Annotated in this window: 49 protein-coding genes (1 of these 49 running past the window's edge); 34 read left to right on the top strand and 15 right to left on the bottom strand. The window is 71.7% G+C overall.

The genetic code is table 11. The features are described 5' to 3' along the window. On the bottom strand, positions 1–130 hold the 5' end (the start) of the coding sequence (locus OG627_RS01030; protein ID WP_329060443.1) for an alpha/beta fold hydrolase. The gene continues 881 nt to the left of window position 1, outside the view; the window shows 130 of its 1,011 coding nt (coding positions 1–130); it begins with the start codon at positions 128–130; its stop codon lies beyond the left edge, outside the window. Between the two features lie 302 nt (positions 131–432). On the opposite strand from OG627_RS01030, the gene OG627_RS01025 reads away from it, so the two are divergent. Further along, on the top strand, positions 433–1,401 hold the full coding sequence (locus OG627_RS01025) for an SDR family NAD(P)-dependent oxidoreductase (RefSeq protein WP_329060441.1): 969 nt from the start codon (positions 433–435) through the stop codon (positions 1,399–1,401). A gap of 170 nt (positions 1,402–1,571) precedes the next feature. Here the strand turns inward: OG627_RS01025 and OG627_RS01020 are convergent, their stop codons facing one another. Then, positions 1,572–2,603: a LacI family DNA-binding transcriptional regulator gene (locus OG627_RS01020; protein ID WP_329060438.1), complete on the bottom strand. Its 1,032-nt coding sequence runs from the start codon at positions 2,601–2,603 to the stop codon at positions 1,572–1,574. A gap of 276 nt (positions 2,604–2,879) precedes the next feature. On the opposite strand from OG627_RS01020, the gene OG627_RS01015 reads away from it, so the two are divergent. The 6 genes from OG627_RS01015 to OG627_RS00990 all read left to right on the top strand — a co-directional run bounded on the left by OG627_RS01015 (position 2,880) and on the right by OG627_RS00990 (position 11,064). Continuing rightward, positions 2,880–4,181 carry an ABC transporter substrate-binding protein gene (locus OG627_RS01015; protein ID WP_329060436.1) on the top strand — a complete coding sequence of 434 codons (1,302 nt, stop codon included), beginning with the start codon at positions 2,880–2,882 and terminating at the stop codon, positions 4,179–4,181. A 173-nt stretch (positions 4,182–4,354) separates the two neighbouring features. Next, entirely contained in the window at positions 4,355–5,368 is a 1,014-nt protein-coding gene (locus tag OG627_RS01010) for a carbohydrate ABC transporter permease (RefSeq protein ID WP_233518076.1), read from the top strand. Between the two features lie 18 nt (positions 5,369–5,386). Then, positions 5,387–6,310, top strand: a complete 924-nt coding sequence (locus OG627_RS01005; RefSeq protein WP_329060431.1) for a carbohydrate ABC transporter permease — start codon at positions 5,387–5,389, stop codon at positions 6,308–6,310. A gap of 127 nt (positions 6,311–6,437) precedes the next feature. Further along, on the top strand, positions 6,438–7,856 hold the full coding sequence (locus tag OG627_RS01000; protein ID WP_329072250.1) for a GH1 family beta-glucosidase: 1,419 nt from the start codon (positions 6,438–6,440) through the stop codon (positions 7,854–7,856). Between the two features lie 279 nt (positions 7,857–8,135). Next, positions 8,136–10,085, top strand: a complete 1,950-nt coding sequence (locus OG627_RS00995) for a S53 family peptidase (protein ID WP_329060429.1) — start codon at positions 8,136–8,138, stop codon at positions 10,083–10,085. A 148-nt stretch (positions 10,086–10,233) separates the two neighbouring features. Next, the gene (locus tag OG627_RS00990; RefSeq protein WP_329060427.1) at positions 10,234–11,064 is read left to right on the top strand and encodes an aldo/keto reductase; all 831 of its coding nucleotides are present in this window, start codon (positions 10,234–10,236) and stop codon (positions 11,062–11,064) included. A gap of 78 nt (positions 11,065–11,142) precedes the next feature. Here the strand turns inward: OG627_RS00990 and OG627_RS00985 are convergent, their stop codons facing one another. Further along, on the bottom strand, positions 11,143–12,588 hold the full coding sequence (locus tag OG627_RS00985; RefSeq protein WP_329060425.1) for a carboxylesterase/lipase family protein: 1,446 nt from the start codon (positions 12,586–12,588) through the stop codon (positions 11,143–11,145). Positions 12,589–12,719: 131 nt separating this feature from the next. Further along, positions 12,720–13,997 carry a PP2C family protein-serine/threonine phosphatase gene (locus OG627_RS00980; protein WP_329060423.1) on the bottom strand — a complete coding sequence of 426 codons (1,278 nt, stop codon included), beginning with the start codon at positions 13,995–13,997 and terminating at the stop codon, positions 12,720–12,722. Between the two features lie 170 nt (positions 13,998–14,167). On the opposite strand from OG627_RS00980, the gene OG627_RS00975 reads away from it, so the two are divergent. Beyond that, positions 14,168–14,962: a DUF4232 domain-containing protein gene (locus OG627_RS00975; RefSeq protein WP_329060421.1), complete on the top strand. Its 795-nt coding sequence runs from the start codon at positions 14,168–14,170 to the stop codon at positions 14,960–14,962. Between the two features lie 40 nt (positions 14,963–15,002). On the opposite strand, the gene OG627_RS00970 is transcribed toward OG627_RS00975, so the two are convergent. After that, complete coding sequence (locus tag OG627_RS00970) at positions 15,003–16,412, bottom strand: CAP domain-containing protein (protein WP_329060420.1); 1,410 nt, start codon at positions 16,410–16,412, stop codon at positions 15,003–15,005. 128 nt (positions 16,413–16,540) lie between these two features. Continuing rightward, a complete protein-coding gene (locus tag OG627_RS00965; RefSeq protein WP_329060418.1) occupies positions 16,541–17,350 on the bottom strand; it encodes an NPP1 family protein in 810 nt (269 codons plus the stop codon). Positions 17,351–17,677: 327 nt separating this feature from the next. Between OG627_RS00965 and OG627_RS00960 the strand changes: the two genes are divergently transcribed. After that, complete coding sequence (locus OG627_RS00960; protein ID WP_329060416.1) at positions 17,678–18,574, top strand: MHYT domain-containing protein; 897 nt, start codon at positions 17,678–17,680, stop codon at positions 18,572–18,574. A gap of 174 nt (positions 18,575–18,748) precedes the next feature. Here the strand turns inward: OG627_RS00960 and OG627_RS00955 are convergent, their stop codons facing one another. Continuing rightward, positions 18,749–19,519, bottom strand: a complete 771-nt coding sequence (locus tag OG627_RS00955; RefSeq protein ID WP_329060414.1) for a FadR/GntR family transcriptional regulator — start codon at positions 19,517–19,519, stop codon at positions 18,749–18,751. A 265-nt stretch (positions 19,520–19,784) separates the two neighbouring features. Between OG627_RS00955 and OG627_RS00950 the strand changes: the two genes are divergently transcribed. The 6 genes from OG627_RS00950 to OG627_RS00925 are packed head-to-tail and all read left to right on the top strand — an operon-like array spanning position 19,785 to position 25,838. Continuing rightward, entirely contained in the window at positions 19,785–21,152 is a 1,368-nt protein-coding gene (locus tag OG627_RS00950) for an MFS transporter (protein ID WP_329060412.1), read from the top strand. A 1-nt stretch (position 21,153) separates the two neighbouring features. Next, complete coding sequence (locus OG627_RS00945) at positions 21,154–22,890, top strand: dihydroxyacetone kinase family protein (protein ID WP_329060411.1); 1,737 nt, start codon at positions 21,154–21,156, stop codon at positions 22,888–22,890. A gap of 26 nt (positions 22,891–22,916) precedes the next feature. After that, positions 22,917–23,393, top strand: a complete 477-nt coding sequence (locus OG627_RS00940; RefSeq protein ID WP_329060410.1) for a ribose-5-phosphate isomerase — start codon at positions 22,917–22,919, stop codon at positions 23,391–23,393. Next, positions 23,393–24,181: a triose-phosphate isomerase family protein gene (locus OG627_RS00935; RefSeq protein WP_329060409.1), complete on the top strand. Its 789-nt coding sequence runs from the start codon at positions 23,393–23,395 to the stop codon at positions 24,179–24,181. The genes OG627_RS00940 and OG627_RS00935 overlap by 1 nt, the downstream gene beginning before the upstream one ends. Continuing rightward, positions 24,181–24,981: a sugar phosphate isomerase/epimerase family protein gene (locus tag OG627_RS00930; RefSeq protein WP_329060408.1), complete on the top strand. Its 801-nt coding sequence runs from the start codon at positions 24,181–24,183 to the stop codon at positions 24,979–24,981. The genes OG627_RS00935 and OG627_RS00930 overlap by 1 nt, the downstream gene beginning before the upstream one ends. Next, positions 24,981–25,838 (top strand): phosphogluconate dehydrogenase C-terminal domain-containing protein, encoded by an 858-nt coding sequence (locus tag OG627_RS00925; RefSeq protein ID WP_329060407.1) that lies wholly within the window; start codon positions 24,981–24,983, stop codon positions 25,836–25,838. The genes OG627_RS00930 and OG627_RS00925 overlap by 1 nt, the downstream gene beginning before the upstream one ends. Positions 25,839–25,913: 75 nt before the next feature. On the opposite strand, the gene OG627_RS00920 is transcribed toward OG627_RS00925, so the two are convergent. Further along, positions 25,914–28,865, bottom strand: a complete 2,952-nt coding sequence (locus tag OG627_RS00920; protein WP_329060405.1) for a glycoside hydrolase family 2 TIM barrel-domain containing protein — start codon at positions 28,863–28,865, stop codon at positions 25,914–25,916. A gap of 290 nt (positions 28,866–29,155) precedes the next feature. Here OG627_RS00920 and OG627_RS00915 point away from each other — a divergent pair, with 290 nt between their 5' ends. The 7 genes from OG627_RS00915 (at position 29,156) to OG627_RS00885 (ending at position 38,747) form a co-directional block, all read left to right on the top strand. Then, complete coding sequence (locus OG627_RS00915) at positions 29,156–30,745, top strand: glycoside hydrolase family 43 protein (RefSeq protein WP_329060403.1); 1,590 nt, start codon at positions 29,156–29,158, stop codon at positions 30,743–30,745. A gap of 245 nt (positions 30,746–30,990) precedes the next feature. Then, on the top strand, positions 30,991–31,998 hold the full coding sequence (locus OG627_RS00910) for a hydroxyacid dehydrogenase (RefSeq protein WP_329060401.1): 1,008 nt from the start codon (positions 30,991–30,993) through the stop codon (positions 31,996–31,998). Next, a complete protein-coding gene (locus tag OG627_RS00905; RefSeq protein ID WP_329060400.1) occupies positions 31,995–34,145 on the top strand; it encodes a glycoside hydrolase family 36 protein in 2,151 nt (716 codons plus the stop codon). Before OG627_RS00910 ends, OG627_RS00905 begins: the two co-directional genes overlap by 4 nt. Before the next feature lie 43 nt (positions 34,146–34,188). Next, a complete protein-coding gene (locus OG627_RS00900; RefSeq protein ID WP_329072248.1) occupies positions 34,189–35,247 on the top strand; it encodes a LacI family DNA-binding transcriptional regulator in 1,059 nt (352 codons plus the stop codon). Positions 35,248–35,550: 303 nt separating this feature from the next. Then, entirely contained in the window at positions 35,551–36,873 is a 1,323-nt protein-coding gene (locus OG627_RS00895) for an ABC transporter substrate-binding protein (protein ID WP_329060399.1), read from the top strand. 3 nt (positions 36,874–36,876) lie between these two features. Continuing rightward, positions 36,877–37,809, top strand: a complete 933-nt coding sequence (locus tag OG627_RS00890; RefSeq protein WP_329060398.1) for a carbohydrate ABC transporter permease — start codon at positions 36,877–36,879, stop codon at positions 37,807–37,809. Next, on the top strand, positions 37,806–38,747 hold the full coding sequence (locus tag OG627_RS00885) for a carbohydrate ABC transporter permease (protein ID WP_329060397.1): 942 nt from the start codon (positions 37,806–37,808) through the stop codon (positions 38,745–38,747). The genes OG627_RS00890 and OG627_RS00885 overlap by 4 nt, the downstream gene beginning before the upstream one ends. 52 nt (positions 38,748–38,799) lie before the next feature. Here the strand turns inward: OG627_RS00885 and OG627_RS00880 are convergent, their stop codons facing one another. Together OG627_RS00880 and OG627_RS00875 are read right to left on the bottom strand one after the other, a co-directional pair. Beyond that, on the bottom strand, positions 38,800–39,462 hold the full coding sequence (locus OG627_RS00880; RefSeq protein WP_329060396.1) for a ThuA domain-containing protein: 663 nt from the start codon (positions 39,460–39,462) through the stop codon (positions 38,800–38,802). Positions 39,463–39,520: 58 nt separating this feature from the next. Continuing rightward, on the bottom strand, positions 39,521–40,600 hold the full coding sequence (locus tag OG627_RS00875) for a LacI family DNA-binding transcriptional regulator (RefSeq protein ID WP_329060395.1): 1,080 nt from the start codon (positions 40,598–40,600) through the stop codon (positions 39,521–39,523). A 245-nt stretch (positions 40,601–40,845) separates the two neighbouring features. Between OG627_RS00875 and OG627_RS00870 the strand changes: the two genes are divergently transcribed. The 8 genes from OG627_RS00870 (at position 40,846) to OG627_RS00835 (ending at position 48,792) form a co-directional block, all read left to right on the top strand. Next, positions 40,846–41,088 carry a hypothetical protein gene (locus OG627_RS00870; RefSeq protein WP_329060393.1) on the top strand — a complete coding sequence of 81 codons (243 nt, stop codon included), beginning with the start codon at positions 40,846–40,848 and terminating at the stop codon, positions 41,086–41,088. Next, positions 41,088–41,465: a toxin Doc gene (locus tag OG627_RS00865; RefSeq protein ID WP_329060391.1), complete on the top strand. Its 378-nt coding sequence runs from the start codon at positions 41,088–41,090 to the stop codon at positions 41,463–41,465. Before OG627_RS00870 ends, OG627_RS00865 begins: the two co-directional genes overlap by 1 nt. A gap of 219 nt (positions 41,466–41,684) precedes the next feature. Further along, the gene (locus OG627_RS00860) at positions 41,685–41,900 is read left to right on the top strand and encodes a ferredoxin (protein WP_329060389.1); all 216 of its coding nucleotides are present in this window, start codon (positions 41,685–41,687) and stop codon (positions 41,898–41,900) included. A gap of 338 nt (positions 41,901–42,238) precedes the next feature. Next, positions 42,239–43,222, top strand: coding sequence for an Lrp/AsnC family transcriptional regulator (locus OG627_RS00855; protein ID WP_329072246.1), 984 nt, complete (start codon positions 42,239–42,241; stop codon positions 43,220–43,222). Positions 43,223–43,353: 131 nt separating this feature from the next. Continuing rightward, positions 43,354–44,286: a polysaccharide deacetylase family protein gene (locus OG627_RS00850; RefSeq protein WP_329060387.1), complete on the top strand. Its 933-nt coding sequence runs from the start codon at positions 43,354–43,356 to the stop codon at positions 44,284–44,286. Then, entirely contained in the window at positions 44,283–45,602 is a 1,320-nt protein-coding gene (locus OG627_RS00845; RefSeq protein WP_329060385.1) for an MFS transporter, read from the top strand. The genes OG627_RS00850 and OG627_RS00845 overlap by 4 nt, the downstream gene beginning before the upstream one ends. Next, a complete protein-coding gene (locus OG627_RS00840) occupies positions 45,602–46,459 on the top strand; it encodes an SDR family NAD(P)-dependent oxidoreductase (RefSeq protein ID WP_329060383.1) in 858 nt (285 codons plus the stop codon). Before OG627_RS00845 ends, OG627_RS00840 begins: the two co-directional genes overlap by 1 nt. Next, positions 46,456–48,792: a 2-dehydropantoate 2-reductase gene (locus OG627_RS00835; RefSeq protein WP_329060381.1), complete on the top strand. Its 2,337-nt coding sequence runs from the start codon at positions 46,456–46,458 to the stop codon at positions 48,790–48,792. Before OG627_RS00840 ends, OG627_RS00835 begins: the two co-directional genes overlap by 4 nt. A gap of 78 nt (positions 48,793–48,870) precedes the next feature. On the opposite strand, the gene OG627_RS00830 is transcribed toward OG627_RS00835, so the two are convergent. The 3 genes from OG627_RS00830 to OG627_RS00820 form a co-directional block, all read right to left on the bottom strand. Beyond that, positions 48,871–49,899, bottom strand: a complete 1,029-nt coding sequence (locus OG627_RS00830) for an ABC transporter substrate-binding protein (protein ID WP_329060380.1) — start codon at positions 49,897–49,899, stop codon at positions 48,871–48,873. Positions 49,900–49,980: 81 nt separating this feature from the next. Next, positions 49,981–50,892, bottom strand: coding sequence for an ABC transporter permease (locus OG627_RS00825; protein WP_329060378.1), 912 nt, complete (start codon positions 50,890–50,892; stop codon positions 49,981–49,983). Continuing rightward, positions 50,882–51,697: an ABC transporter ATP-binding protein gene (locus OG627_RS00820; protein ID WP_329060375.1), complete on the bottom strand. Its 816-nt coding sequence runs from the start codon at positions 51,695–51,697 to the stop codon at positions 50,882–50,884. The genes OG627_RS00825 and OG627_RS00820 overlap by 11 nt, the downstream gene beginning before the upstream one ends. Positions 51,698–51,949: 252 nt before the next feature. Between OG627_RS00820 and OG627_RS00815 the strand changes: the two genes are divergently transcribed. The 4 genes from OG627_RS00815 to OG627_RS00800 all read left to right on the top strand — a co-directional run bounded on the left by OG627_RS00815 (position 51,950) and on the right by OG627_RS00800 (position 56,238). Further along, positions 51,950–53,638, top strand: a complete 1,689-nt coding sequence (locus tag OG627_RS00815) for a sensor histidine kinase (RefSeq protein ID WP_329060374.1) — start codon at positions 51,950–51,952, stop codon at positions 53,636–53,638. Then, entirely contained in the window at positions 53,635–54,327 is a 693-nt protein-coding gene (locus OG627_RS00810; RefSeq protein WP_329060372.1) for a response regulator, read from the top strand. Before OG627_RS00815 ends, OG627_RS00810 begins: the two co-directional genes overlap by 4 nt. A gap of 256 nt (positions 54,328–54,583) precedes the next feature. Then, a complete protein-coding gene (locus OG627_RS00805) occupies positions 54,584–55,600 on the top strand; it encodes a dihydroxyacetone kinase subunit DhaK (protein WP_329060370.1) in 1,017 nt (338 codons plus the stop codon). Further along, a complete protein-coding gene (locus tag OG627_RS00800; RefSeq protein ID WP_329060368.1) occupies positions 55,597–56,238 on the top strand; it encodes a DAK2 domain-containing protein in 642 nt (213 codons plus the stop codon). The genes OG627_RS00805 and OG627_RS00800 overlap by 4 nt, the downstream gene beginning before the upstream one ends. Before the next feature lie 63 nt (positions 56,239–56,301). Here the strand turns inward: OG627_RS00800 and OG627_RS00795 are convergent, their stop codons facing one another. Together OG627_RS00795 and OG627_RS00790 are read right to left on the bottom strand one after the other, a co-directional pair. Next, the gene (locus OG627_RS00795; protein ID WP_329060366.1) at positions 56,302–56,532 is read right to left on the bottom strand and encodes a hypothetical protein; all 231 of its coding nucleotides are present in this window, start codon (positions 56,530–56,532) and stop codon (positions 56,302–56,304) included. A gap of 118 nt (positions 56,533–56,650) precedes the next feature. Then, positions 56,651–57,328: a Tat pathway signal sequence domain protein gene (locus OG627_RS00790; RefSeq protein WP_329060364.1), complete on the bottom strand. Its 678-nt coding sequence runs from the start codon at positions 57,326–57,328 to the stop codon at positions 56,651–56,653. Positions 57,329–57,336: the final 8 nt, after the last annotated feature.

Below are 57,336 nucleotides of genomic sequence, written 5' to 3'. Positions count from 1 at the left end.
CGAACGTCAGGTCCCGTTCCTCGACCGGGCCGTCCGCTGCTGCCTGCTCCCCGTCGGCGGTCTGCCCCGGGATGATGGGGCCCGCGCCGGGTGATGTCTGTTCCTGGGCGAGGACGGTATCGATGGACATGCTGACTCCAGAGGCTCCGGTACGTACAGGAACGTCCCTGCCTAGCAGTTGGTCACTCCGGGGCGGACATCAATGACCCGATCGTGGGCGGTTCGCGCCGTGCGGTCCGCTGATGGATTCGACACTCGTTCAGCAGGACGGCCGGGGCGCGGCCGGGGCCCGCTGTCCGGGCGGATCGATCGAATCGGGTAGATCGCGTAGATCGGTCACATCGGGCGCCGAGGTGATCGTGCGGGTGAAACCCGGGACGGTCCGGCCGTCGCCTTGACTTCGAGCGCACTCCACTTCGTAGCCTGCGCCGCATGACTACCGCACAGCACAGAATCGGTTCGGGGTTCGGCGCCCGGAGCACGGCGGCGGAGGTACTGCGCTCCATCGACCTCACCGGCCGGCTCGCCGTGGTGACCGGCGGCTACTCCGGCCTCGGCCTGGAGACCACGCGGGCGCTCGCGGGCGCCGGCGCCCGGGTCGTCGTGCCGGCCCGGCGGCCCGAGGCGGCCGCGAAGGCGCTCGACGGCATCGACGGGGTGGAGGTCGACGAGCTGGACCTCGCCGACCTCGACAGCGTCCGCGGCTTCGCCGGCCGCTTCCTCGGCTCCGGCCGCACCATCGACATCGTGATCAACAACGCCGGGATCATGGCCTGTCCCGAGACCCGGGTCGGCCCCGGCTGGGAGGCGCAGTTCGCCACCAATCACCTCGGCCACTACGCGCTCGTCAACCGGCTCTGGCCGGCGATCGAGCCCGGTGGCGCACGGGTCGTCTCGGTGTCCTCGGTGGGCCACCAGATCTCCGGCATCCGCTGGGACGACCCCTGGTTCGAGCGGGACTACGACAAGTGGCAGGCGTACGGCCAGGCGAAGACGGCCAACGCGCTGTTCGCCCTGCGGCTCGACGCGCTCGGCAGGGAGGCGGGCGTGCGCGCCTTCTCGCTCCATCCCGGTGGCATCCTCACCCCGCTCCAACGCCATCTGACCCGGGAGGAGATGGTCAGGTCCGGCTGGGTCGACGAGAACGGCGATCCGGTGAACACCGCGTTCAAGACACCGGAGCAGGGCGCGGCCACCCAGGTGTGGGCGGCGACGTCGCCCGCCCTCGCGGGCGAGGGCGGGGTCTACTGCGAGGACTGCGACATCGCGGAACCGCACGCTCCGGACGGCTCCGTCCCCGGCGGGGTGAGCGCCCACGCCACCGATCCCGAGCAGGCGGCCCGGCTGTGGCGGATGTCCGCGGAACTCACCGGGGTCGACGCGTTCGCACCGTCGTCCTGACGCCTGACGCCCGGCGCCTGCCCCCTCACCCCCGGCCCGCGGTCGCACCGCGGCGTGCCCCCCCCGCCCCGCCCGTACGGCGCGGTCGGGGGCACGCGCACGCCCGTACGGGCCCGCCGCGCGGCGCGGCGCGACCGCGACCGCGAGCCGGGCCGGGCCGGGCCCGGTGCTCAGGTGGTGCTGCGGTGGGTGAGCGTGGTGGGCAGCGTCAGCGAGCGGTGCGTGAGCGTGGGTTCGTTGATCTCGTCGAGGAGCAGCCGGGTGATCGTACGCCCCAGCTCCTCCGTCGGCTGACTCACGCTCGTCAGCGGCGGCACCGTGTGGCGCGCGACGATCGAGTCGTCGAAACCGATCACCGCCACATCCTCCGGCACCCGCCGGCCACGCTCCCGCAGTACGGTCAGCGCGCCCGCCGCCATCACGTCCGACGCGGCGAACACGGCGTCGAGACCCGGCCGGCGTTCGAGAAGTTCACGCATGGCGGCGCGCCCGCCCTCCTCGGTGAAGTCGCCCGGGGCGACCAGGGCTTCGTCCGGCGCGGGAGCGCCCTTCCGGGCGTGCGCGTCGTGCCACCCGCGCAGCCGGCTCCGGCCCACGTCCATGTCGAGCGGCCCGGTGATCGTCGCGATGACCTCACGCCCCCGGTCGAGCAGATGCCCCACGGCCTGCGCCGCGCCCCCCACGTTGTCGGACTGGACATGGCTCAGCGGCTCGTCGGGGGCGCGCCGGCCCGCCAGCACCGTCGGCATCCCCGACGTCTCCAGGAACGCGGGCAGCGGGTCGTCGCGGTGGACCGCGACCAGCAGCACCCCGTCCACCCGGCGCGCCTCCACGAACCGGATCAGCCGGTCCCGCTCGCGCTGGTCCCGGACGAGGATCAGCAGCAGCTGCATGTCGGTGTCGGCCAGCTCCGTGCTGACCCCCCGGATGACGGCCGAGAAGTACGGCTCCGACGCGAGCCGGCTCTCCGACTCCGGTATCACCAGCGCGATGCTGTCGGTCCGGCTGGTGACCAGGGATCTCGCGGCCGGATTCGGTACGTACTTGAGTTCCGCGATGGCCGTCTCCACGGCAGACCTCGCCCTGGCGCTGACCCCGGGAGCGCCGTTGACGACGCGCGAGACGGTGCCGCGGCCCACGCCCGCCAGCTGGGCCACGGCTTCAAGAGTTGGCCTCTGGCCTGGCTGTTTACGGCTGCTCATCGCGTCTCCTGACTCTTGCTCTCCCACGGCGCCGAAGCGCTCACCAGGAGATTGTGCCGACCGTCCGGTATGCCGGCGGCTCGGAGCCGGTGCCCGGACACATTCGCGCAACGGAACCGACTTCGACTCTTGACACGACCCTGTGTCTACGGAGAGTCTTCCACAACCCGTTGGGAGCGCTCCCAATTTCTCCCGGGGCGGGTCTCTCATCCAGTCGATCCTGAGCCGCAGCGGGCGCACGCCGGGGCGCCGCTGCTAGGAGGAAGCACCATGGGCATGGCCCGTCATCGCTTCGGTTCCACCCTCGCGTCCGCGACAGCGGCCGCGGTCTCGCTCGTACTCGTCGCCGGCTGTTCCAGCGGCGACGACGCGGACAAGGCGACCACCAAGGACGGCAAGACCGTCATCAGCATGGGCCTTTTCGGGGTCATGGGGTACAAGGAGAGCGGCCTCCTCGACCGCTACATGAAGGAAAACCCCACCATCAAGATCGAGGCCGATGTGGCCGGCGACGAGCAGACGTACTACACCGCGCTGCAGACGCACCTGGCGGCCGGCTCCGGTCTCAAGGACATCCAGGGGATAGAGATAGGCCGGGCCAAGGAACTGGTCGACACCCAGGCCGACAAGTTCATGGATCTGTCGAAGACCGAAGGCATCGATCACTTCCTGCCGTGGAAGCTGAGCCAGGTCACCGCCAAGGACGGCAAGCTGCTGGGGCTGGGCACGGACATCGGCCCGATGGCGGTCTGTTACCGCAAGGACCTGTTCGAGCAGGCCGGTCTGCCGACCGACCGCGAGGAGGTGGCGAAGCTGTGGGCGGGCGACTGGTCCAAGTACGTCGAGGCGGGCCGGACCTTCAAGCAGCAGTCGAAGAACAAGAAGGTCTCCTTCATGGACGCCTCCAGCGGGCTGTTCAACGCGATGATCTACGGCAGTGAGAAGCAGTTCTACGACGAGGACGGCAAGCTCATCTACCAGGACAACCCGGTGGTGAAGGACGCCTGGAACCTGGCGGTCTCGGCGTCGGACGCCAAGCTGACCGCCAAGCTGCCCCAGTTCCAGCCCGGCTGGGACCCGGGACTGGCCAACTCGACCTTCGCCTCCACCGTCTGCCCGGCCTGGATGCTCAGCCACATCAGCGAGAAGGCGGGGCCGGCGAACAAGGGCAAGTGGGATGTCGCCAAGGCGCCCAAGGGCGCCAACTGGGGCGGCGCGTTCCTCGGCGTGATGGACAAGAGCCCGGTCAAGGAAGAGGCCCAGAAGCTCGTCGCCTGGCTGACCGCGCCCGAACAGCAGGCGTTCATCTTCGAGAAGCTCGGGAACCTCCCCTCCTCGAAGACGGCGATCGACCTGCCCGCCGTCCAGAACGCCAAGTCCGAGTACTTCAGCGACGCCCCGATCGGCCAGATCTTCGGCGAGGCGGCGAAGGAGATCCCCAACAAGCAGGTCCTGGGACGCAAGGACGGCAACATCAAGGACGCGTTCTCGCAGGGACTCCAGCTCGTCGACAAGGGCAAGAGCGCCGACGAGGCGTGGAAGACGACCGACGAGCGGATCAAGAAGCTGACGCGCTGATCCGATCCCGTCGCCGGCTCCGTCCGGCCGACGTGATGTGTTCCGGCGGCCGGTGCCTCTTCCGGCCCGGCCGCCCCCCCCTCGCGGGACACGCGGCTCCCGCCGGTCCCGCGTACCGCCTCACCGCACCACCGTCACCGCACCACCGGTCAACTCCACGGAAGGAAGCCCTCGTGGCCACCTCCACCCCGGCAGCCCCCACGGGCGGGCAGCCGCACCCCGCGTCAGCCGGTCCTCCCGGGAAGGGCGGCGCGGGCGGCGGTTCCTCCCGGCAGTCGCGACGCACCCTCATCCACCGCCTCGACCTCGGGGCGATGCCCTACGGATTCATCGCCCCGTTCTTCCTCATCTTCGGGGCCTTCGGCCTTTACCCGCTGCTCTACACCTTCTGGATCTCGCTGCACCGCGTCGAGCTGTCCACGATGCACACGCGGGAGTGGCGCGGCCTCGCCAACTTCACCGATCTGCTCCAGGACGATCTGTTCTGGAACGCGCTGGCAAACACCTTCACCATCGGTGTCATCTCCACCGTGCCGCAGCTGCTGATGGCGCTCGGCCTGGCCCATCTGCTCAACTACCGGCTGCGCGGCTCCGTGTTCTTCCGGGTCGCCGCCCTCGCCCCCTACGCCACGTCGATCGGTGCCGCCGCCCTGGTCTTCACCATGCTGTTCGAGCGCGACTTCGGCATGGTCAACTGGGCGCTCGGACTCGTCGGGGTCGACTCCATCGACTGGTCGAGCGAGAAGTGGCCCGCCCAGTTCGCCATCTCCACCATCGTGATCTGGCGCTGGACCGGCTACAACGCGCTGCTCTACCTGGCCTCCATGCAGGCTATCCCGAGGGACCTCTACGAGGCGGCGGCGATCGACGGCGCCTCGCGCTGGCAGCAGTTCCGCACGGTCACCATCCCGGGCATCAGCGCCACGATCATCTTCACCATCGTGCTCTCCACGATCGGAGCCACCCAGCTCTTCGGCGAACCGCTGATCTTCGGACAGGGGCCGAACGGGGTCAGCGGCGGCGCCGACAACCAGTACCAGACGCTCGGCCTGCTGCTCTACGAAGAGGGCTGGAAGAACTACCAGATGGGACGGGCCTCCGCGATCGCCTGGGCCATGTTCCTCATCCTCATCCTCGTCTTCGTCCTCCAGCGCGTCATCGGGCGCGTCACATCCCGCAAGTCCTGACCAGGGAGCCAGCAGCCCATGACCACCGATATCGCACCGGTCCTGGCGGACGCGCAGGACCGGACCACACCCTCGCGCCCCGCCGAGCGCCGGTTCGGCCGCGCGCTGCGGCCGGGCGCGGGCCGCCAGCACCACGCCGGTCCGCTCGCCTACGTCCTGCTCGGCTTCGCCGCCCTGGTCTCCCTCTTCCCGCTGTACTGGACGATGGTGGCCGCCTCCACCGACAACACCCGGGTGACCCAGACCCCGCCGCCCTTCCTGCCGGGACCCAACCTGTTCAAGAACCTGGGCAAGGCGTGGACCGACGCCGCCATGGGCCAGGCGATGCTGAACAGCCTGATCGTCGCGGGGGTGATCGCTCTCTCGACGGTCTTCTTCGCGACCCTGGCCGGCTTCGCCTTCGCCAAGCTGCGCTTCAAGGGCCGCAATATCCTGCTGATGCTGGTCATCGGCACGATGATGGTGCCGCCGCAGCTCGGTGTCGTCCCGCTGTTCATGATGATGGCGGACCTCGGCTGGGGGCAGAAGCTGCCCTCCGTGATCTTTCCGACGCTGGTCAGCGCGGTCGGGGTGTTCTTCATGCGGCAGTACCTCAAGGAGGCGCTGCCCGACGAGCTGATCGAGGCGGGGCGGATCGACGGCGCGCACTCGCTGCGGATCTTCTGGTCCATCGTCCTGCCGATCGCCCGGCCGCCGATGGCCGTGCTGTTCATGATCACGTTCGTCCAGGCATGGAACGACTTCTTCTGGCCCTTCATCGCGCTGGACATGACGAACCCCACGATTCCGGTGGCTCTCTCCCAGCTCAGCGCGGGCTATGTCCGTGACCAGTCGGTGATCATGGCGGGCGCGCTGCTCGGCACGCTGCCCCTGCTGGCGATGTTCATCGTCTTCGGCCGTCAGATCGTCGGCGGCATCATGCAGGGCGCCGTCAAGGGCTGACCCGCCGTCAGGGCTTTCCCCCCCCGTCACCTCCACCCACGTTCCACCGTTCCCCGTACACCGTCATATCTCTGCGGAAGGACCCCCTGTGGCCACCTCCACCTCCACCGCCGCACTCACCCCCGGGCTGGTCCCGGACCCCGCGGCGCCCCTCACGTTCCCCGCCGGCTTCCTGTGGGGGACCGCGACAGCCGCCTACCAGATCGAGGGCGCCGCCCAGGAGGACGGCCGTACCCCTTCCATCTGGGACGTCTACTCCCACACCCCGGGCCGCGTGCGCAACGGCGACACCGGTGACATCGCCACCGACCACTACCACCGCTGGCCCGAGGACATCGAGATCATGTCCGGCCTCGGCGTCGGCGCGTACCGCTTCTCGGTCTCCTGGCCCCGCGTCCAGCCCACCGGGAACGGGCCCGCCTCGGTGAAGGGGCTCGACTTCTACCGGCGGCTGGCCGACGGGCTGCTGGAGAAGGGGATCCAGCCCGTCGCCACCCTCTACCACTGGGACCTGCCGCAGGAGCTGGAGGACGCGGGCGGCTGGCCCGAGCGGGACACCGCGTACCGCTTCGCCGAGTACGCCGGTCTCGTCGCGGACGCCCTCGGCGACCGGGTCACGACCTGGACGACGCTCAACGAGCCCTGGTGCAGCGCGTTCCTGGGCTACGGCTCCGGCGTCCACGCCCCGGGCCGCACCGACGCCGCCGATTCGCTGCGGGCCGCGCACCACCTCAATCTGGGGCACGGCCTCGCGGTCAAGGCGCTGCGCGAGCGGCTGCCCGCCGAAGCGCGGATCTCCGTCACGCTCAACCTGCACCACGTGCGGCCGCTGACGCCGAGTGCCGAGGACGCCGACGCGGTCCGCAGGATCGACGGCACGGCCAACCGGATCTTCACCGGCCCCATGCTGGACGGCGCCTACCCGGCGGACATCATGGAGGACACCGCGTCCGTCACCGACTGGTCGTTCGTCCAGGACGGCGACCTCGGACTCATCCACCAGCCGCTCGACTTCCTCGGCGTCAACTACTACTCGCCGACGCTCGTCTCCCACCACGAGAGCCCCTCCGTCCACCAGTCCGACGGCCACGGCGCCAGTGAGCACAGCCCCTGGCCGAGCGCCGACCGGGTCGCCTTCCACCAGACCCCCGGCAGCAGGACCGCCATGGGCTGGACGATCGACCCGAGCGGTCTGTACGAACTGCTGACGCGGGTACGGCGGGAGCACCCCGGGCTGCCCGTGATGATCACCGAGAACGGCGCGGCCTTCGACGACTACGCGGGACCCGACGGCGAGGTCCGCGACCCCGAGCGCATCGCCTATCTCCGCGACCACCTCGCGGCCGTCCACCGGGCGATCGAGGAAGGGGCCGACATCCAGGGCTACTTCCTCTGGTCGCTGCTCGACAACTTCGAGTGGGCGTACGGCTACGGCAGGCGCTTCGGGATGGTGTACGTGGACTACGCGAGCCAGCGCCGCACGCCCAAGTCCAGTGCGCACTGGTACGCCGAACTGGCCCGTACGGGCACGCTGCACCCGCGGTAGCGGGCGGGGCGGGCGGAGCGGCGGAGCCGTACAGGGGCTTCGCCGCTCCGGGCGCGTCCGGGACCGGGGACGGAGCGGCGCGGCGGCGGGTACGGGGCGGGTGCGGACCGCGCGGACCGGACCGGCTCCGGGCGGTTGATCCGGGCATGACGAGTCTTTGAGTGTCCTTGGCCAACGCATGTCCCCTTGATGAACGGTTGGTCGAAAGAGTGATCCCTTGTGTGCGGCTGCCAACCACCCGGCCCGCCGCACCCGTTCACTCACACCGCAGGGGGTTCCATGAGATCCAGCCGACCGCGCCTGCGCGCCGGACTGACCTGGGCGGCGACACTGCCGATGGTCGTCGGCGCCCTCGCACTCGGCATACCGTCCGCAGGCGCCGACACCGGACCCGCCGGACGGGACACGCTCGCCGGCACCAAGCCGCTGTGGGCGACCCGGCAGGCCGACCGGGGCAGCGCCCCCGGCTCCGGCCGGATCACCGCCCGCGTCCATCTCGCCGGCCGGGACGCCGCCGGACTCGCCCGGTACGCCGAGGCGGTGTCCGACCCCGGATCCGCCTCGTACGGCGCGTATCTGACCGCGCGCCAGGCCGAGGCCCGCTTCGGCGCCACGGCCGCCCAGCGGGCCCGCGTCACCTCCTGGCTGACCTCGGCCGGTCTGAAGGTGACCGGCTCCGACCGGCACTACGTGACGGTCAGCGGCAGCACCGCCGCCGTGGAGAAGGCGTTCTCCACCCGCCTCCACAACTACGCCAAGGACGGCCACACCTACCGCGCGCCCGAGACCACGCCCTCGGTGCCCGACTCGCTGGACGGCGCGGTCCTCACCGTCACCGGCCTCGACAACGCGCCGCACAAGGCACGCCACGACGACACGCTGCCGCCGCCCGACGAGGTCTTCCGCAACGCCGGTCCCTTCTCGACGTACTACGGATCGAGGACCGGCACGAAGCTGCCGTCGGCGTACGGCACGAAGGCCCCCTACGCGGTCAAGGGCTACACCGGCAAGCAGCTGCGCCCCGCGTACGGCGCGAAGAACTTCACCGGCAAGGGCGTCACCGTCGCCATCACCGACGCGTACGCCTCGCCCACCATCGCCCGCGACGCCGCCACCTACGCCAGGCGCAACGGCGACCAGGCGTACCGCAAGGGCCAGCTGTCCCAGGTGCTGCCCGCCGAGTACCACAGCACCGAGGAGTGCGGCGCCTCCGGCTGGTACGGCGAGGAGACCCTCGACGTCGAAGCCGTCCACGCGCTCGCGCCCGACGCCGGCATCGTCTACGTCGGCGCCGCCTCCTGCTACGACGACGACCTGCTGGACTCCCTCTCCGGAATCGTCGACGGCCGCCTCGCCGACATCGTCTCCAACTCCTGGGGCGACCTGGAGTCCAACGAGACCCCGGCCTCCGCCGCCGCCTACGACCAGGTGTTCCAGCTCGGCGCCGTCGAGGGGATCGGCTTCTACTTCTCCTCGGGCGACGACGGCGACAACGTCGCCTCCACCGGCACCAAGCAGATCGACATGCCCGCGAACTCCGCGTGGGTGACCGCCGTGGGCGGCACCTCGCTCGCCGTCGGCAAGCACGAGCCGTACCAGTGGGAGACCGGCTGGGGCACCCTCAAGGCCAACCTCTCCGCCGACGGGCGCGGCTGGACGGACTTCCCGGGCGCGTACACCTCGGGGGCCGGCGGCGGCACCAGCGCCACCGTCCCGCAGCCGTACTACCAGCGGGGCACCGTCCCCGACGCCCTCGCCAGGGCGAACGGCGGTACCCCGATGCGGACCACCCCCGACATCGCCGCCGTCGCCGACCCGAACACCGGCTTCCTCGTCGGCCAGACCCAGACCCTGCCCGACGGCACCCGGGGATACGACGAGTACCGCATCGGCGGCACGTCGCTGGCGGCACCGGTCGTCGCCGGCGTCCAGGCGCTCGCCCAGCAGGCCCGCCGCGGACTGCCGATCGGCTTCGCCAACCCCGCCATCTACCAGCGGTACGGCACGTCGGCCTACCACGACGTGACCGACCGTCCGCTGGGCGCGGGCCGACGGCTCGCGGTCGTACGGAACGACTTCGTGAACGGTCACGACGGCGCGGACGGGATCGCCACCTCGCTGCGCAGCCTCGGCCAGGACAGCTCGCTGTCCGCCGTCGTCGGATACGACGACGTGACGGGCGTGGGCAGCCCGGCGCCGGGATACGTGACCTCGTACCGCACCCGCTGACCGCACCCGCGTACCGGCCGTGGCCCCCGTATTGCCGTACGGGGGCCACCGCCCTGTCCGGCCCCGGGCCCGGCCGCCCCCGCCGGGCCCGCCGACCGGCCCCGCTCTACGCTGGTCGGACCGGACAGCGAGAGGAAGAAGGAGATCCGTGACCACCACTCCGGTCCATCCGCTCAACGACGGCGGCGCGCTGCCCGCCATCGGCCTCGGCACCTATCCGCTCGACGACACCGAGACGGAGAAGGCCGTCGCCGGGGCGCTGGCGCTCGGCTACCGGCTGATCGACACCGCGCTGAACTACGGCAACGAGACGGGCACAGGACGCGGCGTCGCAGCGAGCGCGGTGGCGCGCGAGGACATCGTCGTCACCACCAAACTCCCCGGTCGCCACCAGGGCTACCAGGAGACCCTCGCCTCGTTCGAGGAGTCCCGCGCGCGGCTCGGACTCGACTACGTCGACCTCTACCTCATCCACTGGCCGCTGCCGCGCGTGGACAAGTACGTCGCGTCGTGGAAGGCGATGATCAAGCTCCGCGAGGACGGACTAGTGCGCTCCATCGGCGTCTCCAACTTCACCGCCGAGCACCTCGCGCGGCTGGAGGACGAGACCGGCGTGCTGCCCTCGGTCAACCAGATCGAGATGCACCCGGGCTTCCCGCAGGCGCGGCTGCGCGCCACGCACGACGCCAAGGGCATCCGCACCGAGAGCTGGAGTCCGCTGGGCCGGGGCCGGGGGCTGCTGGAACAGCCGGAGATCGTGGCGATCGCCGCCGCGCACGGGGTCACCCCGGGCCAGGTGGTGCTGCGCTGGCACACCCAGCTCGGCGCGGTACCGATCCCGAAGTCCGCCGACCCCGCCCGGCAGCGGCAGAACCTGGACATCTTCGGCTTCCGGCTGACCGAGGACGAGATGGAGACGATCTCGGCCGGTCCGCACCACAGGCTCGGCGGGGACCCCGAGGTCCACGAGGAGTTCTGAACGCGGGTTCCGCGCGGTCTCCGAACGTTGCGTTGCGCGCGGCGGTGCCCGGCCCCGGGGCCGCCGCGCGCCACCGGCTCACCGCCCACGGCGCTCCCAGGCGCGCCGCTCGTCGTCGCGGGGGGCGCGTACCACGGCAGGCTCCGCGGAGCCGTACGTCATGACGGGGCGTGAGCCGTCCCAGGCCGGCCAGCCGGGGTCGCCCTTGGCGGCGAAGTCCACCCAGGCGCGGTGCATGGCGTCGGCGAGCCGTTCCGGAGCGTCCGGTCCGGTCAGCCGTACGGTCGCCGGGACCCGCAGGGTGTCGAAGACGAAGCCGATCTCCAGGCCGTGGCAGGCACCGAGCCCGCCGACCGGCGACGGCCAGCCGAACTCGTAGAAATAGGTGGCGGCGGGGGCCGCGCGGCGGGCGTCGGCGAGCCGGACGAGCGGCATACGCAGCAGCAGATCGGTGGCGAGCGCGCCGAGGATCTCCCCGGGCGACGCGCCCGGCCGGTTGGCCCGGTAGACGGCGGCTGTCCGGCCGCGTACCCCGAATCTGATCAGGGCGAGGCGCAGCGTGAGCGGGGTGATCCGGTCGATGGTTCCGCCGGGCACGAACCACAGCCGGTACTCCTCGGTGTTGGTGCCCAGCAGTAGCTCCACGTCCCCGGCCCGGCCCTCGGACAGCGCCCGCGCCGGGTCCTCGGGGAGCACGTCGCCGTCCACCACCAGATCGAAGGCCGCGCCGCCGCCCAGCGGGCTGCCGCTGACCGCCTCGCCCTGGGCGCGCAACAGCCGGGCCCGGTCCACGGCGGCGAACGCGGCGGCGGTGGCCGGGACGCCCAGCCGCGCGGCGACGCGCCGGGTGGTGCGGCGGGCCTTCGCCGGGGTCACGGCCGAGGGGACACCGCTCTGGAGCACCGCCCGGCGCAGCAGCCCGGCCGAGTACGGGGACGCCAGCATCCCGGCTATGGAGAACGCGCCGGCGGACTCCCCGAAGACGGTGACCAGGTCCGGATCGCCGCCGAACGCCGCCACGTTGCGCCGCACCCAGGCGAGGGCCGCGAGCTGGTCGCGCAGCCCCAGGTTGGCGGGGGCGTCCGGGAACATCCCGAAGCCCTCGATCCCCAGCCGGTAGTTGACCGAGACCAGCACCACACCGTCCCTGGCGAAGGCGGCGCCGTCGTACGTCTCCACGGCCGACGAGCCGTACCGCAGCGAACCCCCGTGGATCCAGACCATCACCGGCAGCCCGGCGGCGCCGGGATCGGGTGTCCACACATTGAGGTTGAGGCAGCCGTCGCCCGCCACCTCCGGATCCGGCAGCAGCTGGTCCAGCGGCGGCGCGTACGGGTTCTTGGGCGCGGTGGGGCCGAAGACGGCCGCCTCCCGTACGCCGTCCCAGGGCGCCGGGGCGGCCGGCGGGCGGAACCGGTGCGGCCCGACGGGCGGCGCCGCGTAGGGAATGCCGCGGAAGACGGCGACGGCGCCCTCCATCCGCCCGCGCACCCGGCCGTACTCGGTGGTGACGATGGGGTCCATGGCACTCCTCGTCTGTCCTGCGGCCCGGTGTCCGAGCGCTGCCCGGGGCGGGCCGGCCGGCGCGTCGCCGTGTCGACGCGCCCACATACCGGCACCCTTTCCTGCCGCCGCGTCCGCGACACGTCGTACCCCTACGTGTCCCCCTGCGTCCGGATCACCCTGGCGCTGCTGGTGGCGGGGGCGGGGGCGAGAGGCGCGGACCGGGGCCGGGGCGAGCGCCACTCGATGAGCAGCAGGCTGGCGTCGTCGCGCAGCACGTTCTTCTGGAGATCGAGGACCGAGTGGATGATCCGGCGCAGCGCCTCCGGCGCCAGCTCGCCGGCCGCCGCGCCCCGGATGATCGAATCGGTGAAGCGGCGGAGTCCGAACTCCGTGCCGCCCTCGATCCGGGACTCCGTCACCCCGTCCGTGTACAGCAGCACCCGGTCGCCGGGTTCCAGCACCACCTCGTAGGCCGCGCGCGGCTCGGTGGCGAACTGGGCGGGCAGCCCCATCGGCGGCTGCGGAGTGCGCTCCAGCGCCGCGTCCACCACCTGCTGGCCCCGGATCAGCAGCGGCGGCGGATGGCCGCAGTTGCACCAGCGGAAGATCCCCTCCGTCAGGTCCAACTGGGTGACGATGCCGGTGCAGTACTGGTCGGGCAGCCACCGGCCGAGCGCCTGGTCGATCGTGTCGACCAGCTCCGGCAGCTCGGCGCCGGCCCGACGGGCGTTGCGGCAGCCCGCCAGGGCCACCGAGGTGGTCAGCCCCGAGGCCAGGTTGTGGCCCATGGCGTCGAAGATCGCGGCGTGCAGGGTCGACTGGGTCAGGGAGTGGTCGAAGGCGTCGCCGCCGATGTGGTAGGCGGGCTCCAGCACGGCCGTGGAGACGGCGTGTTCGCTGCCGATGGTCCGTGGCGGGAGCAGGGCGCGGAGCATCTCCGCGGGCAGATCCATCGGTTCGGTGCGCGAGTGCCGGGCGAAGCTGTCGCTGTACGCGCGCTTCGAGGTGATCGCCATGGCCAGTACGGAGGCGAGCATCCGGCTGCGCCGCAGCCTCACCGGGTCCAGCACGACCGTCCGCACGCCGAGGATCCCGAGCCGTTCCACCCCGTCGACCAGCGGCAGCCAGGCGGTGAGCGCGCCGTCGCCGCACTCCTCGACCCGCAGATCGAGCGTCCGGTAGGTCCAGCCCGCGACCGAGGCGTCCAGGTCGATCACGGGCAGCCCGTGGGTGAGCGGCACCAGATGCCGCTGCTGGATGTCGACGAGATAGATGACGACGCTCTCCAGACCGATGGCGGTCGCGCACCGGTTCACCACCCCGGGCAGGTCCATCGGGGCCGCCGTGTGCGCCTCGGCCAGCAGTTTTTCGAGCAGCCGTTCGTCGAGGTCCTCCCGCTCGGCCGCGCCGGAAGATTCGCTCGCCATGCGATCAACTCCTCAACTGAAGTCTCACACCACCGCGCCGGAATCGCCCGCCGTCCCGGGGCACGGATCGGCTCCGGATGCCGTCTTCCCGGAGAGAGCGGACGCTCTCCGTATATCGGGGTATAAGTACGCCCGGGTATACGTACGACGTGGAGGGGCAGGTGGACCGTATGTCCGATCACTTCCAGATCCCCAGGACGACCGACCAGGACGCGCAGGACCGGCACGCGCGGGACCAGCACGCGCAGGACCGGCCGGGAACCCGTGCGGCGGCAGCACGGGCGGCCCGGCGGCCCCCGAGGACCGGCCGGGCGTGGCGCGCGGGCACGATGGCGGTGACCGCGACGGTGCTCGCCGTCGCGACGGCCGCGTGCGGCGCCGGTGGCACGTCGGGCGGCGGCGCGGCGGCCGGCTCCGACAGTCCGGCCACCGCGAGCGCCGAATCCCCCACGACCGGTGCCTCCGACGCGCCCGACTCGTCCGGGACCTCCGCGCAGTCGGCGGCCAGCCCCGGCACCGAACCGGGTGCCGGTACGGCGAGCGGCGGCGCGAAGGCCACCACCGCGTCGCGGTGCACGGCGGACCAGCTCGGGATCAGCCTCGGCCCCCCCGACGTGGGCGCCGGAAACATCCGCTACGACCTGCGCCTCGTCAACAAGGCGTCGAGCGCCTGTACGCTCCAGGGCTTCCCGGGCGTCTCGCTCCTCGCGGGCGACGGCGCGCCCATCGGCAAGCCGGCCACCCGCGAGGGCGGACAGCTGGGCGCCGTCAGGCTCGCGCCCGGAGGCGCCGCGCAGACCACGCTGCACACGCTGAACAAGGGCATCAAGGGATCGTCCTGCTGGGCCGCGCCGAGCCTGATCAAGATCTATCCGCCGGGCTCCAAGGACGCCATGACGCTGAGTACGTCCAAGCCCGTCGTCTGCGGTGACACCTTCACCGTGACGGCGATGCGGGCGGGGTGACGGGCACACGCGCGGCGGCCGGTCAGCCCGCGGCGCGCGGTCACGACTGGCCGAAGACCTGCGCCCAGTAGGTGCCGGACGGGCCGCCGCCCGCGAAACCCGTGCCCAGGTGGGTGAAGTCCGGCTTGAGGATGTTGGCCCGGTGACCCGGACTGTCCATCCAGCCCCGGACCACCTCGCGCGCGGTGCGCTGGCCGCAGGCGATGTTCTCGCCGATGCCCCGGTGGGCGGCCCCGGCCGCCGCCGCGCGGTCCCACGGCTGGAGCCCCTCGGGCGAGGTGTGCGCGTAGAAGGCGCGCGCGGCCATGTCGGCGCAGTGGTCCTGCGCCGCGACCGCCAGCCGGGCGTCACCGGCCAGCGGCCTGAGCCCGGCGGCGGTCCGCTCCGCGTTGGTGAGCACGACGATCTCGGCCGCGGTCGCGGCCAGCCCGTCGGCCGTGCAGGGCCCCGCCCACAGCGCCGTCCAGTAGAAGTCGCCGGAGCGCGGATCGACCGCGTGACCGATGCCCGCCTCGGTGAGCGTGGCATCGCGCAGCGGACCACGGGTCGCCTCGCCGCCCAGGCAGTAGTCCACGAACTCGGCCGGGGTGCGGGGACCGGAGACCAGATGCTGCTCCAGGCGCAGATAGCGGTATCCGCCCGCGGTGATCCGCTGGAAGACGGAGATCCCGTCCGGCCCCCGCGCGTCGAGCCGCCGCTGCCGCGCCATCGCCGCCGCGTGGTCCCGCGCCGCCGCCGACAGCCGCGCGTCCATGGCCACCGGCGCCACGCCCGCCCGCTGCCGCTCGGCCCGGACGAGCCCGGCGAACTCCGCTTCCGTACCGGCCGGCGGGCCGCCGTGCGCGGAACCGGAACCCGACCGGGACCCGGGACCCGGCGGAACGGGCCGTGAAGGGGCGGGGCGCGACGGCGCGGGCCCGGCCGGCGCCGGTCCCGACCGTACCGGCCCCGCCGGTGGCGGCCCGGCGACCTCCTCCGCCACGTCCACGCCGAAGTCACGCGCGAGTCCGGCCAGTCCGTCCGCGTATCCCTGCCCCAGCGCCCGCAGCTTCCAGCCGCCGCCGCGCCGGTATATCTCCGCCAGCAGCAGCACCGTCTCGTGCGCCGGGCGCGGGGGAGTGAACCGCGCGACGGTCCCCGGGCCCGGCCCGGTGACGGTGAGGGTGGGGACGGGCAGCAGGCCGAGCGCCGTACCCGGGTCGGCCGGGCTGATCACCACGGTGATCCGGCTCGCCCCGGCCCGCAGCCGCCGCGGGTCCACCCGGACACCGTCCGCCTCCAGCCTGGCCCCGGGGGCCGAAGGCTGGTTGTAGAAGACGAAGTCGCCGTCACCGGCGACCCTTCCGCTGTCGCCGGTGACGAGCACGGACAGGTCGAAAGGACCCGGCACCCGTATCGACAGCTCTCCGTCCGGCAGGGCCAGATTGCCCCCGGCCGTCATCTCGGTCATCGGCACCGTCCGTCCCTCCGTACCGTCGCGGACCAGCGCCGCCCGCGCGACGCTGCTCAGGCAACGTCGCGCGGGGGTCCGGCGGTTCCGCGCGGCCGTCAGTCCGGCCGGCCCGCACGAGCGGGCCGTCAGTGGGAGCAGGAATCCCGGGCCATCTTGCCGGGGTTGCTGTCCGCGCTGCCCCAGGCGGCGGCGTTCGCGTCGAACTTCTGCTGGAGCGCGCTGTCCTTGGCGACCTCCACCAGGCCGCCGCCCTGGTCGGCCCAGGACGGGTAGTCGGCGTGCCGGTACTCATCGGTGTAGGCGGAGATCACGTCCTTGCGGCCGCCCTGGTTGTTGTACATCGAGTGGCTTCCGAACCCCACGAAGATCCGGGGGTGCTCCAGCCCCTTGGCCGCGTGTCCCCGGTCGCGGTTCCAGCTCTCCGCGTCCGCCCACGACACGACGCGGTGGCCGCCGTGCGCGCTCAGCAGCAGCCGGTCCCTGGTCCAGTCGGTGCCGTTCTTGCGCCAGACCACCTCGACGTGCTCGAAGTCGTGCCGGTGTCCCGACGGCTGGAAGCCGCTGGTGGCCTGGTAGATGGTGAAGACGACGCGTATCTCGTCGGCGGAGCACTTCTGGACGGTGTAGTACGTGGGGAACGGCGCTCCGTGCGGAGCGCAACCGCCGTCGCTGTTCGGCCAGTTCTGCACGCTGCCGCCGGCGGCCGGAGCGCCGTCGGCGCCGAAGGCGGACTCGGGCCAGCAGGGGTCGTTGTTGTTGGCGCGGGCGAAGTTCCACTGGGGTACGGACGCGGCGGCGAAGTCCTGGAGGGTGGCCGGGCCTTCGGGGAGGGGTTCATTGGCCGCCGCGCCCTGCGCGGGCAGGAGGAGCAGTCCCGCGATCAGTGACGCGGCGGTGAGTGAACCGGTCAGGAAGCGGCGGGGGCGGTGTGACATCGAATCTCCTCGTGCTCAGGGGGAAGCATGCGGCCTGCGATGTATCCGTGCCTGGTGGGGCACCGGCAACAGGGTAGGGACGTCGAACTCCCTGAACCAGGGCCCCCCTTCGGGCGGCGGAGCCGCGGTCGGCGGCTGGCCGGAATGACGACCGGGAGAAGTCGGGGCATCAGTGGAGATTCGCCCCATTCGGTCACGCCACGTGGAGCACCTTTATCAACAAGTGATCGGACCGGTGTTTGTGAAGGCGGGTTATGGCCATAGTGTCGCCACCATAAACACACGGCTTCTGCACATTTCTGACACGGGGTGGAGGGCGCACCGCTCATGCAGGGCACCATCGATGGATTCAATTACGGAGCCGTCACTCCTGTGGCGGCCTATCTCATGGCCTGCCTGGGCTCGGCCCTGGGGCTTCGCTGCACCACCAGGTCGCTGCGTACCGAGCGCTCCTGGAAACCCGGATGGCTGGCGCTCGGCGCGACGTCCATCGGCTCGGGCATCTGGACGATGCACTTCATCGCCATGATCGGATTCCAGGTGGAGGAGGTGTCGATCGGGTACGACGTGCCGACGACCCTCGCCAGCCTCGCGGTGGCGATCGTCGTGGTCGGCGTCGGGGTCTTCATCGTGGGGTACCGGGGCGCGTCCCGGGGGGCGCTGATCAGCGCGGGCACCATCACCGGTCTCGGGGTGGCGGCCATGCATTACATCGGTATGGCGGGAATGCGTCTGCACGGACGGATGGAGTACGACACCGCGATCGTGGTGCTCTCCGTGGTGATCGCCGTCGTCGCCGCGACCGCCGCGCTCTGGGCGGCCGTGTCGATCCACGGTTTCCTCCCGAGCCTCGGGGCGAGCATGGTGATGGGTATCGCGGTGACCGGCATGCACTACACGGGGATGGCCGCGATCAGCGTGCATCTCCAGGGCCTCACCCGGGTCTCGGCGGGCGGCGGTTCGGCCTCGTCGATCATGTTCCCGATGCTGCTCGGCCCGGTGGTCTTCCTGGTGCTGGCGGGTGTGGTGGTGATGTTCGACCCGCTGCTGGTCCTCGGTGAGGGGGAGTGGGACCGGCCGGAGGCGAAGTCGGTACGGAAGGACGCGCCGGCCCGCCCGGTGTGGCCGCCGGCCTATGACGCGGCCACGGACCACCGGCCCCCGCCGGCGCCGCTCACGGGGCCGGGACGCCACCAGGGCTCGCAGGACGCCCGCGACTGGTAGCCGGGCCCCTGCCCGGTACGGTCACGGGCCACCGCGCCCCGGCCCGACCGCCGCACGACCCGCGCCGCCCCGTGACCGTACGGGGCGGCGCGGGTCGTGTTCGACGGACGGCCGGTGAACCGGGAGGTCAGGAGGCCGGCAGGTCGGAGGTCGGCGGGTCGGCGGGTCGGTCGGTCAGCCGTTCGGCCGGTCGTCGGCGCCGATGGACTCCCGCAGCCGCGCGTTGGCCATGCGCATGTGCTCGGCCATGGCCTCGTTGGCCGCGTCGGGGTCGCGGTCGCGGATGGCGGTCAGGACGGCGTCGTGCTCGCACAGGGTGCCGCTCACCGTCCCCTCCAGATCGCTGACCCGTTCCATCCACACCTGCAACAGCGCCCTGATGCTGTGCAGGATGTCGCTGAGCACCGAGTTGCCGGCGATGGTCGCCGTCTCCAGATGGAAGGCGATGTCCGCGTCGATGAACGACGCGGCGTCCGTCCCCGCGTTCCGCATCCGGCGCAGATGGTCCTCCAGCCGGACGACGTCCTCGTCGGTGGCGCGTTCCGCCGCCAGCCGCGCCGAGACCCCCTCCAGGTGTGTCCGCACCTCGACCAGGTCCTGGGTGCGCCGCTGGCCCAGCATGAGGCCCCAGTTGATGGCGCGCGGCAGGAACTCCGAGGTCCCCTCGCGCACGTAGGAACCCGAGCCGGGGCGGATCTCCACGATGCCGAGCACATCGAGCGCCGAGAGGGCGCCCCGCACGCTGGAGCGCGCGACGCCCAGCGCCTCGGCGAGCTGTCGCTCGGCGGGCAGCCGGGTGCCGGGCTTGATGTCACCGGCGGACAGATGGTCGAGGAGCCGCTTGGCGACCTCGCTGACCGAGGACTCGCGTACGACGGGGCGTAGTAGCTGGGCGAGATCCGGCGAGGCGGACGCGGGCTGATCGGGCTGACTGGTCACGGTCACCAGTACACCAGATGGGTGTTCCCGCTGTTCAGGGACGTCCTGAGTCGTCCCATTCTCGGCCGTCGGACGTTGTTGTCAAGAGAGATCCAGGTCACATAAAGAGTGACCCTCGCCACATTGGTCAATTGGTGACCAATTTTCTTCTGGGGGTTACGTTGAAGACACATCAGCCGGTCGAGCGGGTGCCGCTCTCTTCGCGCCACGATCGCTGCCGACTATGACCCGAGTCCGGACAGAGCTGTCCGGCGCAGCCGAGGGAGTCACCATGGGTGCCACCGCCGCGCCTCCATCCGCCGTGGAGAGATCAGCCATCAGGAAGGTCTCGATCCGGCTCGTCCCCTTCGTGGCCCTGATGTTCTTCGTGAACTATCTGGACCGCACCGCCGTCTCCTTCGCGGAGCCGAACGGCATGGGGCAGGACCTGGCGCTCACAGCGGCGCAGTTCGGATTCGCCTCCGGGGTCTTCTTCATCGGATACATCGTTCTCGAAGTCCCCAGCAACATGGCGCTGCACCGCTTCGGCGCCCGCCGCTGGCTCGCCAGGATCATGGTGACCTGGGGCATCGTGTCCCTGCTGTTCACCTGGGTGCAGAGCAGCGAACAGCTGTACGGCCTGCGCTTCCTGCTCGGTGTCGCCGAGGCGGGCTTCTTCCCGGGCGCGATCCTCTTCCTGAGCCAGTGGGTGCCCACCCGGCACCGTACGAAGGTGCTCGCCCTCTTCTACCTCGCGCAGCCGCTCACCACCGTCATCGGAGCCCCGCTCGCCGGCTGGCTGATCGGCCACCACGGACTGTTCGGCCTTGAGGGCTGGCGCGTGATGTTCCTGTTCGTGTCGATCCCCGCGATCCTCCTGGGCGTCGTCGCCTGGTTCTACCTGATCGACCGTCCCGCCGACGCCAAGTGGCTGAACGCCGCCGAGAAGGAGTGGCTGACCTCCGAGCTGGCCGCCGAGAACGCCACCAAGACGGGCAGCACGGAGAGCAGCCACGGCCGCGAGGCGCTGAAGGAAGCCTTCCGCAGCGGCCGGGTCTGGGTCCTCGCGATGGTCTACTTCGGATTCATCTACGGCCTGTACGCGCTCGCCTTCTTCCTGCCGACGATCATCGAGGGCTTCCAGGAGAGCTTCGGCACGTCGTTCAGCGTGATGGACAAGGCGCTGATCACCGCCATCCCCTATCTCCCGGCAGCCGTCGTCCTCTTCTTCTGGTCGCGGAACGCGACCCGGCACGGAACGCGGACCTGGCACGTCGCGGGCCCCGCCGTCATCGGCGGTATCTCGATCCCGCTCGCCCTCTACATGGACTCACCGGCCGCGACCATCGCCGTGATCACCGTGACGGCGTGCTCGATCTTCGCCGCGCTGCCCGTCTTCTGGTCGATCCCCTCCCGGTTCCTGACCGGTGCCGCCGCCGCCGCGGGCATCGCGCTGATCAACACGGCCGGCAACATCGCGGGCTTCGCCGCCGGCTACATCACGGGCTGGCTGAAGGACTTCAGCGGCAGCTACACCCTCTCCATGTTCGTCGTGGGCGGCTTCATGCTGCTGTCCGCGGTGCTCATGGTGGTCCTTGCCAGGCGCCGGCCCGCCGACCCCTCCGACCCCGCGGACCAGCCGCTTCTTGAGGTGCACTGAGATGACCCGCTTGTTCAACGACCCCGCCGCCTTCGCCGACGAGGCGCTGGAGGGCTTCGCCCTGGCCCACCGCCGCTGGGTGCGGCCGGTGTCCGGCGGTGTCGTACGGTCCGTACCGGCCGCCCCCGGGCAGGTCGCCGTCGTGATCGGCGGCGGATCGGGCCACTACCCGGCCTTCTCCGGGCTGGTCGGCCCCGGCCTCGCCCACGGCGCGGCCGTCGGCAACGTCTTCGCCTCGCCGTCCGCCCGGCAGATCCGTACCGTCGCGAAGAGCGCCCACACCGGCGGCGGCGTGCTGCTGATGTACGGCAACTACGCGGGCGACGTGCTGCACTTCGGGCAGGCGGCCGAGCAGCTGAACGCGGAGGGCGTCGAGACCCGCTGTGTCGCGGTCACCGACGACATCTCCAGCGCGAGCGCCGAGGACCTGGACAAGCGGCGCGGTATCGCCGGTGACCTCCCGGTGTTCAAGGCCGCCGCCGCGGCGGCGGAAGAGGGCCGCTCCCTGGAGGAAGTGGTACGGGTCGCCCGGCACGCCAACGCCCGCACCCGCTCCTTCGGGATCGCCTTCAGCGGATGTACGCTCCCCGGCGCCGACCACCCGCTGTTCACCGTGCCCGAGGGCCGGATGGCCGTCGGCCTCGGTATCCACGGCGAGCCCGGGATCGGCGAGAGCGAGGTGCCCAGCGCCGACGAGGCCGCCGAACTGCTGGTCTCCTCCCTGCTGGCCGAACTGCCCGAGGGCGTGAACGGGGCGAGCGGACAGCGCGCCGCCGTCATCCTCAACGGCCTCGGCAACGTCAAGTACGAGGAACTCTTCGTCGTCTACCGGCAGGTCGCCCAACTGCTGTCCGAGGCGGGCGTCGAGACGGTCGACCCCGAGGTCGGCGAACTGGTCACCAGCTTCGACATGGCCGGTGTGTCACTCACCCTGTGCTGGCTCGACGAGGAACTCGAAACCCTGTGGACCGCCGGGGCCGACACCCCCGCCTACCGCAAGGGCGAGGCCCGCGCGAGCGCCGGCCGGGCCGGCGCCGCCGAGCAGACCGAGGAGGCGGCCGAGGCCGTACCCGCCGCCACCGACGCCTCCCGCACGGCCGCCCGCACCGCGCTCGCCGCGCTGACGGCGATCCGCGACACGGTCGAGGAGAACGCCGAGGAACTCGGCCGGATCGACGCCGTCGCCGGGGACGGCGACCACGGCATCGGCATGAGCCGCGGCTCCGGGGCCGCCCACCGCGCCGCCGTCGGGGCCGTCGAGGCCGGCGCCGGCGCCGGTACGACCGTCGGCGCCGCCGCCGACGCCTGGTCCGACCGGGCGGGCGGCACCTCCGGCGCGCTGTGGGGAGTGCTCCTGAACGCCGTCGCCGCCGCGCTCGGCGACACCGACAAGCCCACCGCCCGCACCGTCTCCGACGGTGTCGGCGAGGCGTCCGCCGCCGTACGGCGGCTCGGCGGCGCCGAGGTCGGCGACAAGACGATGGTCGACGTCCTCGTCCCCTTCGCCGAGACCCTCGCCACCGCCACCGCCGAAGGTGCGGCCCTCGCCCCGGCCTGGGACCGCGCCGCCACCGCCGCCGAGGCCGCGGCGAAGGCCACCGCCGACCTCGTACCGCGCATCGGCCGCGCCCGGCCGCACGTCGAACGGTCCCTGGGCACCCCGGACGCCGGCGCCCACTCCCTGGCCCTGATCGTCCGCGCCGTGCACGGCGTACTTGCCGCGCCCACCGGCCACTGACACCCACCCACCGAGGAGCACCCCCCATGAGCGACAAGCTGCGGATCGTCGTCGGCTCGGACGACGCCGGCTACGACTACAAGGAAATACTCAAGAAGGACCTGGGCGCGAACGAACTGGTCGCCTCCGTCACGGATGTCGGCGTGGACGCCGACGGCCACACCGCCTACCCGACCATCGCCATCGCCGCCGCCGAGATGGTCGCGCGCGGCGAGGCCGACCGCGCCCTGCTCGTCTGCGGAACCGGCCTCGGCGTGGCGATCGCCGCCAACAAGGTCAAGGGGATCAGGGCCGTCACCGCCCACGACTCCTTCTCCGTCGAGCGGGCGGTCCTCTCCAACAACGCCCAGGTCCTCACCTTCGGACAGCGCGTCGTCGGCGTGGAGCTGGCCCGCAGGCTGGCCGCCGAGTGGCTGACCTACCGCTTCGACGAGTCCTCCGCCTCCGCCGCCAAGGTCCAGCTGATGAACGACTACGAGACCGACGAGGAAGCCGCCGCCTGATGTCTGCTCCCACCCTGCTCGGGGTGAGCCTGAAGATGTACTTCGGACATCACGAGACCCTCAACTGGGCGCGCCGCATCGGTGAGATCGCCGCCGGGCACCCGGCCGTCACCGGTGGCCTCACCGAGGTGTTCGTGCTGCCCGCGTTCCCCGCGATCGTCCCGCTCGGCTCCGTCCTCGCCGGTACGGGCGTACGGTTCGGCGCACAGGACCTCGCCACGGACGACCGGGGACCCTTCACCGGCGAGGTCTCCGGCCCGTACCTCAAGGAGATCGGCTGCTCCTACGCCGAGGTCGGCCACGCCGAGCGGCGCCGCCTCTTCGGCGAGGGGGACACGGTGGTCGCCGCCAAGACCGCCGCCGCGCTGCGCAACGGGCTCGCCCCCGTGCTCTGCGTCGGCGAACTCGACCGGGTCGGCCCGGCCGAGGCCGCGGCACGCACCGTCGCCGAGCTGGACCGCGTCCTGGCCACCGCCGCGCACGACGGCGGAGCGGACGGCGAGATCGTCGTCGCCTACGAACCCCAGTGGGCCATCGGCGCACCGGAACCCGCCTCCCCGGAGCACATCGGCACCGTCTGCGCGGCCCTCGGCGCCTGGCTCGCCGAGCGCCCGCGGTACGCCGGAAGCCGCGTGATCTACGGCGGCAGCGCGGGACCCGGACTCCTCGGCCGCCTCGGCCCCGGAGTCGACGGACTGTTCCTCGGGCGTTTCGCCCACGACCCGCACGCCGTCGAGCGCATCCTCGACGAGATGAGCGACCGGGCCGCCGAGAAGGAGGACGCCTGATGGCGTACGGACTGAGCACCTACGCGTACTTCTGGCGCGTCTCCTCCCGCGCGCCCCGGCCCCTCACCGTCGAGCAGATGCTCCACAACACCCGGGAGCTGGGCGGTGACGTCTTCCAGATCTGCGACTACCCGCTGATCGAGACCTTCGGCGACGCCCGCCTCGCGGACATCCGCCGCACCGCCGAGGACCTGGACATCGCCCTGGAACTCGGCACCCGCGGCATCCGTCAGGACCACCTCGCCACCTATCTCGACCTCGCGGACAAGCTCGGCGTCACCCTCGTCCGCTCGATGTTCAACACCGCCGACCACCGCCCCGACGCCGCCGAGGCGACGGAGCTGCTGCGCGCGAGCGTCCCCGAATACGCCGCCCGGGGAGTCACGCTCGGCCTGGAGACCTACGAGCAGGTCGCCACCGACGACCTGCTCACCGCCGTCCGCGCCGTCGACAGCCCCCACCTGGGCGTCGTGCTCGACCCCGGCAACTGCGTCGCCCGGCTGGAACGCCCCAAGGACGTCGTCGCCGCCACCGCGCCGTACGTCGTCAACATCCACGTCAAGGACTTCGCCTTCACCCGCAGGGACGGCTGGGTCGGCTTCACCTACGCCGGCTGCCCGCTCGGCGAGGGCCTCCTCGACTACGCCCACCTGGTGGAGACCGTACGGCCGGAGCAGCGCGGCATCAACCAGATCGTCGAGCACTGGCTTCCCTGGCAGGACGACGGATTCGACACCACTGCCGGGATCGAGGACCAGTGGACCCGGCACTGCATCAGCACACTTCAGAGGAGCAAGTAATGGCCACCGAGAACAAGACCGTCGCCGTCATCGGCGCCGCTGGCAAGATGGGCCAGCGCGTCTCCAACAACCTCGTCAAGAGCGACTTCCGGGTGCTGTTCTCCGAGAACTCGCCCCAGGGCCAGGAGCTGATCCGCGGACTCGGCCGCGAGCTGACCGACTCGGCGGAGGCCGCCGGCCAGGCCGACGTGCTCATCCTCGCCGTGCCCGACATCGTCCTCGGCAAGGTCTCCGAGGCGCTCGTCCCGCTGCTCAAGCCCGGCGCGGTGCTGCTCACCCTCGACCCCGCCGCCGCCTACGCCGGTCTGCTGACCCGCCGCGACGACGTGCACAACGCGGTGGCGCACCCCTGCCACCCCTCGGTCTTCCTGGAGCGCACCACCAAGGAGGAGTACGCGGACACCTTCGGCGGCATCGCCGCGCCCCAGGAGGTCGTCGCCTCCTTCGAGGGCCCGGACCCGGCCGTCCAGGAGCTGGCCGAGGCCGTCATCCGCACCATGTACGCGCCCGTCGTGGACGTGCACTGGGTGACCGTCAAGCAGCTCGCCGTCCTGGAGCCCACGCTCGTCGAGACGATCGCCTGCATGGTCGGCGCGCTGCTCACCGAGGCCCTGCACGAGACGGTCCACACCGTCGGTGTTCCGGAGGCCGCCGCCCGCGCGATGCTCCTCGGCCACACGCAGGTCGCGCTCGCCAACACCCTCAAGGGCGACAACCCGTTCTCGGACGCCTGCCTGATCGCCATGGACTACGGCCGTGAGTCGATCGTCAAGGACGACTGGAAGAAGGTCTTCGAGGACGACGAGCTGGACAAGGTCATCACGCGCATGCTGCGGATCAAGGAGATCAAGCGCTGACGCGGCTCCCGCCCGCGACGTGCGGCCTCCCCGGAAACGCTCCGGGGAGGCCGCACGCGTACGCGGGGACGCCGGTCAGTCCGTGACCGTCTCCCAGTCGAGGGTGAAGGTGGCGGGACCGGCGAACAGCCGGTACTCGGGCAGCACCCCCGGGCCGCACGACGCGCTGCCGATGCCCTGGAGCGCGGCGTCCAGCGTCAGCTGGACGGTGTCACGGCGCACCAGATCCGTGGGGTGGCGCGCCGCGTCCAGGTCCTCGCTGGTCCACGGGCGCGCGGTGAGGGCGAACGGTACCGGCCCGCTGATCCGCAGCCCCGCGCCGCCCGCCCGGTCCGTCAGCAGCGCCCAGCGGACATCGGTCCTGCTGCCGTTCTCCTGAGGGAAGAGATACGGGGTCTGGAGGTCGTCCAGCCGCGCCGTGAACCGGCCGATCCTGGCGGCGGCGCGGGTGTCGGGATACGCCTCGTACGGTCCGCCGCCGAACCAGCCGACCGTGTCCAGCGTCCCCGGTACGGCGGCGCGCAGCCCCAGGCGCGGCAGCGGCAGGTCCCAGGAGCCGACCGGCCGGACCTCCAGCGTCAGCCGCAGCGTCCCCGGCCGGTCCTCGGGCGCGCTCCAGCGGTAGACCGCCGTCATGGCGGCGTCGGTGCCGGCGGCGGCCACCCGGGTGGTCACGGTCAGCCCCTCGTCGCCGGTCCCGACGGAGAGCACCTTGTGCTCCAGCCGGTCGAGACCCGCCTGCCGCCACTGATCGGCGACCGAACCCTTCCAGCCGCGCAGGTCGTTGTCCGTGGGAGCGCGCCACAGGTCCAGCCGCGGGCCCTCGACGGGCAGGTCCCCGATCCGTACGAGACGTCCCGTCCACGCGTCGAAGACGCCCTCGCCCAGGGTGATCAGGGCCTCCCGCTCGGTCGGGCGCGCGCTCCGGCCGGGCGCCGGCGCGGGCGCCGCCGGCGTCAGGAGCGCCTGTCCCCAGGCCACTTCGTGGTCGGCGGGCGCCCACGCCTCGTCCTTGGCGAGCCGCGCGCTGACCGTCAGCCACCGCTCCCCGGCCGCCTCCGCGCCGCTCGCCCCGGCCAGCTCCGCTGGCCAGGGCACTACGGCCGTACCGCCGGGTCCCACGACGGGCACGCCCAGTTCACCCTCGGCGCGCGCGGCACCCTCGTCCTCCAGCCGCCAGTGGAAGCGCAGGTTCCCGGTGTCCGCGAAGTCCAGCGTGCTGCGCACCGAGACGGTGCGGGCGTGCGGATCGATCCGTACCGTCACCGGCTCGACGACCTTCTTGAACTCGTGCAGCCCGGGGGAGGGCGTACGGTCGGGGAAGACCAGCCCGTCGGCCACGAAGTTGCCGTCGTGGACCACCTCGCCGAAGTCCCCGCCGTACGCGAAGAACTCCCGGCCGTCCGGGGTGCGGCGCCGGATGCCGTGGTCGATCCACTCCCAGACGAAGCCGCCCTGGAGCCGGGGATGCTGCTCGAACAGCCGCTGGTACTCGGTCAGTCCGCCCGGTCCGTTGCCCATGGCGTGCGCGTACTCGCACAGGATGAACGGCAGAGCGCGGCGGTGCTCGTCGAGCGCCGGGTCGTTCGTGGGCTCCTCGGCGCGGCGGCCGATCCGGTCGGTCTCCTCGTGGTCGGCGTACATCCTGCTGTACACGTCGACGTAGCCGCTGTCCCAGTCGCCCTCGTAGTGCACCGGACGCCCCGGGTCGCGCTCGTGCGACCAGTCGGCCATGGCCCGCAGATTGTCCCCGGTCCCGGCCTCGTTGCCCAGCGACCACATGATGACGCTGGCGTGGTTCTTGTCGCGCTCGACCATCCGGCTCATCCGGTCGAGATACGCCTCCCGCCACCGGGGGTCGGCGCTGGGGTTGTCCCGCCAGCCGGTCAGGAAGAAGCCGTGCGTCTCCAGATCGCACTCGTCGACCACCCACAGGCCCAGCTCGTCGCAGAGGTCGAGGAACCGGGAGTCCGGCGGATAGTGGCTGGTGCGCACCGCGTTGATGTTGTGCCGCTTCATCAGCTCGATGTCGTGGCGCATCGTCTCCACGCTCAGGGTGCGTCCGGTGTCCGGGTCCCACTCGTGCCGGTTCACCCCGCGCAGCAGGATCGGTGTGCCGTTGACCTTGAGGAGCCCTTCCTGGACCACGACCGTACGGAACCCGACGCGCAGCCGCACGCGCTCGCCCGCCGTGGTCAGCTCCGCGTCGTACAGCCGGGGCGTCTCGGCGGTCCACGGTTCGACGGGGACGCGCGCCTGCTCGCCGACGGCGAGGTCGAGACCGAGTTCGGCCACCGTGATCCGGCCGGACGCCTCGGCGTCCACCCGCAGGACGCCCTCGCCGCGCGTGTGGTCGTAGTCGGCGTGGACGAACAGATCGCCCACGCCGTCGAGCGGCCGGTGCAGCAGACCGACGGAGCGGAAGATCCCGGACATCCACCACATGTCCTGGTCCTCCAGATAGCTGCCCGCCGACCACTGGTGGACCCGTACGGCCAGGACGTTGCGGCCGGGCCGCAGCGCCTCGGTGGCGTCGAACTCGGTGGGCAGCCGGCTGCCCTTGCCGTCGCCGAGCGCGACACCGTTGAGGAAGACGGCGAAGGCCGAGTCGACGCCCTCGAAGCGCAGCACGGCGCGCCCGGTGTCCGGCCACCGCTCGGGCAGGGCGAACTCCCGGCGGTACTCGCCGGTGGGGTTGGCGTCGGGGACGCGGGGCGGGTCGACCGGGAAGGGGAAGATCTGGTTGGTGTAGGCGGGGGCGCCGAAGCGGGGGGCGTCCGCCACCTCACGCATCTGCCAGCTCGACGGTACGCCGATCAGCTCCCACCCGGTGTCGTCGTGCCCGGGGGCCTCGAATCCGGGGGTGAGCGCGTGCGCGGCGGGCGCGAGCCTGAAGCGCCAGTCGCCGTCCAGGTCCAGGGCCATGGCATCCGACGTGTACCGGGCCCGGGGGGCGAGCCGCCCCTGGCCCGGTGCGTGGCTTTCGACGTAGTCGAGAGAGGCGTGGTCGAAACGGTCGCTGGGCACGGATGGGGTATCCCTTCGGGGGCGAGCCCGGCCGGATCGCGGTGGAACCCGGCCGTACAGGTGACGTTTTCTATGCAGAGTAGGTGAAGCGTCCGGCCACGTCGCCCCCTTGGGCAGGGGAAATTCAGTTGGCCGGGCGGTAGGCGCCACTGCGATGGGGCCATGGTCAGAAACCGGTTTCTGAAACGATGGCCGAACCGTTGACCGCGATAGCAATCGGTTTCTAGATTGTGGGGGCAAGCGGCGGCCCCGATCCGTGCGAGCGGGCGCCCGGACAGAAAAGGACCGGTATGACCTCGGACCGTCACCTCCACAACCCCGTGCTGCCCGGCTTCCACCCGGACCCCAGCATCGTGCGCGTCGGGGCGGAGTACTACATCGCCACCTCCACCTTCGAGTGGTTCCCCGGGGTCCCGGTGCACCGCTCGACCGATCTGGTCCACTGGGAACACGCCGGACACCTCCTGGACCGCGCCGAGGCGCTCGACCTGCGCGGGATACCGGACTCCGGCGGCGTCTGGGCGCCCTCGCTGTCCTTCCACGACGGGCGGTTCTGGCTGATCTACAGCATCGTCAGGACCGTCGGCTCCCCGTACAAGGACGTCGACAACTACCTGATCACCGCCGACTCGATCGAAGGCCCCTGGTCGGAACCCGTCTTCCTCAACTCCTCCGGATTCGACCCCTCCCTCTTCCACGACGAGGACGGCCGCACCTGGCTGGTCAACCTCCAGTGGGACCACCGGCCCGACCGGCCGTCCTTCGCGGGCATCGTGCTCCAGGAGTACGACCCCGAGGCCCGCGCGCTCGTCGGGGGGATCACCAACGTGCTGCGCCACGACGAACTGATCGAAGGCCCCAACCTCTACCGCCGCGACGGCTGGTACTACCTGATGCTCGCCGAGGGCGGCACGGGCTGGAACCACGGCATCCTGATGGCCCGTTCCCGCTCGCTGACCGGGCCGTACGAACTCGACCCCGCCGGATCGCTGCTGACCACCCGCGACGCCCCCGGCGCACCGCTGCGGAAGGCCGGTCACGGCGAACTCGTCGAGACCCCGGACGGCGAGTGGTACCTCGTCCATCTCGCGTCCCGGCCGGTCGCCACCCCAGAGGGGCCGCGCTGCGTCCTCGGCCGGGAGAGCTGCCTCCAGCGCGTCGAGTGGACCGCCGACGGCTGGCCGCGGCTCGCCCACGGCGACAACAAGCCGCGTGTGACGGTCCCCGCGCCGCGCTCGGCGCCCGTCATGACCCCGGTCCGCACACCGGACCGCGACGACTTCGAGGCGTCCGCGCTCGGGCCGGTCTGGAGCACCCTGCGGGTGCCGGCCGACCCCTCCTGGCTCAGCCTGACCGAGCGGCCCGGCCGGCTGCGGCTGCGCGGGCGGCAGAGTCCGCACTCGCGCCACGCCCAGAGCCTGGTCGCCCGGCGGCTGACCTCCGTACGCTGCCGGGCCACCACCGCGCTGGACTTCAGGCCCGACCGCTTCTCCCAGCTGGCCGGGCTGATCTGCTGGTACGACACCACCACCCACTACTACCTGCGGGTCACCCACGCGGAGGGCCGCGGCCGGGTCCTGGGCCTCAGCATCACCGACGACGGAGTCCACACGGAACCCGCCGACTGCGAAGTGGAGGTCGAGGACTGGCCGGAGCTGCTGCTGCGGGCCGACTTCGACGGCGCGGAGCTGCGCTTCAGCGCCTCTCCCGACGGCGAGGAGTGGCTCCGTATCGGTCCCGTCCTCGACGCGACCAAGCTCTCCGACGACTACGGCGACCGGCTCCGTTTCACCGGGGCGTTCGTCGGTGTGTGCGCGCAGGACCTCGGCGGCACCCGGGCCGTCGCGGACTTCGACTGGTTCGAGCTGACCAATCTCTGAGCGCCGCCGCGCGCCCCGGACCCACCACTCGCCGTACCGCTCCCTGAAGCCATCCATTCCCGTATCGACCGACCATCGATGGAAACCGATCTCTGTGGGATCCAAGGACCCCATGGTGTCCCGTCGGGCACATGAGGCCCTTCCCGCACGGCGTTTCTGCTGTGCGGCACCATTGACCCTCTCTGCCCAGGTGCTTAGCGTAGAGATCGGTTGCTATCGTATATCCGAGCCGGAGGCCACTTCCCTTGCCCGAGCGTCCCCTGGCGTTGTTCGCCATGAGTGCGGAGAATCCGCCGAAGCTCCTACCGTCCGGTGTCCTGGCCAGGCTCCGAGCCTCGGTCGACATCGATCCCACACTGGTGGCCGAGGACTTCCGGGATCCCCGGGTCCGCCGGGTCCTCGGCGAGACCGAGATCCTCATCACCGGCTGGGGCTGTCCGCCCATCGACGCCGCCGTACTGGAGGCGGCACCCAAGCTGCGGGCGGTGCTGCACACCGCGGGATCGGTCAAGGGCCTGATCACCCCCGGCTGCTGGGACCGGGGCCTGATCGTCTCCTCGGCGGCCGACGCCAACGCGCTGCCCGTCGCCGAGTACACGCTCGGCATGATCCTGCTCGCGGGCAAGGACCTCTTCGCCGCCCGCGACCGCTACCGCGCCGACCGCGCCTTCACCCTCGCCGAGGTCATCCCGGACATCGGCAACTTCGGCCGCCGGATCGGGGTGGTCGGCGCCTCCAGGATCGGCCGCCGGGTCATCGAGCTGCTGCGCCCCTTCGACTTCCGGGTGACCCTGGCCGACCCGTACGTCGACGCGGCGGGCGCCGCCGAGCTGGGGGTCACCCTGGTGGGGCTGGAGGAGCTGATGCGCACCAGCGACATCGTCACCGTCCACGCCCCGGCCACCGCGGAGACGGACAAGCTCATCGGCCGCAGCGAACTCGCCCTGATGCCCGAGGACGCGGTGCTCATCAACACCGCCCGGGGCAGCCTGGTCGACACCCCGGCGCTCGTCGAGGAGCTGCGTACCGGGCGGATCAGCGCCGTACTCGATGTGACCGATCCCGAGCCGCTGAACCCCGACTCACCGCTCTTCGACCTGCCCAACGCCTTCCTCACCCCGCACATAGCGGGCTCGCAGGGCAATGAACTGCACCGCCTCGGCCTGTGCGCCGTGGAGGAACTGGAACGGCTGCTGCACGGCCTGCCGCTGTCCCACCGCATCGAGCGAGCCGAACTGGAGCGCGCCGCATGACCGTGCCCACGCCCCCGGCCGGGGCCGACGCCGGGACCGGTACAGCGACCGAGATCGTGCGCTGGGGGCCCGAGGCCCTCACCCTGCACCTCACCTGCGGCGCTGACGGCGTCGCGCGACTCGCCGTCAACGGCGCCCCCGGCCGCGCGGCCCTGCCGCTGGTCGAGGTCGAGCTGGCCGGCCAGGGCCGCAGCGGCACCTCCGGCAAGCGCCATGTCGACGGCGCGGTCTCCCGGCGACTGCGGTACGCGGGCCATGACGCCCACCCCGACCGGCTCACCGTCAGGACCCACGACCCGGAGACCGGCCTGCGCGCCGCCACCCACTTCCGGCGCACCGGGGGGCTGCCGGTCGTCCACACCTGGACCGAACTGACGGCGGGCGAGCGCACGGCCGAGGTGGAGAGCGTGTCCTCCTTCGTCCTGTCGGGCGTCGCCGGGCTGCTCGGCGCCCCGGGACGCTGGGAACAGGACGTCAGGATCTGGACGGCGGACAACCCGTGGAGCGGCGAATTCCGCTGGAACGGCGTCCCGCTCGGCGCCGCCGGGCTGCTCGACACCGGCATGACCCGCTTCGGCCAGACCGGTTCCAAGAACCGCGTCACACGGACCAGCACCGGATCGTGGCCCTCCTCCGAACAGCTGCCCATGGGCTGGCTGGAAGGCCCGGACGGCGTCCTCGCCTGGCAGATCGAGCACAACGGTTCGTGGCACGCCGAGGTCGCCGACCGGTTCGACGAGATCTATCTGTTCCTGTCAGGCCCCGGCCAGCGCGAACACCAGTGGTCGGTACGGCTCGACCCGGGCGAGAGCTTCGGCACCGTCCCCGTCACGCTCGCCCTCGCCCCCGACCGGGACGCCGCGATCGCGGCCCTCACCGGGCACCGGCGCGCGGTCCGCCGCCCGCACCCGGACACCACCACCCTCCCCGTGGTCTTCAACGACTTCATGAACTGCCTGATGGGAGACCCCACCACCGAGAAGCTGCTGCCGCTGGTCCGGGCCGCCGCCGCCACCGGCTGCGAGTACTTCTGCATCGACGCCGGCTGGTACGACGACGAACGCGCGGGGGAGGGGCCCGGCGGTGTGCCCGGCTGGTGGGACTCCGTCGGAGCCTGGGAACCCGCGCCCTCCCGGTTCCCCGGCGGGCTCGCCGAGGTCACCGACGCCATCCGGGCGGCGGGGATGATCCCCGGGCTGTGGCTGGAGCCCGAAGTCGTCGGCGTACGGAGCCCGTTGGCGGCGGCACTGCCCGACGAGGCGTTCTTCCGCCGGAGCGGCCGGCGCGTCACCGAATGGGGCCGCCATCAGCTCGATCTGCGCCACCCCGCCGCCGTCGCCCATCTCGACGAGACCGTGGACCGGCTGGTCGGCGAGTTCGGCCTCGGCTATCTGAAGCTCGACTACAACATCGACATCGGCGCCGGCACGGACAGCGGCCCGCACGGCCCCGGGCACGGCCTGCTGGAGCACAACCGCGCCTATCTGCGCTGGCTCGACGGCGTACACGACCGGCACCCCGGTATGGTGCTGGAGGGGTGCGCGGCGGGAGGCATGCGCATCGACCACGCCACCCTCGCGCATGTGCCGGTGCAGTCGCTCAGCGACCAGCAGGACGAGTCGCTGATCGCCGCGATCGCCGCCGCGGCGCCCACCGCCGTACCCCCGGAACAGGGCGCCGTCTGGGCCTATCCGTACGCCGGGCAGAGCGATGAGGAGATCGCCTTCACCATGGTCTCGGCGCTCCTGGGACGCGTCCATCTCAGCGGCCGGCTCGATCTGCTCGCGCCGCGCCAACTCGACCTGGTCACCGAGGCGATCACCGCGTACGGCGGCTACCGCGGCTCGCTGGCGGACGCCGTGCCGTCCTGGCCGCTCGGACTGCCGGGCTGGCGCGACGACTGGCTGGCGCTCGCGCTGGACACCGGCGGGCGGACACTGCTCGCGCTCTGGCGCAGGGGCGGCACGGACCCGGTCCGCGAGATCCCCGTTCCGGCGGGTACGAGCGACGTCGTCCCGGTGTTCCCGACGGCCGCGCCGGGCGAGGCGGTGCTGGACCGGACGGCCGGCCGGCTGCGCGTCGTGCTGCCCGCCGCCCCCGCCGCCCGGCTGCTGCTGCTCCCGCGCGCCGCGTCTCCACTATCGTGAGCGCATCGCAGACCGCAGGGTGAAGGGGACAGCACACGTGGACATGAAATCGACGGGTTCGTCCGGTAAGGACGCTTCGACGGTCAGGGACGTCGCCAAGCGTGCCGGGGTGTCCGCGTCGACGGTCTCGCGGGTGCTGGGGGGCACCTATCCGGTGGCCGCAGCCACCCGTACCCGGGTGCTGCGCGCCATGCGCGAGCTGGACTACGTCGTCAACGCGCACGCCCGGGCGCTCGGTGGTTCGACGAACAAGAGCGTGGCGTTCGTCGTCGACGACGTCACCGGCCCCTTCTACGCGCACATCGCGCGCGGTGTCGAGGAACAGGCGTCCGCCGAGGGGCGGTTGTGCATGCTCTGCACGACACACGGCGATCCGCAGCGGGTGCTGGCGGTCGTGGAGCTGATGCGCGAACAGCGCGCCGACGCGGTGATCGTGGTCGGCGGCGCCTGGGAGGACAAGGAATACCAGGAGCGCATGACGCACTTCGCGCACGCCCTGGACCGGGCGGGCTCGCGGCTGGTGCTGGTGGGCCGGCCGCCGCTGGGCGAGGGTGTCCCCGCCACCGTTGTCGAGTACGACAACGAGAACGGGGCGTTCGCGATGACGACCCATCTGCTGAGCCTGGGGCACCGCAGGATCGCGTTCGTCGGCAAGGTCCCGGGGCTCTCCACCAGCGGCCAGCGGATCGACGGCTTCCTGCGGGCCCACGAGACGCTGGGCTTCGAGGCGGATCCCGAGCTGATCGTCGAGGGCGAGTTCACCCGGTCGTTCGGCTACCGCGCCGCGGCCCGTCTGCTGGCCTCAGGAGCCGCGTTCGACGCCGTCTTCGCCGCCACCGACATGGTGGCCGCGGGCGTGCTCCAGGCGCTGCGGGAGGGCGGTGTGCGGGTCCCGGAGGACGTGTCGGTGGTCGGGTACGACGACATCCCGGTCGCCATCGACCTGTATCCCGCCCTGACCACCGTCTCCATCCCGCACGAGGAGCTGGGCCGTACCGCCGTACGGCTGGCGCTGCACCGGGAGGAACTCCCCGACGCCCAGCACCAGATGCTGGGCACGCACATCGTCGTACGCGGCTCCACACGGCGGCCGGGGCGCTGACGCGGCGGTGTGCTGAGCACGTCGCGATCATTCCGGTACATCTGAACACAGTGCGGGGCGCGGTTAGAGATCGATTTCTAACCGCGCCCCGTGCTATGTCCAGGCGCTGAGCATCCCGTTCCGGGCTGCTCAGCCGCCGGTGGAGCCCGAATGCGGCCATGTAACGGAAGATTTCCCTGCTCGACACCTTGCCCATCCGCTGGTCTGCGCTTAGCTTCCGTAGAGACCGATTTCTATGAGTCGCGCAGCTGATCTCGAAGTCGGCTTCCTCTTCCATGCCCGAACCCCTTGAGGAGCAGTGTCATGCGCACACACTTCAGAGTGACTGCCGCGACCGCCCTGGTGCTTTCCGTCGTCCTGGCCGGCTGTGGTGGCGGGAGCGAGAGCGACTCCACGGCCCGGGGACCCGTCACCGTCACCTACTGGACGTGGGACGAGCCCAAGACCGTCCAGCCCGTCGCGGACAAGTTCAACGCCACCCACGACAACGTCAAGGTGAAGGTCGTCAAGCAGGCGGACAATCCGGGTACGGCGGCGAACCTGCGCAATGTCGTGGCCTCGGGCAAGGGGGTGCCCTGTCTGGTGAAGAGCTTCGGACAGGTTCCCGGACTGGTCGGTGAGGGGCTGCTCTCCGATGTCACCGACGACGTCGAGCCGTATGTGAAGAAGGGCGTCTTCAACGATGCGTCGCTGCTGAGCGCGCAGGCCGGCGGCCGGTACTACAGCGTGCCGATCGGCTACCAGCCGAGCTTCCTGGTGATCAACCGCAAGGTCTACGACCAGTACGGCATCGCCGTTCCCAAGACCTGGGACGATCTGATCGAGGCCGGCAAGAAGCTGAAGAAGCACGGCATCCACGTGATGAACCTGGCCGGCGAGGACCCCTCGACGCTGGAGAACCTCGTGCAGCAGGCCGGCGGCAGCTGGTTCGCGACCGAGGGGGACACCTGGAAGGTCGACTTCCTGTCCCCGGAGTCCCTCAAGGCCGCCGATGTCATCCAGCGGCTCGTGGACAACGACCTGGTCGCCAACCAGACCTACATGGACCGCCCCGCCCTGATCAACTACTTCGACTCCGGCAGGATGGTCTCGCTCCCCACCCAGGTGTGGCAGCTCGGCAACTACGAGCTGAACTACAAGAAGTCGCTCGGCGACTGGGAGCCCGTCGACCTTCCGCAGTTCAAGGACGCCCCCTCGTTCACCGCTCCCGCCCACGGCACCGGGCTGCTCGTACCGAAGGGCTGCACGCACCCGAAGGAGGCCGTGGAGGCCGCGGTGTGGATGAGCACGACCAAGGAGGGCATCGACGCCAGCTACCAGGACGACATCAAGCAGTACAACTGGCCGGGCGCGGTCCCGGACCCGAGCCCCTGGGTCGACTCGGCGGTCCCCGACAAGCTCTTCGGCGACCGCAAGGGCGAGGCCAAGAAGGTCATCCTCAAGGCGGTTGAGGGCGCGAAGGACACCTGGCTCGTCGGCCCCAACTACACCGGTGTCTTCGCCGAACTCCAGGACCAGTGGGCCAAGGTGGTCACCAAAAAAATGACGATGCGTCAAGCTCTGGAGCACATGCAGAAGTTCACCGTCAAGGACCTGAAATCGAAGAACATCAACGTCGAGGGCTGATCCATGGCCGTGGAAACACCAGCGTCACCGCGCGGGATCCGCCTCCCCTGGCGGCGCGTGATGGCCCTCAAGGGCGCCTCGTTCACCTTCCCCTTCTTCCTCGGGTTCCTGCTCTTCACCGTGGTGCCCGTGGTGATAGCCCTGAAGGAGAGCCTCTACACGGAGCAGGGGTCGGGGCTCGGCTTCGGCGCCAAGACCGTCGAGTTCACCGGGTTCGACAACTTCGTCCGCGGCTTCGAGGACGCCAAGTTCTGGTCGGCGATGGGACGGGTCGCCCTGTTCGCGGCCATCAGCATTCCGCTGATCCAGCTCACCAGCCTGGGCATGGCCCTGCTGATGGACATGGCCAGGGCACGCACCGCCGGCCGCTTCCGGATCGCGCTGCTCGTGCCGTACATGATCCCCGGGATCGTCGCCACCCTGATCTGGATCTACATCTACAGCCCCGTCGTCGGACCACTCACCCCGATCCTCGGCTTCTTCGGGATCGATGTGAACTTCTACAGCGGCGAGATGATCTGGGTCTCGATCGGCAACCTCATGGCGTGGAGCGCCATCGGCTTCAACATGCTCATCCTCTACGCGTCCTTGCAGTCCGTGCCCCGCGAACTGTTCGACAGCGCGCGGGTGGACGGCGCCTCCGAGTGGCGCATGGCCTGGTCGATCAAGGTGCCGCTGGTCCGCCGGTCGCTGGTGCTCACCACGGTGCTCAGCATCATCGGCTCGCTCCAGATCTTCAGCGACCCGATGCTCTTCCGCTCGATGACCCCCGAGACGGTCACCCGGGACTTCACCCCGATCATGGCCATCTACGACTGGGCCTTCGCCCAGGGCGACTTCAACTACGCCGCCGCGCTGTCGATCATCCTCGCGCTCGTCGTCGGCATCGCCTCCGCCATCTTCTACCGGCTCACGAACAAGGCGCCCACCTCATGACGACGACGATCGACACGGCTTCCGGACCGGCGACGCCCCCGGCCGCGCCCGGCGGCAAACCACCGGTGGTCCGCCGCCGTACCGAGGGAGGCGCCGTCCGGCACACCGGGCGGACCAAGGTGCTGGTCCTGGTCGGACTCGCGCTGTTCGCCCTCTACTCCCTGGCCCCCGTGTGGTGGCTGCTGGTCGCGGCGACCAAGGGGCAGCGCGATCTCTACACCACCAACGGGCTCTGGTTCTCGGAGTTCCACCTCTGGGACAACCTCCGCGACCTGTTCACCTACCAGGACGGCATCTTCCTGAAGTGGATGGGGAACACGCTCTTCTACGGCTTCGCGGGCACCATCGGCATGACCGTGATCTGCGTCGCCTGCGGCTACGGGCTGGCCATGTACGAGTTCCGGGGCCGCGGCATCCTGATGGGCTGCATCATCGGCTCGTTCCTGATCCCCGGCGCCCTGCTCACCATCCCGTCCTTCCTGCTCTACACGGACCTGCGGCTGATCGACACACCGTGGGCCATCATCGTGCCGGGCTTCTTCAACGCCTTCTCCGTCTACCTCGCGAAGGTGTACGCGGAGGGCGCCATCCCGCCCGAACTGCTGGAGGCGGCCCGCATCGACGGCGCGGGGGAGTACCACATCTTCTTCCAGATCGGTGCCCGGCTCATGTCGACGGGCGCGGCCACCATCTTCCTGCTGGGCTTCGTCGGCGCCTGGAACAACTTCTTCGGGCCGCTCGTCTATCTGCGCAGCAGTGAGAAGTGGACCGTGATGCTCGGCCTCTACTCCTGGCTGAAGGTGAAGGTCGACAGCTCCGTCGACCTGACGGGACTCGTGGTGGTGGGCTCGATCGTCTCGCTCATCCCCATGGTGGTCCTGATGATCTCGATGCAGCGCTACTGGCGTTCCGGGGTGACCCTGGGCAGCCTCAAGTAGGCGGCGCCGACGCCGGTTTCGGCGCCGGCGCCGAAACCGGCGGGCGGGGGTCTCACCCCCGGCCGGCGGCGTACTGGATCCCGCCGCGCAGATGGGCCAGGAAGACCGGGTCCGTGAAGGACTCCGAGGTGTGGCCGAGCGCGGTGTAGAACACCCGGCCGCCCATCCGCTCGTGACACCACACCAGCGGGTGGTCCTCGCCCATGCCACCGCCCTCGTACGACGACTCGTCGGCACGGGCCAGTACCCGCACCCCCTCGGGGGTGTCGCGGAAGTCGTACCACTCGTCGGTGAAGTCCCACCGGGCGTCGAGATGGCGGGTGGCCGGATGGGCGCGGTCGGTCACCGCGACCGTGCCCGGCTGGAGGTCGGGGTGGCGGGCGAAGCGGGCGCCGAGCAACTCCCCGTAGTACGGCCAGTCGTACTCCGTGCAGGCCGCCGCGTGGATGCCGACGAAGCCGCCGCCACCCGTCATGTGCGCCCGCAGCGCGTCGCGCGCGGCGGGGGTGAGGACCTCTCCGCTCGTGGACAGGAACACCACGACCGCGCACTGGGCGAGCGCGTGCTCCAGTTCGGCAGGGTCCTCGGTGGCGAGGACCGCGAACCCCTCGTCGGCCGCGAGCTGTTCGACGGCCTCGACCCCGTCCGGGATCGACGCGTGACGGTAGGCGGTGGTCCGCGAGTACAGGACCAGGCGCGGGGGCCGAGGGGACATGGCTCGTTCTCCAGGGGTGCGGGGCGGATACGGGGTGGAGGTCACCGGGGGCCGGCTTTCACCGGGCGGCGGTGGCGACCGTCTCGCGCAGGACGAGGCTGGTCCCGAGCAGCTGGTGCTGCTCGTCGGCGCTGTGTTCGCCGTCCCTGAGCCCGAGGGCCAGCCCGACCGCGAGCCGGCCCATCTCCTCGTACGGCACGCGGACCGTGGTGAGCCGCGGCCGCAGGTCCTGGGCCAGCTCGCCGTCGTCGTACCCGAGGACCGAGATGTCCTGCGGCACCCGCAGGCCCGCGTCGAGGACCGCGGTCATCGCGGCGGAGGCGACGACATCGGTCTCTCCGAACACGGCGGTGAACGGCGGCCCTTCGCGCAGCAGCCGGGCCACCCGCTCCCGTGCCCGGTGCCGGTTGTAGTCGACGCGCTCGATCCGCTCCGCGTCCCGGCCGCCGCCGAAGTCGGCGAGCGCCCGCCGGTAGCCGGCCGTACGGCCCGCCGTCGTGGTGTGCGCGGGGTTGCCGCCGAGATAGAGGATGTCGCGGTGCCCCCGGGCGAGCAGATGGCTGGTCGCCGCGTAGGCGCCGCCCTCGTTGTCGTACTCGACGACCGTGGCCGGCAGGTCCGGTCCCGGCAGCGGTCTGCCGCAGAGCACCAGCCGCGACCCGGCGGCGGCGAGCCCATGCGCGACGTCCGTCATCCGGTCCCGGTACACCTGGTCCTCGACGACCCCGCCGATCAGGATCACCGCCGCGGCGCCGCGCTCCCGCATGGACCGCACCACGGCCAGCTCACGGTCGGCGCAGTGGCCGCTCAGCCCGATCATGCACAGATGGCCGCGCGCGGCCGCCTCGCGCTCGGCCCCCGTGGCGGCGAGCGCGAACGGCTGGCCCAGCACATCCCCGAGGACGAAGCCGATCTGCGGAGTGCCGGAACCGCGCAGCGCCCTGGCGTGCGAGTTGGCGACATAGTGCAGCTCGCGCACGACGCGCAGCACGCGCTGACGGGTGTCGGTCGCCACCGGATAGTTCCCGGCGAGGACCCTCGACACCGTCGCGGGGGACACCCCGGCCCGCGCCGCGACCTGCTTGACGGTCGCCGGTCTGCCCGGCCCGGCGTGGCTGTTGAGTTCGGATTCGGTCACAGACGGTCCCTCGCTAGACGACCTGTCCGGCGGGTCCGGCATCCCTGCCCAGGAGCACCGGTGGCGCGGTCGCGTAGACATCGTTCCCTATGAGAGGTCTCCCTGCCAAGCCCGTGGATGGGCCGCTCCCGGAGCACTTTGAGGGAAAACGATTGCTACGGGCATCGATGACGGCGGCGGGGCCGGGTGAGGGTCTTGGGGCGACCCGCTTCCCCGGCGCGGTACCTGTTAGGTACCGTACGGCTATGCCATCACTCAACATCAGCTTCACCGAGGACGAGCTGGAAGCGGTACGCGCGGCCGCGGCCGCCGAGGGCAAGTCGCTCAAGCAGTACGTTCACGACCTGCCGCTGCGTGAGCAGCAGCGCATCCAGTTCGTCCGCTACGCGGTCACCTGGGGCGAGCAGCACCGGGGCGAGTTCGACGAGGCGTTCGCCAACGAGGTCCCACCCGCGCCGCACGGCAGCCGGCGGGTGGAAGCCGCCTGATGCCCGTGCTGTACATCGATGTGGCCTGGCTCCTGGACGTCCAGGAGCAGGCGGTCCCGGAGGACGTGTCCGTCGCCGACTACTCGGCGCTGGTCGCCGCCGTCGCCCGGCACAAGACCCGCATCCCGCGTCCGGCCACCAGCGAGCCCGACGGGGCGTGGCGCGCGGCCGCCCTCATCCACACGCTGGTGCGGCTGGAGCCGCTGCCGTACCGCAACAGCCTGTTCGCCTGCCAGGTCGCCGCCGCTTACATGCACGCGTCCGGCGAGGGGATCGACCCGCCGTACGGCGCTCTGGTCGAGCTGGTGCGCGCCATCCAGTCGGGCAAGTCGAGTGTCTACCAGGCGGCGGACCAGATCCGCGGCTGGCGCATCTGACCACCGGCCGCGCCGGCGGGGGCGCGCCGGTCCGCGCGGGGCGCGCCGACAGCGCGCCGTTGACGCGCTCTTGACGGGCTCTTGACCTGGCTTTTACGCTGTGCGATCAAATGATTACCGGGCTGGTGTGCGCGCCGTGCGCCGACGATCACGAGCGGGGCTCCCGGACGACCGGGGCCGTCCGAGGTCCGCGCATCCCGCCGGTGGGGTGGTGACGGGATGGGCTGGAACATCGACGTGGACGGGCCGCGGTGCAGGGCGTCGGGGCTGTGCGCCGCGATGGCGCCCGAGCACTTCGCCCTGGAGGACGGCCGGGCCCGGCCGCTGGCCGAGGAGGTCGAGCCCCACGCCGCCGTACTCGACGCCGCCGACTCCTGCCCGGCGATGGCGATCACCGTCACCCAGGGGCAGCGGGAGATAGCGCCGCGCCCCTGACGGCGATCCGCCACCACGCGGGCCCGATCACCGGAATCCGCGGTCATCGGCAATCCGCGGTCATCGGCAATCCGCTGTCACCGGGAGACCACGGTCAGCGAGGAGAACGCGGCCCCCGGAAAACGCCGCCACCAGGAAATTCGTACGGCCCGCGGTGCGATCCAGCATCCGGCCGCCGCGCCCCGCCGAGGCCCCGATCTGCGGATTTTCCCGGTCCGTAACCCGTCCGTTGCCGGAGAACCCACCTGTGACCTGTGGCAACGCGGGATTCCTTCGTTGACGGGGCGCCGACACGATGATTACCGTCGCGCCCCATGACCACCCGAGCCCACGCAGGCATGATCGATGATCTGGACCGCCGCGTCATCGCCGCGCTCCAGCTCAACGGCCGTGCCCCGTGGAGCGCGATCGCCCGGTGGGTGGGCGCGAGCGAGACCACCGCGCAACGCCGCTACCAGGCGCTGCGCGCGCGCCGGCTGCTGCATGTGACCGGCACGCTGGAGCTGGACCGGATCTGGGCCGGATCCTCCATGCTCGTACGGGTGCAGGCCAGGCCGGGCAAGGGGCTGGAGCTGGCCGAGCTGCTGGCCCGCTGCCCGCAGGCGCGGTTCCTGGCCGTGGTCACCGGTACGGCCGACCTGATCGTGGACTTCGTCGCCGGTGACAACGACCAGCTGATGCGGCTGCTCTTCGACGACCTGCCCGGCGCGCACCTGATCACCAGTACGGAGTGCGTCGCCGTCATCCGTACCTTCACCTCCGCAGCGCTCTGGGACACCGGACTGCTGCCGCACGAGGCGGCGGCCGACCTGCGGCCCGCCACCCTCGCGCCCTCCTGCGAACGCGAGGACTGGGACCGGGCGCCACAAGCGCTCTCCGCACTCGAACAGGCGGTCGCCGGCGTGCTCGCCGAGGACGGCCGGACGCCGGTCAGCACCCTGGCCCGGCGGCTGGAGCGCAGCGAGTCCAGCGTGTCGCGCGCCCTGGAACGGCTGGTCTCGCGCGGCGTCCTGCACTTCCGCACCCTGGCGGATCCCGCGCTGCTCGGCTACCAGGTCGAGTTCATGGTGTGGCTGTCCGTCGAGCCGGACCGGCTCGACGAGGCGGGCCGCGGACTCGCGCGTCACCCGGGCACCAAGTTCCTGTCCGCCGCCACCGGCCGGTTCAACCTGGTCGGCCACATGGTGCTGCCGCGCCGCGCCGACCTGTTCCGCTACTCCGTCGAGGTCATCGGCGCCCTGCCGGGGCTGATCGCCTCCGATGTCACCGTGCATCTGGCCACCGTCAAATACGCCTGGACCCGGATGGACCAGTTCGGCTGACCCGGCCCCTCCGCCCCGCGTACACCCGCCCCGCCTACACCCCGCCACCCGAGAGACCGACACACGGCGTCCCCCGGCGCGCCCCACCACCTTCCCCTTCACCGTCCCCGAACCTCCCGTGGAGATCCCTCATGCCCAGAACCGATCCGCAGCCGCCCCCGGAGAGCTGGCGCTGGCCGGAGAGCGAGTGGCGCCGGCACGTCGACGCCGTACGCGCCGGGCGCCCGCTCGTCCCCGCGCGCTGGCCGAACGGAGCCCGGGTCGCCGTCGCGCTGTCCTTCGACCCCGACCACGAGACGATCCCGCTGCGCGACGCCGAGACCAGCCCCGGCCGGCTCGCCCAGGGCGAGTACGGAGCGAGGGTGGGCGCCCCGCGCATCCTGGAACTGCTCGCCCGCTACGGCGTCCCCGCGACCTTCTTCATGCCCGCCGTCTCCGCGCTGCTGCACCCCGAGGAGGCCCGCTCCTACACCCGCGACGGACACGAACTGGCCGTCCACGGCTGGATCCACGAGCGCAACACCCTGCTCGGCCGGGAGGACGAGCGGGAGCTGATCGGCCGGGCGCTGGACGCCCTGACCGAGCTGACCGGACAGCGGCCCGTCGGTATCCGTACCCCTTCCTGGGACTTCTCGGACTCCACGCTCGCCACCATCCTCGAACTCGGTTTCGCCTACGACTCCTCGCTGATGGCCGACGACGAGCCCTACGAGATCCTCGCCGAGGGCCGGCCCACCGGTCTGGTCGAGATCCCCGTCGACTGGATCAGGGACGACGCGCCCTACTTCACGATGGACCGCTACGGCTCCGTACGGCCGCACACCAGGCCGCGCGACGTGCTGGAGATCTGGACCGACGAATTCGACGCGGCCCACCGGGCCGGCGGTGTCTTCCAGCTCACCCTGCACCCGCACGTCATCGGGCACCGCTCGCGCCTCGTCGTCCTGCGCGAACTGCTCGACCACATCTCCGCCCACCCCGGCGTCTGGTACGCCACCCACGCCGAACTGGCCGAAGCCGCCCGGGGCGCGCTTCGCCACGAGACCACGGAGCACACACCATGAGCACCGAGTCCCCCGAGGCGGGTCCCGCCAGGACCGCCGAGCCCGGTACGCACAGACTCTCCGGGAAGCAGCGCAAGGCGATCATCGCCGGCACCATCGGAAACACCGTCGAGTGGGTCGACTGGGCCCTGTACTCGATCTTCGTCAAGATCATCGCCGATGAGTTCTTCCCCCAGGGCGACGGCGCCGTCGCCCTGCTGTCGACCCTGGCCGTCTTCGCCGTCGGCTTCGTCATGCGGCCCGTCGGCGCCGCCGTGCTCGGCGTCTACGCCGACCGCCACGGACGCAAGAAGGGCCTCACCCTGACCGTGGGCCTGATGGCGGGCGCCGCCTTCATCATCGCGCTCACCCCCAGCTACGCCAGCATCGGCGTGCTCTCCCCGCTGATCCTCCTGCTGGCCCGGCTGGTCCAGGGATTCTCGGCGGGCGGGGAGTTCGGCTCCTCCTCGGCCTTCCTGGTGGAGTCGGCGGCGCGCGGCCGACGGGCCTTCGCCGGCTCCTGGCAACAGGTCTCCGTGGCGGGCGGCGTGCTGATCGCCTCGCTTCTGGGCACCATCGCCACCTCGGCGCTCAGCGAGGAGGCGCTGCACTCCTGGGGCTGGCGGGTCGCCTTCATCCTCGGCGGACTGCTCGGGCTGATCGGTCTGTGGCTGCGCGTCTCGGTGGAGGACACCGACTCCTTCAACGAGGCCCAGGGCACCGGCCGCACCCGCTCCAACCCCCTCAAGGCGATGTTCGTCGAGCACCCCGGCGCCGCGCTGCGCGTCGCCGGGATCACCATCGCGGGCACCCTGACGTACTACATCTGGGTCAACTACCTGCCCACGTACGCCAACCTCACCACCGGCATCCCGCTGAAGACCGCGCTGCTCTCCCAGACGCTCTGTCTGGTGGTGTTCGTCGTCGCGCTGCCCTTCGTCGGACTGCTCTCCGACCGGATCGGGCGCAAGCCGACCATGGCGGCGTTCGCCGGCGGGTTCGTGGTGCTGGCCTGGCCGCTGCTGCATCTGCTCGACGGCAGCTTCCTCAGCCTGTTCCTGGTGCAGCTGACCGGCATGCTGCTGGTCCTCGGCTACTCCGCCAACTGCGCGGTCATCATGGCCGAGCAGTTCCCGCCCGAGGTGCGCGCCACCGGCATCGCGCTGCCGTACGCGCTGGCGGTCGCCGTCTTCGGCGGCACGGCCCCGTACCTCACCACCTGGCTCCACGAGAGCGGCCACAGCGACCTGCTGTGGGTGTACGTGTCGGCCGCGTCGCTGGTCTCCTTCCTCGTGTACGTCACGATGCCCGAGACGAAGGACAAGGAGTTCCACTGATGCCCCATGTCCTTGTCACCGGAGCCGCGGGCGGGATCGGGCGGGCGATCGCCGAGGAGTTCGCCGCCCGCGACGGCGACGGCCTGGTCCTCACCCTCGCCGACCGCGACGGCCCCGCCCTGGAGGAGACCGCCGGACGCCTCGGCGCCGCCTCCAGGACCGTCGACCTGACCGGCCCGCAGGCCCCCGGTGAGCTGATCCGGTGGGCCTGGGAGACCCGCGGCCCCGTCGACGTCCTGGTCAACGCGGCGGGCGTCTACCCCTCCCTCGACATGGCCGAGGTGCGCGCCGAGGAGTGGGACCGGCTCTTCGCGGTCAACGTGCGTGCCCCGGTGCTGGCCACCGCCGCCTACGCCCGGCTCGCCGCCGAGCACGGGACGGCCGGCTCGGTCGTCCACATCTCCTCCGGCTCCGCGCTGCGGGCCAGGCCCGGCGGCGGTCCGTACGCCGCCTCCAAGGCCGCACTGGAGATGGCCACCCGCGCCGCCGCCCTCGAACTCGGCCCGCACGGCATCCGCGTCAACGCCGTCAGCCCCGGCTTCGTCCCGGTCGACAGCGACTGCAACCCGGTCGCCCCGGGATACGCGGCGGCGATCGGCGCCAACCCCCTCGGCCGCCCCGGCACCCCGCGCGACATCGCCCGCGCCGTCCACTGGATCGCCGGACCCGACGCCTCCTGGATCACCGGCGAGATCCTGCGCGTGGACGGCGGATCCAGCACCGGGGCGCTGCATCTGCCCCGGATCTGGCCACCGGAAGGAACGGAGCCGCCCGAGGAGCCCGCGCTCCTCGGCGGCCCGGACGCGCACCACCCCCCTCACCCGCCCGCCGACGCCTCCGAAGGACACACCGCATGAGCGACACCCCGCACGAGGCCGACCCCGACGCCCCGTCCACCGGGACCGGCTACACCGTCGTCGGAGGCGGCGCCATCGGCGGCACCCTCGCCTTCGCCCTCGCCAGGGCCGGCCACCCGGTCCGGGTCATCGACACCGACCCCGCGCACGTCGAGGCGATCCGGGCCCGCGGACTGACCGTCGCCCGGGGCGAACACCGTGAGAGCGTACGGGTGGAAGCCGCCACGCCCGACGGGTTCGACGGACCCCTGCACCGGGTGCTGCTCGCCGTCAAGGCCCAGGCCACCGGCGCCGCGCTGGGCTGGATCGCCCCCCGGCTGGCCGAGGACGGATATGTCGTCTCGGTGCAGAACGGCTTCAACGAGGAGCTGATCGCGGGGCGGATCGGAGCGGCCCGTACCGTCGCCGCGTTCGTCAACATCTTCGCCGACGTGATCGAGCCCGGCGTGGTCCTCGACGGCGGCGCCGGAGCCCTGGTGATCGGCGAGCCCGGCGGCGCGCCCGTCTCCGAGCGGGTGCGCCGCCTCGTCGCGGACCTGCGCAGCTGGGGCCCGGCCGAGGCCAGCGCCAACGTGGAGGGATACCTGTGGGCCAAGGCGGGCTTCGGCGCCATGCTCGCCGCCACCGCGCTGGCCGACGCGCCGATGGCCGACCTCATCGACCGTCACGCCCCCGCCATGGAGGCACTGACCGCCGAGGTATTCGACGTCGCCGACGCGCTGGACATCACCCTGGAGGCGTTCGACGCCTTCGAACCGGACGCGTACCGGCGCGGCGCCGCCCCCGCCGCCCGCCGCGACTCCACCGCCCGGCTCACCGCCTGGCTGCGCACCCAGGCCAAGGACCGCAGCGGCATCTGGCGCGATCTGGCGGTACGTCACCGGCCCGTCGAGGTCACCACGCACTACGCGGACGTCTTCGAGCAGGCGGCGCGCCACGGGGTGGCGACGCCCGTGCTGCGCGCCGTCCTCGCGGGGCTGAGTGAGCTGGAGGGCGCCCCGGAGCTGATGTCGGAGGACCGGCTGGACGCGCTGGACCGGCTCGCCGCCGCCCCCGCCGAGCAGCCCGAACCCGCAGACCGGGCCGTCCCCGCCGAGCAGCCCGAACCCGCAGACCGGGCCGTCCACGCCGACCTGACCGCCGCCGTCCCACCGGGCCTGGACGGCGCGGCGGCCGAGGCGGTACGGGCCTGGCTCGCCGAGCACCAGGAGGACATGGTCGCCGATCTCGCCGCGTACACCTCGCAGGAGAGCGCCAGCGACGACCGGGCCGCGCTCGAAGCCACCCTGGCCTGGCTGCGCGGCTGGCTCGACACCTCCCTCGGCACCCCGGCCGCCGAGGAGACACTCCCGCGCGAGGAGACCGGCGACATCCTGGTCCGCCGCTATCCGGCGACCGGAACGACCACTCCCGAGGACACCCGGCCGGTGCTGCTGCTGGGCCACTACGACACCGTGTGGTCCACCGGAACACTCGCGCGATGGCCCTTCCGGCGCGACGGCGACCTGATCACCGGACCCGGCGTCTTCGACATGAAGGCCGGGCTGGTGCAGGCGGTGTGGGCGCTGCGCGCCCTGGACGCCCTCGGGCTGCCCCGTCCGGCCTGCACCCTCATGCTCAACGGGGACGAGGAGACCGGCAGCCTCACCTCCCGGGACGCGATCGTCGCCGAGGCCCTCGAAAGCCGCGCCGCGCTGGTCTTCGAGGCCGCCGCCGACGGCGCCGTGAAGACGGCGCGCAAGGGCGTCGGACTGTTCACCGTCACCGTCACGGGGACAGAGGCGCACGCGGGTCTCGACCCGGCGGCCGGCGCGAGCGCGGTGGAGGAGCTGGCCCACCAGATCCTGCGGCTGTGTGCCCTGCGCGACCCCGGGGCCGGCACCTCGCTCAATGTCGGTGTGATCGAGGGCGGCACCCGCAGCAATGTGACCGCCGGGCGCGCCCTGGCGCGGCTCGACGTCCGTGTCGCCACCGACGCCGAACGGCGCCGGATCGGCGCGGCGCTGGCGGCGCTGCGGCCGGTCGACCCCCGTACGTCCATCGAGGTGACCGGCGACTGGAACCGGCCCGTCTTCGAACGGACCGAGGGGGTGGCCCGGCTGGCCGGGCTGGCCCGCGGCTGCGCGGCGCTGCTCGGCCACGAGCTGCGCGAGACCTCGGTGGGCGGCGCCAGCGACGGCAACTTCGTGGTCGCCGCCGGGGTCCCGGTGCTGGACGGGATCGGCGCCGTCGGCTCCGGCGCCCACGCCCGCTCCGAACACACCACGGTCAGCGGTCTGGTGGAGCGCGCGGCGCTGACCGCGACGGTACTGACCTCGCTGGCCCACCGCTGACCCGGTCGTCCTCGGTGACGGCAGCCGGCCCCCCGACGTGTGTCGGGGGGCCCGGTCAGCCGGTCACGCGACCTCGCGTCACTTGACCTTGTCGACGAACTCCGTGGTGTAGGTCTTGCTGAGATCCACCGTCGCGTTCTGGAGGTTCGGGTTGAACGCCTTCAGGACGCGCTCGACGGTCTCGGGACCGTCGGCCGGCATGACACCGTCCGTCGTGAACATCGGCAGTGTGCTCTCGATCGCCTTCGCGTACAGCCCGGTGCCGCCCTGCGCGTAGTCGGTGGGCATCTTGGCCGCGATCTCCTCGGGGGAGTGCGTGGACATCCACTTGAGGGTCTTCACGAAGGCGTTGGCCAGCTTCTGCACCGTCTCCTTGTTGTTGTTCACCCAGTCGGTGTTCATGTAGAGACTGGAGGAGGGGTACGGGCCGCCCAGCGCCTCCTTCGACCCCTCGGGCGTCCGCATGTCGATGAGGACCTTGCCGAGCTTCTTGTCGATGATCTGCGCGACCGTCGGATCGGTCGTCATCCCGCCCTGGATCGAGTTCTGCTGGAGCGCCGAGATGAAGGTCTGGCCCGCGCCGACCGCCACCGTGCTGAACTCCTCGGTCTTCACACCGTTCTTGACGGCCAGGTACTTGGTGAGGAAGTCGGTGGACGAGCCGAGCCCCGTCACCCCAAGCTTCTTGCCCTTGAAGTCCTTGGCGGAGGTGATCTCGGCCGCCGCCTTGTTGGAGACGACCTCCACCTCGCCGGAGGCGTGCGAGAACTGCACCACCGACTCCACCTGCTTGCCCTTCACCTGAAGGTCCAGCGTGTGGTCGTAGAAGCCGACGACGCCCTGGACGTCGCCGGAGACCAGCGAGGTCGTGGCCTGCACCCCGGCCGGCTCCGTCAGAAGCTGGACGTCGAGTCCCTCGTCCTTGAAGTAGCCGAGCTTCTGGGTGAGCATCGCCGGCAGGTAGATGACCTTGTCCAGGCCACCCACCATGATCTTGACCTTGCCGCCGGATCCGGCCGACGAGGAGTCGCCGCCACAGGCGGTCAGGGTGGAGAAGGCGAGTACCGCGGAGACTGCGGCTGCCGGGATTCTGAGATAACTGCGCATGTCACGTCCTTGTGAACAGGGCCGGGCGGGTTTCGCGGAGGCCGAGGGAGGGAGCGGCTGGTCAGGGGAGGGAGCGGCTGGTCAGCGGTCGGAGCCGGCTTCGGCGGGCTTCCAGCGGAAGAGGCGTTTCTCCAGGAAGGTCAGCAGCGCCTCGGCGAGCAGGGCGACGACCGCGAGGATCACCATGGCCGCGTACACCCCGGCCGCGTTGAACGTGCCCTGCGAGGCCGAGACCAGCAGCCCGATGCCCTTCGTCGCGCCGATGTACTCACCGACGATCGCGCCGATGAGCGCGAAGCCGAAGCTGACATGGAGGCTGGTGAAGATCCACGAGGTGGCGGACGGGATCACGACCTGGAGGGTGACCTGCCGGTTGGTCGCGCCGAGGATCCTGGCGTTGGCGACGAGATTGCGGTCGACCTCCCTGGCGCCCTGGAAGGCGTTGAAGAAGACCGGGAAGAAGACCAGCACGACCGCGGAGGCGACCTTCGAGGCCGGACCGAGACCGAACCAGATCAGGAAGATCGGCGCCAGCACGATACGGGGCAGCGCGTTGAGCACCTTGATGTACGGCCCGAGCACATCGGCCAGGAAGCGGACCCGGCCGAGGGCGATCCCCAGCACCACGCCCGCGATCACACCGATGACCCAGCCCAGCAGCGCCTCGTACAGCGTGTACCAGATCTGCTCCCACAGGGAACCCTGCGGGGTGCCGTGCACCGCCCACTGGACGATCTGGTCCCAGATCTTCGAGGGCATGGAGAAGTTGAAGGGATCGATGACGGCCGACCTGGCCAGCCACTCCCAGATCCCGATGATCGCGATGAGCAGCAGCACCCGGGAGCCGTAGACCACGAACTGGCGGTTGCGGGCGGCCCGCGCCCTGGCCTGGGTGCGTTCGCCGCCCCCGCCCGGGACGGGAGCCGTGTCCGTAGCGTTGCCGGAAGCCTTGTCGGCGGCGGACGCCGAAGCGGTGACGGTCTCAGGCGGCATTGGTCGCACCCCTCTCGCGCGTGATCCGGACCTCTTCGCCGAGCGAGGACCAGATCTCCCGGTAGATCTCGATGAACCGCGGTTCGAGCCGTACGGACTCGACCTTGCGGGGGCGCGGCAGGTCGATCTTGAAGACCTCCTTGACCGTCGCGGGACCGGCCGTCATCACCACGACCTTGTCGGCGAGGGCGATCGACTCCTCCAGGTCGTGGGTGACGAAGACGACCGAGGCACCGGTGCCCGCCCACAGATCCAGGAGCTCGTCCGACATCAGCGCCCGGGTCTGCACGTCGAGCGCCGAGAACGGCTCGTCCATCAGCAGCAGCTCGGGGTCGTTGACGAAGGTCGCCGCCAGGGCCACGCGCTTGCGCTGACCACCCGACAGCTGGTGCGGATAGCGGTCCTCGAAGGCCGAGAGCCCGACCCGGGCGAGCCACTCACGGGCCCGCTCCTTCGCCTCGGCCTTCTCCACCCCGCGGAAGCGGGGGCCCGCCATCACGTTCGACAGCACGGTGCGCCAGGGGAAGACGGCGTCCTGCTGGAAGACGAAGCCGATCTTGTCGCCGATGCCGTTGACCGGCTCACCGGCCACCAGCACCTCGCCCTCGGTGGGCTCCTCCAATCCGCTGACCAGCGTGAGTGTGGTGGATTTACCGCACCCGGTGGGGCCGACCACCGCGACGAACTCGCCGCGTTCCACCGTCAGGTCGAGATCCCTGACGGCGGTATGGAGGTTTCCCGACGGGGTCCGGAATGACTTGCTCGTTCCCCGCAGCTCGATGGCGGGGCTCGTGTGGCTGCTCATGGACCGGGAGGCTAGGAGTGACCCGGACCACAGCGGCAGCCTTGTGGGCGCAACCCGTCTTTCTGCGCGCAAACCCCGTTCTGCTCGTTCTGCTCACGCCGGAATGACAAAAGCGCTGCACAGGGCTGTCCTCCGGGCCCCCGGCGGCTTACGTTGCGTTCACAACGACGTTAAACGGAAATGTGTGTGCCACCAGGGCGCACCGGCCGGCCCGACCGGAGCCGCCCGACGAGCGGGAGACGGAGGGACGAGATGCGGATGCGCCGGCCCCGACGCGTCTCCGCGCAGGTCCTGGCGGCGCAGCTGGCCATCACCACCGGAGTGATGGTGCTCGCCACCGCCCTGTTCCTCGCCCCGCTCGGCTCCGAGCTGGACGACGCGGCCATGCACCGTGCCCTGTCCATCGCCCAGACCACCGCCGCCGATCCCGACATCGCCCGGGAAGTGCTCACCACCCGGCCGAGCCCGCACGGTCCCGTGCAGACCGAGGCGGAGCGGATCCGCCGGGCCACCGACGCGCTGTACGTGGTGGTGATGGACACCCGGGGCGTGCGCTGGTCGCACACCACCGCCGCCGAGATCGGCCGGCACGTCTCCACCGACCCGAGCGCCGCGCTCTCCGGCCGGGAGATCCGGCAGATCGACGACGGCACCCTGGGCCGCTCGGCCCGCGCCAAGGTGCCGCTCTACGACGACCGGGGCAGGCTCGTCGGCGCGGTCTCCGTCGGCATCGCCTACGACAGCGTGCGCGAACGCCTCCTCGACGCCGTTCCCGCGCTGCTGCTCTGCGCGGGCGCCGCCCTCGCCGTGGGCGCGCTGGCCGCCGTCGCGGTCTCCCGCAGGCTGCGCCGCCGCACCCACGGAGTGGGCTTCGCCGACATCTCCGCGCTGCTCGACGAGCGGGAGGCGATGCTGCACGGCGTACGGGAGGGAGTCGTCGCCTTCGACCGGCAGGGCCGGATCCGGCTCGCCAACGACGAGGCCCTGCGGCTGCTCGGCCTGGACGCGACCGCCACCGGCCGCGACCTGGACGAGGCGCTGCCACCGGGACGTACCACGGACGTGCTCGCCGGCCGGGTGGACGGCACAGACCTGCTCACCGTCAGCGGCGGCCGGGTACTGGTCGCCAACCGGATGCCGACCAGGGACGGCGGCGCGGTGGTGACCCTGCGCGACCGTACCGAGCTGGAGCAGCTCGGCCGTGAACTCGACAGCACGCAGGGCCTGCTGGACGCGTTGCGCGCCCAGGACCACGAACACGCCAACCGGCTGCACACCGTCCTCGGGCTGCTCGAACTCGGCCGGCACGACAAGGCCGTGGAGTTCGTCGCCGAGATCGCCAGCTCCCGGCGGTCCTCCGCCGAACAGATCGCCGAGCGGGTGCGCGACCCGCTGCTCTCCGCGCTGCTGGTCGGCAAGGCGGCCATCGCCGCCGAGCGCGGGGTGACGCTGGCGCTCTCGGACGCGACCCGGCTGGAGCACCGGGTGGTCGACGCGCGCGATCTGGTGACCGTACTCGGCAATCTCATCGACAACGCGCTGGACGCCGTCGCCGAGCACCGCCGTACCGACCCCTCGGCCGGGGAGCCCCGGGTCGAGGTCGAGCTGCGGGCCGAGCACGCCACCGCCGTCCTGCGGGTCTCCGACACCGGTCCCGGCGTGCCGCCGGAGGCCCGTGAGCGGATCTTCGTGGAGGGCTGGTCCACCAAACGGCCCGCGCCGCCCCTGCCGGGACCGGTCCCCTTCCACCGCGGCCGCGGGCTGGGTCTCGCGCTGGTGCGCCGGCTCGCCGAGCGGTACGGCGGCATGGCCCGGGTGACCGCCCGGGCCGGCGGGGGAGCGGTCTTCACCGTCGTTCTGCCCGAGGCGCTCGCCTCGGACGGCACCGCAGGGGACGACCTCCCCGTGCGTCAGCTCATGGCCGCAGGGGAGCCACAATGATCGATGTCCTCGTCGTCGACGACGACTTCCGGGTCGCCGAGATCAACGCCGCCTATGTGGCCCAGGTCCCCGGCTTCCGGGTGGCGGCGCGGGCCCACACGGCGGCCCAGGCGCTGGCCACCCTGGAGCGCAACCATGTCGATCTCGTCCTGCTCGACCACTACCTGCCGGACGAGACGGGCCTCACGCTGGTCCGGCGCATGCGCCAGCTCGGCCACCACGCCGATGTGATCATGGTGACGGCGGCGCGCGACGTGACGACCGTTCAGGCCGCCATGCGCTACGGCGCGTTGCAGTACCTCGTCAAGCCCTTCAGCTTCGCCGGGCTCTGCGCGAAACTCGACGGCTACGCCGCGCTGCGCCGCACCCTCGACGGCGTCGGCGGCCGGGGCGAGGCGGGCCAGGACCAGGTGGACCGTATCTTCAGCGCCTTCAGGACCGCCGACGCGCCCCGCTCCGAGCTCCCCAAGGGCCACTCCGCCGCGACCGTCGACCTGATGCGGCGTGTCCTGACCAAGGCCGAGCAGCCGCTCTCCGCCCACGAGGTCGCCGAGCGCACCGGCGTCAGCCGCTCCACCGCGCAGCGCTACCTCAAGTACCTGGAGCGCACCGGACGCATCAGCCTCACCCTGAAATACGGCGACACGGGCCGTCCCGAACACCGCTACACCTGGGCGACGGCGAACTGACCCCGCCGGGCACCGTCCACGAGGGGTTCGCGCCCCGCCGTATCGGCCGGACCTCACGAAGTTAGCCCAAAGCGGACTCTTCAACATTTACTATGTCCTGGCGATCACTTATGTGACTACCAAGTTGGACCTTGGACAAGGGGCCCGTCGTGCTTGCCGTACGCATCGCCCGCGCGGTCGGTCGCCGCACGCCGCCGTACCCCGGCGCGCTGCTCGCCGGCCTCTCCTCCCGGCCTGCCGAAAGGACCTCCGCGCCGTGAACCATCTCTTCCTCCCCGAAGCCGAACCGGTCGACGTGTCCGTACGCGGATTCGCCCGCGCCCACCCCGGCCTGGTCGCCCTGCACGAGGACCCGCTCTTCGTCACCGCGATCGACACCGACCCCGCGCGGCGGGTCGGGATCGTCTCCGGCGGCGGCTCGGGCCACGAGCCGCTGCACGCCGGGTACGTGGGCCGGGGCATGCTCGACGCCGCCGTCCCCGGGCGGATCTTCGCCTCACCGCACAACCGGCAGGTGTACGAGGCCAGCCGCGCGGTCGCCAGGGACGAGGGCGTCCTGCACATCGTCAAGAACTACACCGGCGACCGGATCAACTTCGGCATCGCGGCCGAACGGCTGCGGGCCGACGGCATCGGCGTGCGCCGGGTCCTGGTCGACGACGACCTGGCGACCGAGAGCGACCTGACGGCGACCGGACGCCGGGGCACCGGAGCCACCGTGATCATCGAGAAACTGCTCGGCGGCGCCGCCGACAGCGGACTCGGCCTCGACGAGCTGGCCGCGCTCGGGACCGCCTTCTGCGCCGCCTCGCGCAGCGTCGCCGTCGCGGGCCGCGCCCAGACCTCGCCCTCCAGGGGAGGCGAGGCGTTCCCCCTCGGCACCGACGAGGTCGAGTACGGCGTGGGCATCCACGGCGAGCGCGCCGCGGAGACGATCACCAGGCCGCCGTTCGAAGAACTGACCGAACGCATGACCGCGCAGGTGCTCGACGCCCTGCCCGACACCCGCGACGGCGTCATCCTCCTCGTCAACGGTCTCGGCGCCACCACCCAACTGGAGCTGTACGCCGTCCACGAACGGATCCGCCGCCTACTGGACAAGCGCGGCGTCCCCGTCCTGGGCCAGCTCGTCGGCACCCACGTCCCCGCGCTCGACATGAGCGGATTCTCCGTCACCATGACGGCGGTGCGCCCCGGCTGGCTGGGGTGGTGGCAGGCACCATCGCGTACGCCGGCCTTTCCCTCCCAGGAGTCACAGGAGCTGAACCGATGACCATCGACCAGGCACGCGTGCTGCGCCTCTACGCAGAAGCCGCGCATACCGCCCATGCAGCACTGACGGCCCTCGACCAGATCTCCGGTGACGGGGACTTCGGGGACAACCTCTGCGAGGGCCTCGACCTGACCGTCGCCGCGCTGGACGCGAGCCCGGACGAACCGGCCGTGGCCGTCGCCGGATCGGTCTTCCTCGACCAGGTCGGCGGCACCAGCGGCCCGCTGATCGGGCTGCTCCTCAGCGCGATCAGCCGCGCGCTCGCCGAGGAGCCGGACGAGCGGGACGGCTGGGCGAGCGGGGTACGGGAGGGGCTCGCGGCGATCCGGCGCGTGGGGGAGGCCGAGCCGGGCGACCGCACGATGGTCGACGCCCTCGTACCGGCCCGCGACGCGCTCGTCGGCGGCGAGAAGTTCGCGGACGCCGCGCGCGCCGCGCTGGCCGGTGCCGCCGCGACGGCCCATATCCGGGCCCGGCGCGGCCGGGCGTCCTACATCGGGGACCGTGTCCTCGGCACCCCGGACCCGGGCGCCACCGGTGTGGCGCTCCTCTTCTGGTCCCTCGCCCGGGTGGCCGAGCCGGAGGCCGTCCTCGGCGAGGTGGGCGAGCTGGTCCCGCTGCCCGGCAGGACGCCCTGACGCGCGGCCGGGGGCGTCCGCTCCCCTCGCCGCGGCGAGGGGAGCCGAGGATTGCGGTGGCGGTCACGGTTTCCTGATCAGGCTGTCGGGAGCGAGAGCGAGAGCGAGAGCGGGGGCGGCGGCGTGCCGCTCGGCCACGGCCTCGGCGGGGATGCCCTGCCACCGTGTGCCGGGCATCAGCCGCTCGCCCTTCATCAGCAGGGACAGCGCCCCCGGCTTCACGCCCTCACCGACCACCGCGTCGTACAGCACGACGGCCCGCGTCCCGACGCTCGCCCCGCTGCGGACCGTCACCACCGACGGCGGCGGGGGCCGCACCTCCGGGCGGGCCCGTCCGTGAGCGGCCGTACGGGCACCGGGGCGGCCACCGGGGCGTGGGGGAGCGGCCCCGGTGGCCTTGGGATCCGCGGTCTCAGTTCACGAAGACGGCGGGGCTGCCGGACTGGCTGGTGTCCTGGACCGGCCCGTAGGTGGCGGAGAAGTAGCTGGAGGCGGGGCAGGTGACGGGCCCCGAGGACTTGGTGAACAGCTGGTTGGCGAAGGTGATCGAGTTGCCGGTGTTGGACGTGGTGCCGTTCAGCCCGGTGGAGGTGTACACGCAGGTCGTCAGGCCGAGGATGGTGTTGAGCCGGACGGTCGTCTGCACGGAGCCCGCGCTCCCCGCCGTCACCGCGAGCGCCCCGGCCGAGGTGGCCGACGCGACGTAGGGCAGATTGCCGACCGTGATGCTCTGGACGCCGGTGGTGCCCAGGATGTTGCTGGTGCAGCCGCCGAAGGTGTGCGCCGTCACCGACTCCGTGGCGGTGCCGGGAGCGGTCGGATTGGCCGTGACGGCCGCGGTGAACTGCGAGGCGGTGCAGGTGATTCCGGTGGATCCGCCGGAGGTCGTGCGGATCGCCACGGTCGTACCGCTGCTCAGTGCGGAGGTGAGCACATCACCGACCCCGACGGCCGCTCCCGCGGCGCTGCCGTAGGTGAGTACGTTGTTCGCGGCGGCGGCGGATCCGGTGGCCGAGGCGGTGCCGGTGGCAAGGAGTGCGGCGACGGCGGTGAGGCCGGCGGCCGTGAGGACAGTACGTCGTGCACCCATGCGAAGTC

The organism is Streptomyces sp. NBC_01429, assembly GCF_036231945.1.
Taxonomy (GTDB): Bacteria; Actinomycetota; Actinomycetes; order Streptomycetales; family Streptomycetaceae; genus Streptomyces.
Note: the sequence above shows the minus strand (reverse complement) of the source record. Positions and strands in the feature narration are given on the sequence as shown.

What these genes read in the sequence shown, in the direction of transcription:
- OG627_RS01025 (WP_329060441.1), top strand. Translation starts at nt 433, where the DNA reads ATGACTACCGCACAGCACAGAATCGGTTCGGGGTTCGGCGCCCGGAGC.
- OG627_RS01020 (WP_329060438.1), bottom strand. Translation starts at nt 2,603, where the DNA reads ATGAGCAGCCGTAAACAGCCAGGCCAGAGGCCAACTCTTGAAGCCGTG.
- OG627_RS01015 (WP_329060436.1), top strand. Translation starts at nt 2,880, where the DNA reads ATGGCCCGTCATCGCTTCGGTTCCACCCTCGCGTCCGCGACAGCGGCC.
- OG627_RS01005 (WP_329060431.1), top strand. Translation starts at nt 5,387, where the DNA reads ATGACCACCGATATCGCACCGGTCCTGGCGGACGCGCAGGACCGGACC.
- OG627_RS00995 (WP_329060429.1), top strand. Translation starts at nt 8,136, where the DNA reads ATGAGATCCAGCCGACCGCGCCTGCGCGCCGGACTGACCTGGGCGGCG.
- OG627_RS00985 (WP_329060425.1), bottom strand. Translation starts at nt 12,588, where the DNA reads ATGGACCCCATCGTCACCACCGAGTACGGCCGGGTGCGCGGGCGGATG.
- OG627_RS00980 (WP_329060423.1), bottom strand. Translation starts at nt 13,997, where the DNA reads ATGGCGAGCGAATCTTCCGGCGCGGCCGAGCGGGAGGACCTCGACGAA.
- OG627_RS00975 (WP_329060421.1), top strand. Translation starts at nt 14,168, where the DNA reads ATGTCCGATCACTTCCAGATCCCCAGGACGACCGACCAGGACGCGCAG.
- OG627_RS00970 (WP_329060420.1), bottom strand. Translation starts at nt 16,412, where the DNA reads ATGACCGAGATGACGGCCGGGGGCAATCTGGCCCTGCCGGACGGAGAG.
- OG627_RS00965 (WP_329060418.1), bottom strand. Translation starts at nt 17,350, where the DNA reads ATGTCACACCGCCCCCGCCGCTTCCTGACCGGTTCACTCACCGCCGCG.
- OG627_RS00960 (WP_329060416.1), top strand. Translation starts at nt 17,678, where the DNA reads ATGCAGGGCACCATCGATGGATTCAATTACGGAGCCGTCACTCCTGTG.
- OG627_RS00950 (WP_329060412.1), top strand. Translation starts at nt 19,785, where the DNA reads ATGGGTGCCACCGCCGCGCCTCCATCCGCCGTGGAGAGATCAGCCATC.
- OG627_RS00945 (WP_329060411.1), top strand. Translation starts at nt 21,154, where the DNA reads ATGACCCGCTTGTTCAACGACCCCGCCGCCTTCGCCGACGAGGCGCTG.
- OG627_RS00940 (WP_329060410.1), top strand. Translation starts at nt 22,917, where the DNA reads ATGAGCGACAAGCTGCGGATCGTCGTCGGCTCGGACGACGCCGGCTAC.
- OG627_RS00935 (WP_329060409.1), top strand. Translation starts at nt 23,393, where the DNA reads ATGTCTGCTCCCACCCTGCTCGGGGTGAGCCTGAAGATGTACTTCGGA.
- OG627_RS00930 (WP_329060408.1), top strand. Translation starts at nt 24,181, where the DNA reads ATGGCGTACGGACTGAGCACCTACGCGTACTTCTGGCGCGTCTCCTCC.
- OG627_RS00925 (WP_329060407.1), top strand. Translation starts at nt 24,981, where the DNA reads ATGGCCACCGAGAACAAGACCGTCGCCGTCATCGGCGCCGCTGGCAAG.
- OG627_RS00915 (WP_329060403.1), top strand. Translation starts at nt 29,156, where the DNA reads ATGACCTCGGACCGTCACCTCCACAACCCCGTGCTGCCCGGCTTCCAC.
- OG627_RS00905 (WP_329060400.1), top strand. Translation starts at nt 31,995, where the DNA reads ATGACCGTGCCCACGCCCCCGGCCGGGGCCGACGCCGGGACCGGTACA.
- OG627_RS00900 (WP_329072248.1), top strand. Translation starts at nt 34,189, where the DNA reads ATGAAATCGACGGGTTCGTCCGGTAAGGACGCTTCGACGGTCAGGGAC.
- OG627_RS00895 (WP_329060399.1), top strand. Translation starts at nt 35,551, where the DNA reads ATGCGCACACACTTCAGAGTGACTGCCGCGACCGCCCTGGTGCTTTCC.
- OG627_RS00890 (WP_329060398.1), top strand. Translation starts at nt 36,877, where the DNA reads ATGGCCGTGGAAACACCAGCGTCACCGCGCGGGATCCGCCTCCCCTGG.
- OG627_RS00885 (WP_329060397.1), top strand. Translation starts at nt 37,806, where the DNA reads ATGACGACGACGATCGACACGGCTTCCGGACCGGCGACGCCCCCGGCC.
- OG627_RS00880 (WP_329060396.1), bottom strand. Translation starts at nt 39,462, where the DNA reads ATGTCCCCTCGGCCCCCGCGCCTGGTCCTGTACTCGCGGACCACCGCC.
- OG627_RS00870 (WP_329060393.1), top strand. Translation starts at nt 40,846, where the DNA reads ATGCCATCACTCAACATCAGCTTCACCGAGGACGAGCTGGAAGCGGTA.
- OG627_RS00865 (WP_329060391.1), top strand. Translation starts at nt 41,088, where the DNA reads ATGCCCGTGCTGTACATCGATGTGGCCTGGCTCCTGGACGTCCAGGAG.
- OG627_RS00860 (WP_329060389.1), top strand. Translation starts at nt 41,685, where the DNA reads ATGGGCTGGAACATCGACGTGGACGGGCCGCGGTGCAGGGCGTCGGGG.
- OG627_RS00855 (WP_329072246.1), top strand. Translation starts at nt 42,239, where the DNA reads ATGATCGATGATCTGGACCGCCGCGTCATCGCCGCGCTCCAGCTCAAC.
- OG627_RS00850 (WP_329060387.1), top strand. Translation starts at nt 43,354, where the DNA reads ATGCCCAGAACCGATCCGCAGCCGCCCCCGGAGAGCTGGCGCTGGCCG.
- OG627_RS00845 (WP_329060385.1), top strand. Translation starts at nt 44,283, where the DNA reads ATGAGCACCGAGTCCCCCGAGGCGGGTCCCGCCAGGACCGCCGAGCCC.
- OG627_RS00840 (WP_329060383.1), top strand. Translation starts at nt 45,602, where the DNA reads ATGCCCCATGTCCTTGTCACCGGAGCCGCGGGCGGGATCGGGCGGGCG.
- OG627_RS00835 (WP_329060381.1), top strand. Translation starts at nt 46,456, where the DNA reads ATGAGCGACACCCCGCACGAGGCCGACCCCGACGCCCCGTCCACCGGG.
- OG627_RS00830 (WP_329060380.1), bottom strand. Translation starts at nt 49,899, where the DNA reads ATGCGCAGTTATCTCAGAATCCCGGCAGCCGCAGTCTCCGCGGTACTC.
- OG627_RS00825 (WP_329060378.1), bottom strand. Translation starts at nt 50,892, where the DNA reads ATGCCGCCTGAGACCGTCACCGCTTCGGCGTCCGCCGCCGACAAGGCT.
- OG627_RS00820 (WP_329060375.1), bottom strand. Translation starts at nt 51,697, where the DNA reads ATGAGCAGCCACACGAGCCCCGCCATCGAGCTGCGGGGAACGAGCAAG.
- OG627_RS00815 (WP_329060374.1), top strand. Translation starts at nt 51,950, where the DNA reads ATGCGGATGCGCCGGCCCCGACGCGTCTCCGCGCAGGTCCTGGCGGCG.
- OG627_RS00810 (WP_329060372.1), top strand. Translation starts at nt 53,635, where the DNA reads ATGATCGATGTCCTCGTCGTCGACGACGACTTCCGGGTCGCCGAGATC.
- OG627_RS00800 (WP_329060368.1), top strand. Translation starts at nt 55,597, where the DNA reads ATGACCATCGACCAGGCACGCGTGCTGCGCCTCTACGCAGAAGCCGCG.
- OG627_RS00790 (WP_329060364.1), bottom strand. Translation starts at nt 57,328, where the DNA reads ATGGGTGCACGACGTACTGTCCTCACGGCCGCCGGCCTCACCGCCGTC.